Consider the following 56,030-nt stretch of genomic DNA (forward strand, 5'->3'; position numbering starts at 1 on the left):
GCGCGTAGCGGGCCCGGCGATCTGTGGTGGTTGCACGATCTCTGGGGCCGCTGCGCGACCCTTTCGCGACACAAGGCCGCTCCTACGGGGACCGCGTCGCAGTGGCGTCCGCGCATAAAAAAGCCCACCGCGAGGGTGGGCTTGTTGCAGTGCCTTGGCGATCAGCCTTTAGGCGATTTCAGCGACGCCTGCTGGTTGGCCTCGCCGGTGCGCTCGTACCAGCCGCCTCCCAGCGCCTTGTACAGATTGACCTCGCTTGTCAGCTGCGACAGCCGATCGCTGATCAACGCCTGCTGGGCGCTGAACAGGTTGCGTTGGGCATCGAGGAAGGTCAGGTTGCTGTCGATCCCGATGCGGTAGCGGCGTTCGGCCAGGCGGTAGTAATCCTGGTTGGCTGCAACCAGATCGCGCTGCGCCTGCAACTGCTCTTCAAACGTCTTGCGTGCGGCCAGGCCATCCGAGACTTCCTGGAAGGCAGTCTGGATGGTCTTTTCGTAACGCGCGATATTGATGTCCTTCTGGATTTTCGAGTAATCCAGGCTGGCGCGCAGGCTGCCGGCGTTGAAGATCGGCAGGTTGATCTGCGGCTGGAACAGCCAGGTACCCGAACCACCGCTGAACAGCCCGCTCATGTCCGGGCTGAGGGTGCCGGCATTGGCGGTCAGGCTGATGCTCGGGAAGAACGCTGCGCGGGCGGCGCCGATATTGGCGTTGGCCGCCTTGAGCAGATGCTCGGCTTCCTGGATGTCCGGCCGGCGCTGCAGCAGATCGGACGGCAGACCCGCTGGCACTTCGGCCAACTGATCAGCGTCGAGCTTGAGCGGTGTCGGCAGGTTGGCTGGGATGCCGGTACCGAGTAGCACGGTCAGGCTGTTGAGGTCCTGGGCGACCAGCCGTTGGTACTGCGCAAGCTTGACCCGGGCGCCTTCGACCGCGGTCCGCGCCTGGCTCAGATCAAGCGCCGAAGCCACGCCAACCTCATTGCTGCGACGGGTCAGGTTGAAGCTCTGGTCGTAGGTCTTGAGGGTTTCTTCGGTCAGCTTCAGCAGCGCCTGATCGGCCTGCCAGGTGTAATAGGCATTGGCCACGCTGGCGACCAGCGCGATCTGCGTCGAGCGCCGCGCCTGCTCGCTGGAGAGGTAAGTCTCCAACGCCTGCTCGCTGAGGCTGCGCACGCGACCAAACAGGTCCAGCTCGTAGGCGCTGACGCCAACGGTGGCCGAGTACTGGCTGGTAATGCCGGCTTGGCCGGTTTGCGACATGTCGGCAGGGACGCGCTGACGGCTACCGCTGCCAGTCGCCGACACTGCCGGGAACAAGTCGGCACGCTGGATGCGGTACTGCGCACGGTAGGCGTCGATATTCAACGCAGCAACGCGCAGGTCACGGTTGTTCACCAGCGACGTCTGGATTAGCTGTTGCAGCGCCGGATCGGTGTAGAACTGGCGCCAGCCTTGCTCGGCCGCCGCCACTTCTGCCGATTCGGTCGGCGAGTAGGCAGGGCCTTGCGGCCACTGCGCTGCCACCGGAGCATCTGGGGTTTCATAATCAGGAATCAGCGAGCAGCCGCTGAGAATCAGCGCGGTGACTGCCAGGGACAGCAAAGACTTGGTCATTGCCCAGCCTCGATACGTGGAGTTTCAGGGGTGGCGTCGGCTTCCGGCTTTTTGCTGCCGAACAGCGACGACACTGCGACGAAGAACAACGGTACCCAGAAGATGGCCAGCACGGTCGCACTGATCATGCCGCCGATCACACCGGTACCAATGGCGTGCTGGCTACCCGAGCCTGCGCCGCTGGCGATGGTCAACGGTACCACGCCGAGGATGAACGCCAGCGAGGTCATGATGATCGGGCGCAGACGCATGCGGCACGCTTCGATGGTCGCGTCGTACAGGCTCTTGCCTTGTTCATGCAGCTCTTTGGCGAATTCGACGATGAGGATCGCGTTCTTCGCCGCCAGGCCGATGGTGGTCAACAGGCCAACCAGGAAGTACACATCGTTGGACAACCCGCGCAGGCTGGTGGCAACCAGTGCACCGATGATACCCAGCGGTACTACCAGCACGACCGCGATTGGGATCGACCAGCTTTCGTACAACGCTGCCAGGCAGAGGAACACGAACAGCAGCGACAGGGCGAACAAGGCTGGCATCTGCGAACCGGAGAGTTTCTCCTCGTAGGACATACCCGTCCACGAGTAGCCAATGCCGGTAGGCAGTTCGCCGGCAATGCGCTCGACCTCAGCCATGGCTTCACCAGTACTGTAGCCAGGTGCCGGTGCACCCAGAACTTCGACCGCTTCCACGCCGTTGTAACGCGACAGTTTTGGCGAACCGAACGACCACTCACCCGTGGCGAAGGAAGAGAACGGCACCATCTCGCCCTGGCTGTTGCGCACATACCACTTCTTCAGGTCTTCAGGGTTCATCCGCGCACTGGCGTCGCCCTGAATGTAGACCTTCTTGACCCGACCGCGGTCGATGAAGTCGTTGACGTAGCTGCCGCCCAGAGCGATCGACAAGGTGCTGTTGATATCAGAGATGGTCACGCCCAACGCGCTGGCGCGCTCGTCATCGACAATCAGCTGGTACTGCGGCTCATCGTTCAGGCCGTTAGGGCGCACCTGAGTGAGGACCTTGCTCTGCGCCGCCTTGGCCAGGAACTGGTTGCGCGCTTCCATGAGTTTTTCGTGGCCAAGACCGGCACGGTCCTGCAGGAACACGTCAAAGCCGGTGGCGTTACCCAGCTCCAGTACCGCAGGCGGGGCAAAGGCAAACACCATCGCATCACGGAAGGTGAAGAAGTGCTGCTGAGCCCGGCCAGCGAGGCCGAACACGCTGTTTTCAGCCGTACGCTCACCCCATGGTTTGAGCATGATGAAGGCCATACCCGAGCTCTGCCCACGGCCGGCGAAGTTGAAGCCGGTAACGGTGAATACCGACGACACGGTGTCGGCCTCGTCCTTGAGCAGGTACTCACGCATCTGGTCAACGACGGCCTGGGTGCGCTCGGCACTGGAACCGGCCGGGGTTTGTACCTGGGCAAACAATACGCCCTGGTCTTCTTCAGGCAGGAACGCCGTCGGGATGCGCATGAACAGGTAGATCATGCCGACGATGATCAGGGCGTAAGCGAGCAGGAATGGCGCCTTGTTGCGCAGAATGGTGCCGACGCTACGCTCGTAGCCCTGCACACTGCGGTCGAAGTTGCGGTTGAACCAGCCGAAGAAGCCACGCTTGGCGACATGGTGTTCGCCCTTTTTCACCGGCTTGAGCATGGTGGCGCACAAGGCCGGGGTGAAGATCAACGCGACCAGTACCGACAGGCCCATGGCCGAGACGATGGTGATCGAGAACTGCCGGTAGATCACACCGGTAGAGCCGCCGAAGAAGGCCATTGGCAGCAGTACCGCCGACAGCACCAGGGCAATACCGACCAGCGCACCCTGGATCTGCTCCATCGAACGTTTGGTCGCCTCCTTGGGCGGTAGTCCCTCTTCGGACATCACCCGCTCGACGTTCTCCACCACAACGATGGCGTCGTCTACCAGCAAGCCGATGGCCAGAACCATGGCGAACATGGTCAGGGTGTTGATGCTGAAGCCGGCTGCGGCGAGGATGCCGAAGGTGCCGAGCAATACCACCGGCACCGTCATGGTGGTGATCACTGTGGCGCGGAAATTCTGCAGGAACAGGTACATCACCAGGAACACCAGCACCACCGCTTCGATCAGGGTGTGAATAACCCCGCTGATCGACTCGGTCACCACCGGCGTGGTGTCATAAGGGAACACCGCTTTCATCCCAGGCGGGAAGAACGGCTCGAGGTCGCTGATGGTCTTGCGCAGCGCCTTGGCGGTATCCAGGGCGTTGGCGCCGGTGGCCAGTTTGACCGCCAGGCCCGAAGCCGGCTTGCCGTTGAACTGGGCGCTTACCGAATAGTTCTCGCCGCCCAGACCGACCTTGGCGACATCGCCCAGGCGCACCTGGGAACCGTCCTTGTTGACCTTGAGCAGGATCTTCTCGAACTGCTCGGCAGTCTGCAGGCGGGTCTTGCCGATGATGGTGGCGTTGAGCTGAGTGCCCGGCAGTGCTGGCAGGCCGCCCAGCTGACCGCTGGAAACCTGCACGTTCTGCGCGGAGACTGCGGTGCGCACGTCGACCGGGGTCAGCTGGAATTTGTTCAGCTTGGCCGGATCGAGCCAGATACGCATGGCGTACTGGGCGCCGAACACCTGGAAGTCACCCACACCCGCGGTGCGCGAAACCGGATCCTGCATGTTCGAGACGATGTAGTTGGCCAAGTCATCCTTGGTCATGCTGCCGTCCTCGGACACCAAGCCGATCACCATCAGGAAGTTCTTCACTGCCTTGGTCACGCGGATACCCTGTTGCTGCACTTCTTGCGGCAGCAGCGGGGTGGCCAGGTTGAGCTTGTTCTGCACCTGCACCTGCGCGGTATCAGCGTTGGTGCCCTGCTCGAAGGTGGCGGTAATGGTCATGCTGCCGTCGGAGTTGCTCTCCGACTGCACATAGCGCAGGTTGTCGATACCGTTGAGCTGCTGCTCGATCACCTGGACCACGGTGTCCTGCACGGTTTGCGCCGAGGCACCCGGGTAGCTCACGGCAATCGCGATGGCAGGCGGGGCAATGCTTGGGTACTGGTTGATCGGCAGCTTGAGGATCGACAAGGCGCCGACCAGCATGATCACCAGAGCAATCACCCATGCGAAGATCGGGCGATCGATAAAGAACTTCGACATGGTTTACTCCGCTTTGGCGTCAGCTTTCGCCGCGTTGGCCTGGTTGGGGTTAGCCGCAGACTTGACGTTGGTCGCTTCGCTGACCTTGACCTCGACGCCAGGACGCACGTACTGCAGGCCTTCGGTGATCAGACGGTCGCCCGGGTTGAGGCCTTCCTCGATCAGCCAGTCGCTACCCAGAGTCCGGCTGGCCTTGAGCTCGCGCAGTTCGACCTTGTTGTCCTTGTTCACGACCAGTGCCGTAGGCGTGCCCTTCAGGTCGCGGGTGACGCCTTGCTGCGGCGCCAGGATGGCATTGGCGGCGACCCCAGACTGCAGGCGGGCGTGGACGAACATGCCCGGCAGCAGGGTATGGTCGGGGTTGGGGAACACAGCCCGCAGGACCACCGAACCGGTGGTTTCGTCGACCGATACCTCGGAGAATTCCAGGCGGCCTTTTTGCGCGAAGGTGCTGCCATCTTCCAGAATCAGCTCGACCTGAGCAGCATTCTCACCAGATTTCTGCAGTTGCCCACTGGCCAGCTCGCGGCGCAGCTTGAGCAGCTCTGCGGTGGACTGGGTGACGTCGACGTAGACCGGATCAAGCTGTTGAATAGTGGCCATGGCGTCGGCCTGGCCATTGCTCACCAAAGCACCTTCGGTGAACGCCGAGCGACCGATACGGCCGCTGATCGGCGCCAGCACCTTGGTGTAGCGCAGGTCGATCTGGGCACTCTTGAGCGTTGCTTCAGCCTGCAATCGTTTGGCATTGGCATCGTCGTATTCCTGTTTGGATACGGCCTGCTCATCGATCAGCTGCTTGTAGCGATCGGCCAGCGAGCGGGTCGCTTGCACGTTGGCCTGGGCGTTGGCCAGGGTCGCTTCGTAAACAGAAGGGTCGATCTGATAGAGCTGCTGGCCTTCCTTGACGTCGCTGCCTTCTTTGAACAGGCGCTTGAGGATGATGCCATTGACCTGCGGGCGCACTTCGGCAACGCGGAAGGCAGTGGTGCGCCCCGGCAGTTCCGAGGTCAGGGTGAAGGCTTGCGGTTGCAGGGTTACAACGCCGACCTGAGGAGCCTGCGGTGCAGGCGCGGCTTCTTCTTTCTTGCAGCCACTGAGCAGGGTTGCCAGGGCGACGGCGGAAACCAGGGCTGTGACAGCTGGCTTGAATTGCATGAGGATCCTCGGGTCGCTAGAGCTGGGAGATGCTCAAGAGTAATGGAAGAGTCTGGTCAGAATAAATCATTCGGCTGGATAAGTAGCTTACTAACGAATATACTTACATTCATGGTTGTTTGTAAATAGTCATTTGTAGCGGTCTGTTGCCACGGCGCAGATACAGAATTGTGTTGAGAAGCGCCCATCTAGAGGTGTTCCACGCAGTCCACCCGAGCGCAGATCATGCGCTGGGATCTTGATGAGGTTGAGCTGCCATGGTCCGTCGAACCAAAGAGGAAGCCCAGGAAACCCGCGCCCAGATCGTTGCGGCTGCGGAGCGAGCTTTCTATAAACGCGGGGTTGCGCGCACTACCCTGGCTGATATTGCGCAGCAGGCGGGGGTCACTCGTGGGGCGATCTACTGGCATTTCAGCAACAAGGCTGAGCTGGTCCAGGCGCTGCTCGACAGTGTGCATGAGAGCCACGATCACCTGGCCCGTGCCAGCGAGAGTGAGGATGAGCTCGACCCACTCGGTTGCATGCGCACACTGCTGTTGCAGGTGCTCAACGACCTGGTGTTGGACGCGCGAACCCGGCGTATCAATGAAATCCTGCATCACAAGTGCGAGTTCACCGATGAAATGTGTGAGATCCGCCAGCAGCGTCAGGGCGCCATCGCCGATTGCCATCAAAGCATCGTGCTGGCGCTGGGCAATGCAGTACGGCGCGAACAGTTGCCTGCCGACCTATTGGTCGACCATGCTGCGGTAGCGATTTTTGCCTACATCGACGGTCTGATCGGCCGCTGGTTGTTGCTGCCAGACAGCTTCGATCTGCTGGGCAATGCCGAACGCTGGGTGGACACGGGCCTGGACATGCTGCGCCTGAGCCCGGCCTTGCGCAAATAAGACTTTGTGAAGGATTGTGCGCGAGCTTGTGAGACACGGATTAACCGGCGATTAACAGCCGCGCGCGGGTTCAATGCCCGCGCAGTTGTCGGTCGGGCAATGCCACTGCGGCAATCAGACCCAGCAGCGCAACGGCGGCACTGCCCATCAGCAGATAGCTGAAGGTCTGCAGCAACTGCGCCTGGTGCAGCGGGTCGGCCGCTCCCGTCTGCACATTCGCCAGCAATGGATTGCCCAGCAACTCAATCCCACCCATATGCAGCAATGCCAGCAGCACGCTGGACATGCACGCCACACCCACCGCGCCGCCCAACGAGCGGAACAGGTTGGTAGTGCTGGTCACCACGCCGATATCCTGTGCCTGCACTGCACTCTGGCTGGCCACCAGCGACGTCGGAAACTGCAGGCCGCCAGCAACCCCGACCAGGATCATTGCCAGCGCACTGAGCAGCGCTGAGTCAGGTGGAGTCAGCGCCATTACCAGGATTGCCATAGGCATCAACACGGCGCCGGCGAGGATCTGCGGCTTGTAGCGACCAGTACGGCTGGTCAGCCGACCGCCGCAAAATGCCCCCAGCGGCAGGCCGATAGCCAGCGGCAGGAGGTGTAGCGCAGCGCTGTCGGCGCTGGCGCCGGTAATGCTCTGAAAGCGCAGCGGCATCAGCATGGTCAGCGAGATCGACTGGAAGCTGGCAAAGAAGATCACCCCCCAACTGGCAAGCGCGACGCGGTTTCCGAACAGCTTGAGCGGCAGCAGCGGCTCGGCGCAGCGGCGTTCCTGAACGATCAACAGCAGCAGACCCAGGCTGGCGCAGCCGAACAAAGCCACTACCGGCGTCGACAGCCAGGCATGCCCTTGGCCGATCAGGGTGATGCCCAGCAGCAGGCTGCCCAGGCCGACGATCAGCAGCAGTGCCCCCAGATAATCCACCTTCGCCGCGCGATGGCGGCTCGGCATGCCGTTCAGCGCTCGACCGATGACCCACAGCGCCAGCAGCCCCAGCGGCAGATTGATCCAGAACACCCAGTGCCACGACAAGTAAGCGGTCAAGCCGCCGCCAAGGACCGGCCCGGCCACGCTGGCCAGGGCGTACATGCTGCTGAAATAACCTTGATACTTGCCGCGATCGCGCGGTGCCACGTAATCACCAATGATCGCCTGGCTTACCGAGACCATGCCGCCGGCGCCGATGCCCTGCAGCACCCTGGCCAGGATCAACTGCTCGATATTCTGCGCGAGTGCACAGAACACCGAGGCCAGGGTGAACAGCGCGGTGCCGGTGAGGATCATCCTTCGGCGCCCGTACAGGTCACCCAGCTTGCCGTAGATCGGCACCGCAACCGTCATCGCTACCATATACCCGGCAATCACCCAGGCCAGCAGCTCGACTTCATTGAACTGCGCCGAGATCGCCGGCAGCGACACGGCAACGATGGTCTGGTCGAGGGCACCAAGAAAGATCGCCAGCATCAGGGCGGTCAGCACGCGGCGAAGGGCAGCAGGAGGGAGTGCGGCAGTCACGGTCATACCTTGTATGAAAATGTCCAAGTCAGGGCCATCAGGCGCAAGCCAAGTGTAACCTGACTTAGGTAGCTTCCTATCCAGTATGTGCATCACCTATGCACGATCGGCATACGCGCTTTCGACCGAACCGAAGTGGCTGCGTGATATCGTGGCGGAGCCGCAGTGGCTGATTACGGGGCTTTGCACCAGCATGGTGCAGCAAATGGTCGCAGTATTCCGCGCCGCTGTAGCCCACGCCTTTTATTCCTCTGCCTGCATGTCGAGCATGACCGCCCAGATGGCGACGGTTGGAACGGGTCAGGTAGACCCCACATTCAAGGGTCGGTTTTCAGCCAGTTCAATTACAAGTTTATTGCGGAGTGATCATGCCCAGGGCTTCCCACCAGGATTTACGTTTTGCCTTCCGCGAGCTGCTCGCTTCCGGTTCGTGCTTCCACACAGCTTCCGTGTTTGACCCCATGTCGGCGCGCATCGCGGCAGACCTGGGCTTTGAGGTGGGTATTCTCGGTGGTTCGGTCGCCTCCCTGCAGGTGCTGGCTGCGCCTGACTTTGCCTTGATCACCCTGAGCGAGTTCGTCGAACAAGCCACCCGCATCGGCCGCGTTGCGCAACTGCCGGTCATGGCCGACGCCGACCATGGTTATGGCAATGCCCTCAACGTCATGCGCACCGTGATCGAACTCGAGCGCGCCGGCGTGGCGGCATTGACCATTGAAGACACGCTGCTGCCGGCTCAGTTCGGGCGCAAGTCCACCGACCTGATCTCGGTCGACGAAGGCGTCGGCAAGATCCGCGCGGCCCTCGAAGCCCGGGTCGATTCGTCGCTGTCGATCATCGCGCGGACCAACGCCGGCGTACTCAGCACCGAAGAGATCATTGTCCGTACCCAGAGCTACCAGAAGGCCGGTGCCGACGCGATCTGCATGGTCGGGGTCAAGGACTTCGACCACCTCGAGCAGATCTCCGAGCACCTCAGCGTGCCGTTGATGCTGGTGACTTACGGCAACCCGAACCTGGGCGATGACGAGCGTCTGGCGCGCTTGGGCGTGCGCATCGTGGTCGATGGCCATGCCGCCTACTTTGCTGCGATCAAGGCCACCTACGATTGCCTGCGCCTGCAGCGTGGCCAGCAGAACAAGTCGGAAAACCTCAGCGCTACCGAGCTCTCGCACACCTATACCCAGCCGGAGGACTACATCCGCTGGGCCAAGGAATACATGAGCGTCGAGGAGTAACCGCGGCTATTGCCTGGCGCGTGTTTGCAGCCACTTTAGCAACTCGATCAGTCCCGCAGGCATTGGCCTGTCCGGGCTGGTCAGATAATAGCTGCTGCCGGTGCTCACCTTTAGGTCAAACGGCATGCACAAGCGCCCTTCGCGCAGATCATCGGCAATCAATGCCCAGTCGCCAATCGCCGCCCCGGTACCTTGCGCAGCCATCGCCATGGCCATGTCCAGCGTCTCGAAATGCTGGCGTCGGCCATGCACCTCGGTCGAGCCTGCCGTCGCTAACCACAGGCGCCAGTCGTGTTCGTCGCGGGACGGGTGCAGCAGCATGTGTGCAGGCAGGTCGGCAAGTTGCTGTAGGGGCAAATTACCCTTCAACAGCGAAGGCGCGCAGACCGGCGTAAGCTGCTCATCAAACAGTTTTCGCGTGTGCGGGCCAGGCTCGGGTGCAGGTCCGTAGAGCACCGCAGCATCGAACTCCTCATGCTGAAAGTCGACCCCGTGCTGGACCGAACTGGTGACTTCGACCGGGATGTCCGGGCGCAGCGCCTGCCACTCGATCAAGCGTGGCAACAGCCAGCGCATTACACAGGTCGGCGCCTTGATCTGCAGCACTGCACTGCGCACGGCGACTTCGCGCACCCCCTGTTCGAGCATCGCGAACATCTGCTGTACCCGCGGCAACCAGTCCTGACCCTCGCGGGTCAGGCGCAGGCCGCGTGCCTGACGAACGAACAAGGCATAGCCCAAATGCGCCTCGAGCCCGGCGATCTGCCGACTCACCGCGCCTTGACTGATATTCAACTGCTGGCCGGCGTGGGTGAAGTTGCAATGCTGCGCGGTGATCAGAAAAGTCTGCAGGGCTGACAGGGGAGGGAGTCGATTCATCGTGTGCAGCCATGTTCTGAGGTCATGGCTAGTATGTGTTTTTTTGCATTGTGACGATAGCGGCCCCGCGGTTTCAATACGCTCATTATTTGAACAACAACGGGTATCGGACGATGGCAACCTGTGGCGAAGTGCTGGTCAAACTCCTCGAAGGCTATGGCGTCGACCATGCCTTCGGCATCCCCGGCGTGCATACCGTCGAGCTTTACCGCGGCCTGGCGGGCTCCACGATTCGCCACATCACCCCGCGTCATGAGCAAGGCGCCGGGTTCATGGCCGACGGTTATGCACGCACGCGCGGCGTGCCTGGCGTGTGCTTCATCATCACTGGCCCAGGCATGACCAACATCACCACCGCCATGGGCCAGGCATTTGCCGATTCGATTCCGATGCTGGTGATTTCCAGTGTGCAGTCGCGCAATGCCCTGGGCGGCGGGCGCGGCAAGCTGCACGAGTTGCCCGATCAGCGCGGGCTGGTGGCTGGAGTCAGCGCATTTTCGCAAACCCTGATGAGCGCCGATGACTTGCCGCAGGTGCTGGCGCGGGCGTTCGCCGTGTTCGATGGCGCCCGGCCACGGCCTGTGCATATCGAGATCCCGCTGGATGTGCTGGTCGAGCCGGCCGATCATTTGTTGCCAGGCCGACCGATCCGGGTCAGCCGCGCAGCAGCGGCGCCGACCACCGTTGTGCAGATGGCAACACGTCTGGCCCAGGCGCAACGGCCATTGATCCTTGCCGGTGGCGGTGCGCTCGCAGCCGGCGCGGCCTTGGCCGCACTGGCGGAGCATCTGCAGGCGCCGGTAGCTTTGACCATCAATGCCAAAGGTCTAATGCCTGCAGACCATCCCTTGCAGATTGGTTCGACCCAGTCGCTGCCCGTTACCCGCGAACTGATCGGCGAAGCCGATGTTGTGCTGGCGATTGGCACTGAGCTGGCAGAAACCGACTACGACGTGACCTTCCAGGGTGGTTTCAAGATTCCCGGCAGCCTGCTGCGGATCGACATCGATCCGGACCAGACTGTGCGCAACTATTTGCCGGAGCTTGCCTTGGTGGCCGATGCCGAGCAGGCCGCGCAGGCCTTGCTGGCTGCAGTGCAGCAGCAGCCAGCACCGCAGCGTCAAGCCAGTTGGGGCACCGCTCGGGCCGCGCGACTGCGCCAGGCCGTGGCGGCCAGCTGGGATCAGCCCAGCTTGAGCCAGACCCGCTTGCTCAAGACATTGTTGCAGACGCTGCCAGAGGTGGTGCTGGTCGGTGACTCAACCCAGCCGGTCTACACCGGTAATCTGACTCTGGACATGCCTGCGCCGCGCCGCTGGTTCAATGCCTCGACCGGCTACGGCACGCTTGGATATGCGTTGCCAGCAGCGATGGGGGCCTGGCTGGGCAGCTCGGCGGTGATCAAGCAACGCGCGCCAGTGGTCTGCTTGATTGGCGATGGTGGCCTGCAGTTCACCCTGCCGGAACTGGCCAGCGCGGTGGAGGCGCAGGTGCCGCTGATTATCCTGCTGTGGAATAACCATGGCTATGAAGAGATCAAGAAGTACATGCTCAACCGCGATATCAAACCGGTCGGGGTAGATATCCATACCCCAGACTTCATCGCCGTGGCGCAGGGCCTGGGCGCGGCCGCCGAGCAGGTCAACGACGTCGCACAGTTGCAGGCGGCGTTGGCCCGCGCCGTCGAACGCAACAAGCCCACGCTGCTGCAGGTCGATCAGGCGCAGTGGCAGCAGGCCGTGCACGATTGATTCGGGCAGTGCTCAGCTGGCGCTGGCGCGTAACCGGGCGACATCGCGAATCGGCGGCGCACCATACAGCCGGCTGTATTCGCGGCTGAACTGCGACGGGCTTTCATAGCCGACACGGTAGCCCGCCACCGCCGCCTCGATACCATCATTGAGCATCAGCCGGCGCGCCTCCTGCAGGCGCAGCTGTTTTTGATATTGCAGCGGGCTCATCGAGGTCACGGCCTTGAAGCGGTGGTGCAGTGTCGAGGTGCTCAGGTTGACCTCGCGGGCCAGCTCGTCGATACGCAGCGGCTGTTGATAATGCCGGTTGAGCCAGGCGATGGCCTGGCACACGCGATGGGTCTGGCTGTTGGACAGGGCGATTTCATACAGCCGATAGCCCTGCGGGCCGCGCAGTACTCGATACAGCAGCTCGCGCCGCACCAGCGGCGCCAGTACTGGAATATCGCGTGGTGAATCGAGCAGCCGTACCAGCCGCAGCAGGGCATCGAGCAGCTCGCCATCGCTGCGCTCGACGAACAGGCCACGGCCCGACGGTTGGCTGGGCACCAGCATCGGCCCGCTCTCGGCAATCAACTGGCTGATCTCGGCAGGGTCCAGGTCCAGGCGCAGGCCCAGGCAAGGATTGTCCGGGCTGGCATCCAGGCTGGCGCCGGTGATTGGCAGGGTTACCGACACCACCATGTAATGCAGTGGGTCGTAGGTGTAGCTTTCATCACCCAGAAACAGCGTCTTGCTACCTTGGGCCAGAATGCACAATGCAGGCTGCGCCAGGGTCGGCATTGCGCGCAGGTTTTCCTCGTAACGACTGAGGTATAGCGCGTCGATCGCCGACGGCCCGCCTCCGGCATGGCGCAGGATCAACCCGGCGAGTTCCTCGCGGAGGGCTTCAAGTGTGGGGTCCAGTGGCGATGGGGTGGTCATGACGGGTTTCCTCTGCTGAGGGGAGCAGGATAGGTTTGGGCAAGCTCGGGTGCTAGTCGAATGCTGTCGGTCGCTTGCCTGATCCTGCCGCGGCGCAGGATCAGGCAAGCGGCTCGCAGTAATGACCTAACGGTGCAGGTCAAGCGGAGCATAGCCTTGGTTGCCTGGATCTTCCGTCTGGCCTGTTTCAAGGAGCGCATTCATGACACCACGTCAACCGGTCACCCATTTGGCTTTTATCCGTGCCAGCAACGGCCGCTCGTCCGAGCTCGGCGCGCGTCTGCGGGACCTGCTCGAACCGTCGCTGCGCATGCCCGGCTGCCTGAGCTTCAGCGTGCAGCGATCGCAGGCCGATGACGACCTGTGGCTGCTCAGCGGCAGTTGGCACGATCAGCAGGCAATGACTGGCTACTTCGCCTCGGCCAATCTCGACCTGCTCGGCGAGCTGGTGCAGGCGCAGGTGCTGGCAAGCCTGGATCTGCATACCTTCAGCGAGTGATCAGCAGGTTACAATGCCGCCTTTTCGACAAGGAAACGCAGCATGGCACGTAGAGAATTTGCCCAGTTTGAAGCGGTTTCAGCGATGGTCCCGGTTGAGGGCGGTGGTTATCACGCTGCCATTGCGGTCAAGGCGCTCGCCGGGATGGGTACGCCGCGTTTTCACAAGGTGCTTGATGGCCAGCTGTTCAAGGGCGCAATCGCGGCCGATGAGGCCGCTTGCGCCGAGCTCGAACGCTTGCAGGGCGTGAACGAAGAGGGCGAGCTGATCTGGTGATCAGCCATCGTTGCGCGGCCGCGCCATCTTGAACAGATTGCCCAGCTCGAAGTAATCCTGCGGGCCACCACCGCGCAGAATCGGCTCACCGGCGGCGGTGTCGTAGATGCCGTCCTTGAGCAGGTGCTCGGCGATGTGTACAGCCACCACCTCGCCAAGGATCAGCCAGCTGGGTACCAGTTCCTGATCGGCGCGCTTGAGCTGGATGATCTGGCTCACCTTGCATTCGAACGCCACCGGGCTTTCGCCCACTCGCGGTACACCGACGATGCGCGATGCCGTCGGCGTCAGCCCGCTCAGGACAAACTCGTCGACATCGGCTGCAACCGCAGCGCAGCTCTGGTTCATCTGCTCGGCCAACGGTCGGGTGGCCAGGTTCCAGACGAATTCGCCGGTCTGTTCGATGTTGTTCAGGCTGTCTTTGCGGCCAACACTGCAGAAGCCGATGATCGGCGGAATGTAGTTGAAAGCGTTGAAGAAGCTGTAGGGCGCCAGGTTGAGCCGGCCCTTGCTGTCGTGCGAGGAGATCCAGCCAATCGGCCGCGGGCCGACGATGGCGTTGAAGGGATCGTGGGGCAGGCCGTGGCCTTTTGCAGGTTCGTAGTAGTACATCTGATCAGGGCCGCTCTGGGATGGACAAGATGCCTAGTGTGCCGGTTCTGCGCGCTGCTGCAAATGATCAAGCCCGGCAAGGCCGGGCTGGGTGCTCGCAGCAGGGCTTAGCTGAAGCGATGACCTTTGGTGTTGTCGAAGCCGTCTTCTGCAAAGCGTGCGCCGTTGGTGCGGTCGAAGCCGTCTTCTGCAAAGCGTGCGCCGTTGGTGCGGTCGAAGCCGTCTTCGGCGAAGCGTGCGCCGTTGGTGCGGTCGAAGCCGTCTTCTGCGAAGCGTGCGCCGTTGGTGCGGTCAAAACCATCCTCTGCGTACGTTGCCGATTGAGCGCTGGCGGCAGCAAAGGAATGAGCACTGGTACGGTCGAAGCCATCTTCAGCGAAAGCGCCGGTAGCCAGGACGGAAAGGGCGAAGGCGAGAATCAGTTTGTTTTTCATGGTTGGTTGCTCCGGTAGGTTTCAGGTTGTTTTGTTTCCATGAATCAGATGCTACTCCGATTAATTTGATGAAAAAGCGCAAAAATATGCACATTTGAATCGTCTTAATCGATGTATTGTTATGCGATTGGCACCGCTTGCAGGCTTGTGCCCGTGGCAGGTTTGAGTGATTGGTCAGCTTGTGCAGACTAGGTGTCTGAGATTAATGAGGAATTAACAGGCTGAAACTGGCGCGAAGACATTGAACGGTGAAAATGAAAAAGGGCGCACCGATTACCGGTACGCCCTTTCTGGATTGCCGCTGCGGGATCAGTCAGTGGTGATCCGTGAGTGGGTCTTGGTGTCTTTCATGGTCGCGTACACCAGCAAGGAGCAGGCGATACAGGCGGTGACGTACCAGTAGTAGCCGCTTTCCATGCCGGCGCTCTTGAACCACAGGGCGACGTATTCAGCGGTACCGCCGAAGATCGATACAGTCAGCGCGTACGGCAGGCCAACGCCCAGCGCACGGATCTCGGTCGGGAACAGCTCGGCTTTGACCACGGCGTTGATCGAGGTGTAGCCACTAACGATGATCAGCGCCGCCATGATCAGGAAGAACGCGCCCCACCAGGTCTGGATGGTGTGCAGGGTGGTCAGGATCGGCACCGTGAAGATCGTCCCCAGTACGCCGAAGGCGATCAGGATCGGGCGTCGGCCGATCTTGTCCGACAGCCCGCCGATCACGGGTTGCAGGCACATGAACAGGAACAACGTAGCGGCCGAGATGGTGGTCGAGTCGCTGATGCTCATGCCCACTGTGTTGACCAGGTACTTCTGCATGTAGGTGGTGTAGGTGTAGAAGGCCAGGGTGCCGCCCATGGTCAGGCCAACCACGGTCAGTAGCTCCTTGGGATGGCGCATCAGGGTGCGCATCAGGCTTTCTTTGGACTTCTCTTTCTTGGTGAACGACGCGGTTTCTTCCATACCGCGACGCAGGTACAGCGCAACCACTGCACACAGCGCGCCGATCACGAACGGCACACGCCAGCCCCACGAGTACAGTTGCTCGGTGGTCAGGGTCTGCTGCAGAACGATCAACACCGCCAGGGCAATCAACTGGCCGGAAATCAACGTCACGTACTGGAAGCTGGAGAAGAAGCCACGACGCTCCTTGCTGGCCATTTCGCTAAGGTAGGTAGCGGAGGTGCCGTATTCACCGCCTACCGACAGGCCCTGCAGCAAACGTGCAAGAACCAACAGGATGGGGGCCGCGACGCCGATGGTTTCATAACCTGGGGTCAGCGCAATCACCAGCGAACCTGCGCACATCAGCAGTACCGACGCCATCAGCGCCGCCTTGCGGCCCTTGCGGTCGGCGTAGATGCCCATCAACCAGCCGCCGATCGGGCGCATGAGGAAGCCCACGGCGAAGATCGCAGCGGTATTGAGCAATTGTGCAGTGGTGTCGCCGGCAGGGAAGAAGGCCTTGGCGAAGTACAGCGAGAATGCGGCGTATACGTACCAGTCATACCACTCGACCATGTTGCCGATCGACCCGCTGAAGATCGACTTGAGGCGGCTGGCGGTGGTTTTTTCGGCGGCCGGCGCTGTGGCCGCCCCGGTTGGCAGGGAGGTGGCGTTATCCATCGGAGGTAACCTTCTCGTTGTTTTTGTGGAGCACGCCGGAGCGCTGCTTGAGAAGGGGTAGTGCAGGAGGTGTGCCAGTTAGAATTTTGGGGCTGCTTTGCAGCCCTTTCGCGACGCAAGGCCGCACCTACAGACGGCGGCGCCAGAAGGCTTGTGGCTTTTCTGTAGAGCGGCCTTGCGTCGCGAAAGGGCTGCAGAGCAGCCCCCGATCTCACTCGGAATAGGCAGATTCACGCCTACCCATAGCAGCCAATAAGCAAGATTCCGCCTATCTGCGCTCGAGAAAATCCTCCCGCACCAGCCCATGCCGTTGCATCTTCTCGTTGAGCGTGCGTCGCGGCAGTTGCAACGCCTCCATCACTGCCTTGATCTCACCTCCAGACTGGCGCAGCGCCGCCCGCAAACACTGTGCTTCGAATGCCTCTATCTGCTCAGCCAGCGACGGGCCAACGGCATCGCCTTCAGGCCCGCTCGACCCCAGCCCCAGGGCATGCCGTTCAGCGGCGTTGGCCAGCTCGCGGACATTGCCTGGCCAGTCATGGCTGAGCAACTGCGCCAATTGCACGCTGGTCAATGGCGGCACACTGCGTTGCAAGCGTTCGGCCGCAGTCCGGGCAAAATAGTCGAACAGCAGCGGAATATCTTCACGCCGCTCGCGCAGCGGCGCCAGGCGCAGTTCAGCCACGTTCAGGCGGTAGGCAAGGTCTTCGCGAAAACGCCCGGCGCGGGCTTCTGCGAGGAGGTCCGGCTTGGTTGCGGCAATGATGCGCAGGTCGACGCTGATGCTCTGGTTGGCGCCCAGGCGTTCGAGTTTCTGCTCCTGGATCACCCGCAACAGCTTGGCCTGCTGGGCCACCGGCATGCTTTCGATCTCGTCGAGAAACAACGTGCCGCCGTTGGCATATTCCAGCTTGCCGATGCGTTTGCCTTGAGCGCCGGTGAAGGCGCCGCTCTCATGGCCGAACAACTCGGCCTCAAACAACGCTTCGGGGATTGCCGCGCAGTTGAGCGCGACAAATGGCTTGGCCGCGCGCGGGCCAAAATCATGCAGGCAGCGGGCGACCCGCTCCTTGCCGCTGCCGGTTTCGCCGCGCAGCAGCACGTTGACCGGCAGGTTGGCCAGGTCGAGTACTTGTCGGCGCAGCTGCTGCAGGCCCTGGGACATCCCCAGCAGGGTGGTTTCCAGGCGCGCCTTGAGGTCGGCCTGCTCATGCAGGCGGCGGTTCTCCAGCACCAACTGGCGTTTTTCCAGGGCGCGGCGCAGGCTGCCGAGCAGATGCTGCGGGGTGAACGGTTTTTCCAGAAAGTCATAGGCGCCGTTGCGCATGGCCTCGACCGCCATTGGTACATCACCGTGGCCGGTCAGGAGAATCACCGGCAAGTCCGGGTCGCGTGCCTGCAGCTCGGCCAGCAGTTGCAGGCCGTCCATGCCGGGCATGCGCACATCGCTGATGATCACCCCGGGGAAGTGCTCGGGCAGTTGCGCCAGGCACTCATCGGCGCGCGCGAACAGTTGCACGGCAAAGCCTGACAGGCCCAGCCACTGTTCCACCGCGCTGCGGATGCTTGCTTCGTCATCGACGACTATTACTGAGTTCAACATGCGGGCTCCTGGTCACGCGGCAGTATCAGGCTGAAGCGAGCGCCGCCGGGCAGATTGTCGACCTGTAGCTGGCCGCCGGCTTCGCGGACGATGCCATAGGAAATGGCCAGGCCCAGGCCAAGCCCTTCGCCCACCGGTTTGGTGGTGAAAAACGGATCGAAGACTTTGGCCAGGTCGGCTGAGTCGATCCCGCCACCGGAATCAAGCACGCTCAGGTGCCAGTCATTGGCGTGGTTCTCGATGCGAATCTCCAGCCGTTTGTAGCGTTTGTCGGCCATCGCATCGAGGGCATTGTGCAGCAGATTGATCAGCACCTGCTCAAGGCGAATGGCATCGCCGCGCACCCACGCTGGGCGAGCCAGGTACAGCGCTACTTCGACCTCTTCGCTGCGGATGCGGGTATCCAGCAAGTGCAGCGCCTGATCGACCACCGTAGCCAGATCCAGCCGTTCGCGCAGGCCGCCAGGGCTGTTGCGGGCGAAGGTTTTCAGGTGGCTGGTGAGCGCTGCCATGCGCGAGAGCATCTGCTCCAGCGGCTCTAGCGCCTGGCGCGCTTCCTCATGGCGGCCGTGGTCGAGCAACAGCCGCAGGGTTTCCAGTTGCATGCGCTGGGTGGTCAACGGCTGGTTGATCTCGTGCGCCAGCGCCGCGGACATCTGCCCCAGGGCGGCCAGCTTGGCCGATTGCACCAGGCCCTCCTGGGCCGTGCGCAATTGCCGGGTGCGCTCTTCGACCTGACGCTTGAGCGCCTCGCGGCTGCGCTGACGCAAACGGGCGAGGCGCAGGCGCTGGCTGACGAACAGGATCGCGAACACCAGACTCAGCCAGATGGCTGCAGCTGCCAGCCCGGCATTGCGCACGTCTTCGCTGACCTGCGGCTTGCGCAGCAAATGCAGGGTCCAGCCCTCGCTGGGCAATGGCAGGCTCTGCCACAGGTATTCGACCGGGCCGTCAGGGCCTTGCACCCGGCTCAGTTGGCTGTGTTCGTCGAAGCGGGTCAGTGCCTGGTGTTGCAACGCCAGCAGTGGCTGCTTGTCGTACTGGCGGGTAGCAGCCAGTTCGGCGCGGTCAGCTCCGGACAGCGGGGTCAGTTCGCGGTAACGCCAGCCGTCCTGATTGGCGATGAAGATGATCCCGCGGGCATCGCTGACCAGCAGCACATCGCTGCCCTGACGCCACTCGCGCTCAAGCTCGGGAAACTCCAGCTTGACCACCATCGCACCGAGGAAGCGCCCTTGCAGGTCCTTGACTGCGCTGGACAGGAAATAGCCCGGGATACCACTGGTGACGCCGACAGCGTAGAAACGCCCGCTGCCCTGGCTACGGGTCTGTTTGAAATACGGCCTGAAACCATAGTTGGAGCCGACGTAGGTGTTTGGCAGGCGCCAGTTGCTGGCCGCCACAGCCAGGCCGCTCTGATCGAGCAATTCCAGGGTCGATGAGTTGGCCGCGCCGTTGATCCGCTCCAGCTTGATATTGAGCGCATGCTGAACCGCCGGCTCGATCGGCCCTGCCAGCGCGGCGATCAGCTCCGGGTCCAACGCCAGCACTGCAGGCAGGGCGCGATAGCGTTCGATCAGGGTGTGCAGCGAGTTGGCATACAGGCCCAGTTGCTGCGCCGCACGCTGGGCGTCGGTCTGCATCGAATGGCGTTTTGCGTGATGCATCGCCCAGCCAGCACTGAGGGCAGTGCCGAGCAGGATCAGCAGCACGACCAGGCCCAGACGCAAGGCTCGAAACGTAGAAGGCATGGGGCGGTTCCTGAGAGGTTCAGCTGAGCCAGAGGTCGCCGCTGGCGGCCTTCATTGCGGTGTAATCACGCAGTGAAGGTGCCGCGGCGCCAGGGACCGGGTTACAGCAGTTCGAAGCTCTGCTGCTGCACCGCTTCAGAGTCCAGGCCGACCTGAACGTTGAACTGGCCGGGCTCGGCGACCCGCTGCAACTGACTGTTGTAGAACTTCAGGTCATCCTCACTGATGTTGAAGCTGACAGTGCGCGACTCACCCGCCTTGAGCAGCAACTTGTGGAAATTCTTCAGCTCTTTGACCGGGCGGCTCATCGACGCGCTGACGTCCTGCAGATACAGCTGTACCACAGTCTCGCCGTCACGCTTGCCGGTGTTTTTCACAATGACCTTGGCCTGCAAGGTGTCGCCGCGCTTGAGGGTTTTGCTGTTCAGGCTCAACCCGGACAGTTCGAAGCTGGTGTAGCTCAAGCCGTAACCGAACGGGTACAGCGGGCCATTGGGCTCTTCGAAGTATTGCGAGGTGTAATTGCCCGGCTTGCCCGGTGTGTACGGCCGACCGATGCGCAGGTGGTTGTAGTACATCGGGATCTGCCCGACCGAACGCGGGAAGGTGATCGCCAGTTTGCCCGACGGATTGTAGTCGCCAAACAGCACGTCAGCGATGGCGTTGCCGCCCTCGGTGCCGCTGAACCAGGTTTCCAGCACGGCGTCGGCCTGTTCCCGCTCCCAGCCAATCGACAACGGCCGGCCGTTCATCAGGACCAGCACCAGTGGCTTGCCGGTGGCTTTCAGCGCCTTGATCAGGTCACGCTGCACAGCCGGGATTTCCAGGGTGGTGCGGCTTGACGACTCGTGCGACATGCCGCGCGATTCACCGACTACCGCCACGACCACGTCAGCCTGTTGTGCGGCCTTGACCGCTTCGTCGATCAACACCGCAGCAGGGCGCAGGTCGTCGACGATTTCCGGAGCATCGAAATTGAGGAAGTTCAGGTAGTCGACCATCGCCTTGTCGCCGCTGACGTTGGCACCTTTGGCGTAGATCAACCTGGCCTGATCGCCAACGGCGCGACGCAGGCCTTCGCGCACGGTCACCGAGCGGTTTGGCCGGCCGGCGGCGGCCCAGCTGCCCATCATGTCGATCGGTGCATCGGCCAGTGGGCCGACCACGGCGATGGTGCCGGCCTTGCGCAGCGGCAGGGTCTGCTGGCGGTTTTCCAGCAGCACCAAGCTCCGTCGGGCCACATCCCGAGCCGCGTCACGGTGCAGGCGCTGGTCGGCATACACGTCCTTGGGGTCATCCTTGGCCTGGCCGATACGCAGGTACGGGTCTTTGAACAGGCCCATTTCGTACTTGGCACCGAGCACTTCGCGCACGGCCTGATCCAGTTCGGCCTGGGTCACTTCGCCCGACTTGACCAGACCCGGCAGTTCTTCGGCATACAGCGAGTCATTCATGCTCATGTCGATGCCGGCCTTGATCGCCAGCTTGGCCGCTTCGCGGCCATCCTGGGCGACGCCGTGGCGGATCAGTTCCTGAATCGCGCCGTGGTCGCTGATGGTAACGCCCTTGAAGCCCCAGTCCTTGCGCAGAAGGTCGTTCATCAGCCAGGTATTGGAGGTGGCCGGCACGCCGTTGATCGAGTTCAGCGCGACCATCACGCCGCCTGCGCCGGCATCGAGGCCGGCGCGGTACGGCGGCAGATAGTCGTTGTACATTTTCGGCAGGCTCATATCGACCGTGTTGTAGTCGCGCCCGCCCTCCACCGCGCCATACAAGGCGAAGTGCTTGACGATGGCCATGATGCTGTCCGGGTTGGCCGGGCTGCTGCCCTGCAACGATTCGACCATGACCTGGCCGATCCGCGAGGTCAGGTAGGTGTCTTCGCCAAAGCCTTCGCTGGTGCGGCCCCAGCGCGGGTCACGGGCGATGTCGACCATCGGTGCAAAGGTCATGTCGATGCTGTCGGCAGCCGCTTCAGCGGCCGAGGTGCGGCCGACCTTGGCGATGGCCTGCATGTCCCAGGTGGCCGCCAGGCCCAGGCTGATCGGAAAGGTGGTGCGGTGGCCGTGAATCACGTCATAGGCAAAGAACATTGGGATCTTCAGGCGGCTGCGCATGGCGGCGTCCTGCATCGGCCGGTTCTCGTCGCGGGTGATCGAGTTGAAGGTGCCGCCGATGCGCCCGGCAGCAATCTCTTCGCGGATCTTCTCGCGGGGCATTTCCGGGCCGATGCTGATCAGGCGCAACTGGCCGATTTTCTCGTCGACGCTCATCTGGTTGATCAAGTGCTCGATGAATGCCTGCTTGTCCTGCAGGGGCGGGGCAGCAGTGGCGGCAAACGTTGCCTGAGTGGCGAAGGCCATGGCCAGGCCGAGCATGCACAGTTTCATCATCAATTCCGTATTCGAGGCCTGGGTCATGGCCACACGAATGCGTGTGGCCGAAGGGTTCAGGCGGCTATTGTTCTTGGCCAAAGGCGATCGTTTGTTGATCAGCCCTACAGCATTGGCGGCTGCGGTGGATTATGCCTGATGTCTGGTAGTTGTTGAGATACACTCGCGCCAGCCCGGTGCCGGGACAACAACTATAAGAACGATCGAGAGCCCAACGGCATGAGTGTGTTTACCGAATATGAGCAACGGCTGGTCGCCGAAGCGATAGCCCGCGCTGAACGGCGTACCGACGCTGAGCTGGTCAGCGTGCTGGCGCGGCGGGCGGACGAGTTTGCCTACCTGCCGCTGTTTTGTGCGGCGCTGCTGGCATTGCTGGTGCCGGGGCTGCTGCACCTGCTGCTGGGTTGGCCAGGCGTGCGCGGCCTGTTGGTGGCGCAACTGGTGATCTTCGTTGCCCTGTGCCTGCTGCTGCGCCACCCACGGCTGGGGCATCGGCTGATGCCCAGGTGCTTGTGCCAGCGCACTGCGCTGAGCCTTGCGCGCCAGCAATTTCGAGCCCTTGAACGGCAACGTGATCACGGCACCAGCAGTTTGCTGATCTTTGTCAGTCAGGCCGAGAACTTTGTAACGATTCTGACCGACCGCAGGATTGAACAGCACTTCGACCCGCGTGTACGCGCCGCGTTGATCGCCCGCTTTACCGAGCAGGTCCGCCAGGGTCAGACCCTACAGGGCTTTGTCGAGTGCATCGACGCCTGTGCCGAGCAGCTCAGTCGCCCATTGCCGGCCACCCAGCGACGTAACCAACTGCCCAATCGATTGCTGATCCTAGACTGACCACGGCTGTCGAGAAAACTTCGCGAAGGCCGGGCGGCAACGTAGAATGCCGGCCACTGCGCACTGCGCGCCCGGTTATTCGAGGCCCCACCGTCCCATGCCTGCCACGCCCTCCACTTCGTCTGCGGCTGATCCGCTTGCCCAGTTTCTGCGTCTGCTGGCCGACTCGCTGGAGGCCGGCAGCCTGGCCAAGCTGGTGCTGGCCAAGCATGTTGGCGCCGAGCAAAGCCTGCAGCGGATCATTGCCAAGCCGCTGCTGATCAAAGGCCAGCCCAGTCTGTCCCTGGTCTATCGCTATGAGACCCGCGACATCACCCGCAATCTGCCCAACGAGCAGGTGCAGGTGCTGGTCGCTGAGCTGCTGCCGGCGAGCTTTCGCAACGCCCACCTGTTCACCAGCGAAGGTGAAGTGCAGTTGGCCTTCAGCAAGAAGGGCAAGCCGATGCTGCAGCGCCACCTCGCGCAGCCAGCACGCGAGGCAGCTCCGGCAGGGCATGACCGCGAGAAGAAACGCTACCTGCAACTGACCCGGCCGTTTTTGCGTGATCTGGGCGTTACCGACGCGCAGTCCGCGTTGATCCCGTCGATGTCGCGCAAGTGGAAGCAGATCAACAAGTTCATCGAAGTCTTCGACCACGCCCTCACCAGCGCACCACTGGCTGCCGAGCAGCTGCTGAAAGTCGCCGATTTTGGTTCAGGGAAGGGCTACCTGACCTTCGCCATGCACGACTTCCTGAGCAACACCCTTGGCCGCCAGGCGCAGGTGACCGGCGTCGAGTTGCGCCCGGACATGGTCGAGCTGTGCAACGCCGCAGCGGCACGCCTGGAGCATTCGGGCCTGGTGTTCGAGTGCGGTGACGTGCGCAGCGTGGTGCCCGCCGCCATCGACGTGATGATCGCCCTGCATGCCTGCGACATCGCCACCGACTACGCCATCCATACTGGCATCCGCTGCAACGCCGCGATCATCATGTGCTCGCCGTGCTGCCACAAACAGATCCGCCCACAACTGCAAAGCCCCGGCTTGCTGCAACCGATGCTGCAATACGGCCTGCACCTCGGTCAGCAGGCCGAGATGCTTACCGACAGCCTGCGCGCGCTGTACCTGGAAGCCTGCGGCTACGAGACCAAGGTGTTCGAGTTCATCTCGTTGGAACACACCAACAAGAACAAGATGATTCTTGCGGTCAAGCGCAAGCAGCCGGTGGATGCCACGGTGTTGCTGGAGAAAATTGCCGAGCTCAAGCGCTTTTATGGGGTCAAGGAGCACTGCCTGGAGACGTTGTTGCAGGCGGATGGGTTGATTGCTGTTGTGGGAGCTTGATCGGGCAGTGTCCCAGTCGCGGGCTGGTCATCAGTGCACAGGCCATGCCCACTGCAGCAATCATCACCAGCCGCCGTGGTGATCGCTGCGCCACAGGCGCGAGTGGATTGGCGGCCTGCTTGAGCGCTTCCAGGTCCTGCCACAGGTGTTCGAGCTGGCGATAGGCGCGGGCATGCTCTGGGTCGCGCAGCCACTGCTTGAACGCCTTGCGATTATGCCTTGATGAGTCATAGCGATTGCGCACCAGCCAGCCTGCGGCCTGAGCATCGATCGAATCTGCCTCGAAATCGTCTAGCGGGTTCATCTGCCGGGTTCCTGCGCTCGTTACTGTTTACTGCTACCGTGCGCTCGCCGGTCAGCGCCGGCGGGCAAAGTCGGCAGGCACTTCGACTGCCAGGTCTGGGGCGCCGAGCGGATGACTGCTGGCGTCGAAGAAATGCAACGAGGTCTCGTGCATATCGCCGAAACGCTGCACAAAGTGCTGCTTCTGGTTGATGATCGACGCCTCGCTCAATGGCCGAATGGCAATGCACAGATGAGCCGGGCGGGCCTGGCGGATGGCATCGAGCAGGTGTTGATCCGTGCTGTCCAGATGCTGGCCGAACAGGCACAGGCCCTCTCGTTCGCTTGCCAGCTGGCCAAGGCCCCAGCTCAGGTAATCCGAACTGCGAATGGCGCGCAGCTTGTGCTCGCTGCGCTCTTCGTTGATGAACAGCGGCACCTCGCCAGGAATATTTACGGCAAAGCCGTCAAGCAACTCACCGTTTTCGGCGCTGCGCTGGCGCGTGCTGCCGTCTGGCAGCTTGAGCAGGTGCAGGCCGCCGTGCAGATGCAATACCCGGGTGCCCTCGGCGTGAGTGCGGCGGACGTCGAAAAACCCTTCTTCGTCGAACAGCGCAGCAAATCCTTCGGGCGCCTGTCGTACTGCCCAAGGCACAAGCAGATCGTAGTTACTGGTATAGACGCTGCGGTAGGCTTTGAGCGCCTGATTGATCGCACTCAGGTTGGCGCTGGGCAGCAGCGGCCACGGGATGTGCACCGAGCGGATCGCGTGAATCAATGCTTCCTTGATCGAGTAATAGCGATTGAGCGGCGCAGTCGAATTGATCGCCAGCGCGGCGTTGGCCCGCACGGTAGTATTGAGCGTGCTCAGCAGCGGCTCGAACAGCTCGCTGGCCAAGGCTTTGAACAAGGCCTGGTCACTGACGCCCAGGCCTTTGTGGCGTACCTTCTGTGCCTGCTCGAACAACGAAAAATAACCAAACGGCTTCCACAGTGCACGGCTGGCGCCGTTGCCCAGGAGCAGGGCCTGGCACGGCTGGCGTTGCTCGAGCTCGGGCCAGGAAGTCAGGTGGGCGTCAACTGGGGGCATGCGGGGTCCGTGGTTTGGCAGGGAAACGCCGTGACTTTAGCATGCTCCGGCGATGTGCTGTATTCGCCCTGCGGCACCGTGCGCTGCGCAACTGTGCGGGTATTGCAGCTTGCCAGTGCACCGCCGGTTGCAGCACTTAACGTTGCGTCAACGGCTAGGGCTGCTGCGCGGTGGCCTGACGTTCGCGGTTGCTCCACACGCGATAAGCACGAATACCGGCGCGCACTGAGCCAAACAGCAGCTTGTCTTCCATTTCCCGGGCCATGCCTGAGCGCACCAGCATGCGCAAAAACGTCCCACGTGCCCGCGCAATGGCGAAATGAATACCTTGCGCGGCGAGGGTGTCGCGTACTTCACGCAGAGCGGCGATACCGCTGACATCGATGCTGCTCACCGCTTCGGCATCGAACAGCACCGCGCGCGGCTGGCTGTCGCGTTGCACTGCCTCAAGCAGGCGCATCTTGAAGTAGTCGGCGTTGAAGAACAGGATCGCGTCATCGAAGCGATACACCACCAGGCCCGCTACCGTGCGCGCGTCGGGGTGTTGGCGAACGTCGACCTGGCCTTCGATCCCCGGTGCCCAGCCCAGCACGGCATCGGTGGGTTGATAGATGCTGTAGAGCAAGCGCAGGATGGCCAAGGTCACCGCGAAGATGATCCCGGGCAGCACGCCCAGGCCAAGCACACCAATCGTGGTCAGCAGGCACAGCCAGAACTCGAAGCGGCTGAGCCGGTAGATCTTGCCCAGCGAACGCACATCGATCAGCCCCCAGCCGGCCATCAGCAGCACGGCGCCGAGCACCGCCTGCGGAATCCAGGCCATGGGCGCAGTGAAGAACAGCAGAATCAATGCAATTACCAGCGCGGCGATGATGCCAACCAGCTGGCTTTTGCCACCGACCATGTCGTTGACCGCCGTGCGCGAGTCGGCACCGCTGATTGCAAAGCCTTGGGAGAACCCGGCAGCCAGATTGCTCACACCCAAGGCAACGAACTCGTGATTGGCATTGATCGCATAGCCATGCCGCGCGGCGAAGCTGCGTGCCGTGAGCATGGCACTGCAAAAGCTCACGGTGGCGATCCCGAGGGCATCGCGCAGCAGGCTCTTGGTTTCTGCCAGAGAGCTCTGCGGCCAGGCCAGCTGGGGCATGCCGCCGGGCACCGGGCCGAGGATGGCGACGCCAAAATGGTCCAGGCCAAACACCCCCGCAATCAAGGTGAACAGCACTACGGTCACCAGCGCTGCCGGCAGGCGCGGGTAGCGCCGAGGCAACCCGATCAGCAGGCCCAACCCGGCCAGGCCAATCACCAGTGTCAACCAGTGGATTTCCCCCAGGCGCTGGGCGAAGTTGATCAGGCTGAGGATAAATCCGTCACCTTCGATCTTGAAGCCAACCACTTTGCTCAGCTGCCCGGCGATCAGGCTCAGGCCGATACCGTTGAGGTAGCCGATCAGGATCGGTCGCGAGAAGAAACTGGCAATGAACCCTGCGCGCGCCACCCCGGCGGCAATCAACATGACCCCGACCAGCACGGTGACGATCACCGACAGCTCGGCAATGCGCTGTGGATCACCCAGCGCCAACGGCGCCACAGCCCCGGCGATCATGGCGCAGGTGGCGGCGTCGGGGCCGACCATCAACTGCCGTGAGCTGCCGATCAGGGCGTAGGCGATCATCGGCAGCACACAGGCATACAGCCCGTACTGCGGCGGCAGGCCGACGATCTGCGCGTAGGCGATAGCGATCGGGATCTGGATCGCAGCGACCGACAAGCCAGCCTGTATGTCGGCGTGCAACCACTCGCGGCGGTAGTGCAGCAGGTTGGCCAGGCCCGGGAGCCAGCGGGAGAGAAACATGCGCAGTCCTTTGGAAATGTTTCACACAATGCACGAGCTTATCCGCCTGCTGCGTTTGGTGTGCAAGCTTTTTGCGCGCAGCGCGTTGCAGCCGACAAGGGCCGGCGAGGTCTGCAGCAAATCGATGGAAGGGCAGAAACGAAAAAAGGAGCCGGGGCTCCTTTAGACAGGCGATGACATTACGCAAATGTCATGCGGTGCAACGGTGGACGAGGTGGAGCGGGTAGAGGGAATCGAACCCTCGTCGGAAGCTTGGGAAGCTACTGTTCTACCATTAAACTATACCCGCTTTACGCGTACATCCTTGCCAGCGAAGCGGCGTGCGCTTTGCAGCTCGACTTTGTACCAGAACCCTCTGGTGAATAAAAGCCCAGCCTTGAAATTTAGCTGTCCGGCGGCTTGTTGCGCGTGGCTTTGGCACGGGCAAAAGCACGCCGGCAGGCTCAGATCGCCAATGCATGCTGGCCCTGCACATAGTGACTGCGCGGGCGCGGCTCGCGTTGGCTCGGTTTGAGGAAACCAAGCATGGCGCTGCGTTGTGCATCGCTGGCGGTCTTGTGTTCCATGTCGAGGAAATGCCCGGCGCCGTTGATCACGCTGAAGTGGCTCTGGTCGACATGACGGCCAAACTGGCGGGCGTCATCGGCGGTGGTGTACTCATCGCGATCTCCGTTGATGAACAGCACCGGGATGGCAATGTTGGCCGCGCTCTTAAGTGCCCGCTCCAGGTCATGCTGCAGCACTTGATTGATGTGAAACAGCATCTGCGCATATTCGTGGCTGTCGAGGCTGCTGACGTGCCGGTAATTGAAGCGTTTGAACAGCGACGGCAGGTGCTTGCCAATGGTGTCGTTGACCAGGTTGCCGACCTGGTAGCGATCGCAGGCGGCGAGGTATTCGCAGCCGCGCTCGAGGTATTCGCGCATCGGTTCGTTGATCACCGGCGAGAACGAGCTGACGATGGCCTTCTTCACCAGTCGGGGCTGGTGCGCCAAGGCGAGCAGGGTGCAGGCGCCACCCCAGGAAAACGAGGCGACGTGGTCGGCCTGGAAGTGCTCGATCAGCTCTAGCAGGATGTGTGCCTCGGTTTCTTTGGTCAGCAACCGCTCGTGGTGATTATGCGGTTTGGACTTGCCGGCATAGGGCTGGTCATACAGCACCACATTGAATTGCGGGTGCAGGCTGCGCACTGTCTGGGCGAACGCAGCCGTGGTCGCCAGCGATCCATTGATCAGGATGATCGTCTTCTCGGCGCCGTCGGCGCGATGCAACTCCGTGTAAACCCGATACTGACCTTGGATATCAAGTACAGCGATTTCTGGCCTCATGTCATCGACTCCTGGCGCAAAAAGGGTATTCGCGTCACCTAGGGTGCACGTTCTTTATGACAGGTAGGCATACGCCTGAAGAGGTTGCAGAGCCCGGTGTCGATCCTTCGCACACGTGTCGACGCTGTTGTTGTAGGCGGGGCAATCTGCCGTGCCCCCAAGGTAGCGAGACCTGGGGTGGCCAGCAAAAAGGTGTCTTGGACTGCAGGTGTGACTGGTGAGTCACATGCGGACTGACGATTTCGATTCAAGCAGCCAGACGTCATTCCCGCAAGTGCCATTGAGCAATTGCTGAATAAAAATCGCTCGGCGGTCTGCGCTGGAGCTCCTTGCTGTTTACAGAGCGATTTCGTCGGCTGTCAGTGGTCGGAATTCGCCAGGGGCCAGCTTGGGGTCGAGATGGATGCCGCCCATCGACTCGCGATGCAGGCCAACGACCTTGTTCTGGAAGTAGCCAAACATGCGCTTAACCTGGTGATAGCGACCTTCGACAATCGCCAGCCTGGCCAGCCGAGGGCCGAGCACATCCAGCTGGGCGGGCAGGGTGGTGAGGTCTTCGAAGGCGAAGTAGAAGCCCTCGCTGAACTTGGCCGGGTAGTGCGCGCCGATCTCGTCTGCGGTCTGGACGCGATAGACCTTCGCCAGTTTTGTGCTTGGCTGCGTCAGGCGCCGCGACCACTGGCCATCATTGGTCAGCAGGAGCAGCCCGGTGGTGTTGAAGTCCAGCCGCCCGGCGATATGCAGGTCAGCGCGCAGCTCGGCCGGGAGCAGGTCGAGCACGGTCCGGTGCTGCGGGTCATGAGTGGCGCTGACACAGCCGGCCGGCTTGTGCAGCATCAGGTAGCGCGCCGGGCGACCGACCTGATGCACCTGCTGATCGACCTCGACCTGGCTGAACTCGCGAACCTCGTGCAGTGGGTCGGTGCTGACCTGGCCATCCACGCGCACACGCTGCTGGGCCAGCAGCAGGCGCACCTGCTGGCGGTTGTAGCAGGGCAGATTGGCGAGGAAGCGATCAAGGCGCATGGCAGCAACAGCACAGGAATGGGCCGCGCAGTTTACCCAATTGGCGGCTGCTGCGCCGCTTTGAGCTGGTCGTCTACGGCTGCGCAGCGGGGACACAGGCAGGCTTTGTTGCGCAGTTCGGCGGGCAGGGCGGCGAGTACCGCCGGGTCGATGCTGACGCTGAAGCACCAGCAGTTCTGCGTGGCGCTGCGTGGATCAGCCAGGCTGCAGCCGTTGCTTGCGCCGCAAGCGGGGCAGGATTGTGGGTCAGGCATGGACTGCTCCGGGCATCTCGCTGCAGACTCGATTGCGTCCGCCCTGCTTGGCTCGATAAAGGGCATGGTCGGCACGGGTCAGCAAGCTGTGCAAACTGTCGTCGGGTTGCAGTGCACTGAGCCCGATGCTGGTGGTCAGGCGCAGCGGTTGGTCGTTGTAGCTGAAGATCAACTGCTCGGTGCGGCGGCGGACCTTCTCGGCGACATCTATGGCCTGGCGGCCCTCGGTCTCGCGCAGCAGCACGATAAACTCTTCACCGCCCCAGCGGCAAAGGATATCCGACTGGCGCAGGCTGCCTTGCAGTACGTTGGCAAACTGGCGCAGCACTTCATCGCCGGCCAGGTGGCCATGGGTGTCATTGAGCAGCTTGAAGTGATCAAGGTCGATCAGCAGGGCGACCAGTGGCGCATTTTCGCGTTTGGCTTGCTGCAGTGCCTGCCCGGCCAAAAGGTCAAAGCTGCGGCGGTTGGGCAGGCCGGTCAGGCTGTCCAGCGTGGCCAGCGACTCGATGCTTTGCTGATGGCGCTTGACCATCGCATGCAGAAGCGACAACACCACCAGGGTGATCATGGCGCAGATCGCCAGGTTCAGGTACAGCGACTGGCGCACCCGGTCCAGCGCGCCGCTCTCACGTTTGTCGACCAACAGGTACCAGTCCAGTTCGGGGATGGGCCGCACGTTGAGAAAGTGGCTGTGGCCTGCCTCGTCCTGATATTCGTGGCTGCCAGGCGAGGGCACCGGCATGCGCGCCAGCAGCGTCTCGAACGCTCTGCTGTCGGCCAGTTGCTGGCCTGCGCGCAGGCCATGCATGCTGCCGTCCGAGCCGGTCAGGATGACTTTGCCGTTGGCATCGGTGAACAGCACGGCGCGCTGATAGCGTTGCTGATAAGCGTCGATCAATTTGACTACCGACTCGACACTCAGGCCGACCCCGGCTGCGCCGATGAAGCGCTGGTCATAATCGAGCACACGGTAATTGATGAACACCGTGAGCTTGTCATGGTTGGCCATGTCCAGATCGACGTTGATCTCGTACGGCGCCTGCGACTCGCGCACGCGGTAATACCAGGCGTCGCGCCAGGCATCCGGCTTGACTTGCTTGAGCACGCCCTTGGCCTGGTAATAGGTATGGCTGCGCTCGGAGACGAAAAACGCGGTGCAGGTGTTCTGCTGGCTGAGGATTTCATCCAGATAGCGAGTGATCCGCTCTGGCTCCTGCTCGCCGGCCAGCACCCAGTCGCGCAGGAAGGTGTCCTGCGCGATCATCGATGAGATCAGCACCGGGCGGATCAGATCCTTCTGGATTTCCGAGTAGACGGTGTCTGAGGTCAGCGGCAGTTCGGTATTGACGATGCCATCACGGATTGCGCCACGCGAGGAAAAGTAGCCGAGCAGAGACGTGGCAAGAAAACCGCAGGCCAGCAGGATCAGCAGCGCGAGGATCAGCGATCGCTGCGAGAACAGCGCGGAACGTGACGGCATGATCTTCCCGTGATGTGTGCCAGTGGCGACATTCTAGAGAGCTGGCGGGAAAATAACTGCATGTTTTTCAGGGTTACCTGAGTTGTTGCAAATCTTTACACATACGGCACTGGATCGGCTTGCGAGTGTCTTAACCCATGTCGATATTCGTTTGCCGATCGACGCCCGCCAGCGCCGCTGTGCCGGGCACCCCAGCGGTCCAGGAGGCCGCCATGTCCTATCGAATCCCAATCATCGTCCTGCTCGCAGTGTTGACCAGTGCCTGTACGCCTTATTACGCCGGTGGCGGGTATTCTCGCTCGCAGTATTACAGTGGCGAGCGTTACGGGTATCCCGGCTATCAGCGCTATGAGCGTGACTATTACGTGGTGCCGCAGCCCCGTTACTACTATCAGCCTGCACCGCGCTATTACCGTCCGGCACCGGCGCCGCACTATCGGCCGCAACCGCGGCCAGGGATGAACCAGCAGTGGTATGGCAACCCACGCAACGATTACGGTAATCGGCAGCGTTACGAATACCGTCGTGATCGAGAGCGGCATGATTACCGCAACGATGACCGCCGATCGCAGGAAGGGCGTTGGCATTCAAGGGGCCATGGCGACCGTGATCGCCGCCCGGATGGCGGGCGCGATGATCGCAATCGGCATCGGTGAGGTCCTGCCCTAAACTTGATCGGCCAGCGGATGGCGGCCCTCCCAGGCTTTGGCAAAGTGCGCCTCAACCACCGCCGCTGGCACCTGAGCCACATCCGGCCAGTGCCAGCGCGGCGTGTTGTCTTTTTCAATCAACCGCGCACGCACGCCCTCGCTGAATTCAGGATGCCGGCAGCAATTCAGGCTCATCGCATATTCCATCTGCAGCGCCTGCAACAGCGACATGTGCCGGGCTCGCTGCAATTGCTCCCAGACCAGATGGGCGCTGAGCGGGCAACCGTCGTGCAGGCGCTGCCCTGCAGCCGCCAACAACGGGTCGCTGTGCTGACGCAGGCTGGCGATGGCGCGCCAGGCGGCAACCGGATCTGCTACATCCAGCACCTCATCTATCAGTGCTCGGCGCGGCAACCACTGCGCCTGTGGCAGGTCTGCAAGGGCGCGGTGCTGCTGACACTTGAGCAGGCTGTTCAACTGCAGGGTGGTCTGTTCCTGCCAGTTCAACTGCAGTAGTTCATCAATCAATGCCGTCTGCTGCTGCTCGCCAAGAAAACGATCCGCCAGACCCAGGTCCAGCGCATCACGGGCGTTGATCGGCGACCCTGTCAGGCCGAGAAACAACCCCAGCTTGCCTGGCAGACGGCTGAGGAACCAACTGGCGCCTACGTCCGGGTACAAGCCTATGCTGATCTCCGGCATGGCCAGCCGACTGCTCGGCGTCACGATGCGTATCCCAGCGCCTTGCAGCAGGCCCAGGCCACCGCCCAGCACATGGCCATGACCCCAACACAGCAAAGGCTTGGGATAACAGTGCAGGGCATAGTCCAGGCGGTATTCGGCTGCGAAGAACTGCCTGGCCAGCGCTGGCACCTGGCCCGGTTGCCCGCGGCATTGGTCGACCAGCGCACGAACATCGCCACCCGCGCAAAACGCCTTGGCGCCGCTGCCCCGCAAGAGCACGCAGACGACACCAGGATCCCTCGCCCACGCCTGGAGCAGCGCCTCGAGCTGCTCGATCGTCGCCAGGCTCAACGCGTTGAGGGACTTTGCTGCATCCAGTGTGGCAATGCCGATTCGCGCACCATCCACTCCAGTAAGTACTTCGCTGGTTACGGCCATGAACTACCTCGCACAGGTCATCCGCTCAGTATGGTCGGCTCAGCCGCAGGCTGCCGGTCGTCGGTCGGATCGATTGACAAGCTCGGGCAGCTTTCCTAGTGTCGCGCCCCTCAGTTTCAGGACCACACCGATGACCGACGACGACCGCATCAAGCTTGAGCCCAGCTGGAAGGAGGCGCTGCGCGCCGAGTTCGAACAGCCCTACATGCAGCAGCTACGCGAGTTCCTGCGCCAGGAGTACGCCGCCGGCAAAGAGATTTATCCACCTGGCCCGCTGATCTTCAACGCCCTTAACAGCACGCCGCTGGACCAGGTCAAAGTGGTCATCCTCGGCCAGGACCCCTACCACGGCCCAGGTCAGGCGCATGGCCTGTGCTTCTCGGTACAGCCGGGCGTTCCGACGCCGCCATCGCTGGTGAATATCTACAAAGAGTTGCAGCGTGACTTGAACCTGCCGATTCCTGCCCATGGCTACCTGCAGAGCTGGGCAGAGCAGGGCGTGCTGCTGCTCAACACGACCATGACCGTGCAGCGGGGCAATGCCGCATCGCATGCCAAGAAAGGCTGGGAGTCTTTCACTGACCGGATCATCCAGCTGGTCAGCGAGCGGCAATCGAATGTGGTCTTTCTGCTGTGGGGCGCACATGCCCAGAGCAAGCAGAAGTTGATCGACGGCACCAAGCACCTGGTGCTCAAGTCGGTACATCCGTCGCCATTGTCGGCCTACCGGGGCTTTATCGGCTGCGGGCATTTCAGCCATGCCAACCGCTTCCTGCAGCAGCACGGCATGAAACCTGTGGAGTGGGCACTGCCTCAGTGACTCTGTTGATGGGCTTTGGTCGGGGGCGTGTGCTGCGCCCCCTTACTGATTTTGATCCCGCGCACTCCACAGCCGAAACAATGGCTCTGCCAGAAACAGCACAAACAACAAACGCATTACCTGCATCGCTGTCACCAACGGCACAGACAACTGCAGGGTCTCCGCCGTAAGGCTCATCTCGGCGATCCCCCCAGGCATCATGCCCAACGTCAGCGAACGCAAGTCCAGCTGGCTCAGGTTGCTCAAACCCCACGCCGCAAGCGCCGCAATCACCATGCTCAAGGCGGTAGCCAGCAAGGTGCGGCCCAGAAACGACGGCGCGCGGCGGAAAAATGCCCGGTTGAAGTGACAGGCAAGGCCACTGCCGATCAACCACTGGCCCATCTGGCTGGCGCCCTCCGGCAGGGTGATCTGCAAATCAGCCGCCAGGCTTACCGTTGCCGCCACCAGCAATGGCCCGAACAACCATGGGTTGGGTTGGCGCAAGCGCTGCCAGCCATAACCGACCAACACCGCCAGCGGCGTGATCAACGCCAGCCAGCCCCAGCTGACACTGCTGGCATGGCTGACCGGCACGCCATCACCGAGCAGCAACTTGAACAGTGCCGGCACGCACAGCACCACCGCCAGCACACGCAGACTCTGCGCCGCGGCGACCTGGCTGAGCACCGCGCCATTGCGTGCGCCGAGGTTGACCATTTCGCCGGAACCTCCCGGCATGCTGGCAAAAAAGGCGGTGGCGCGGTCTTCACCGCTGCGCCGCAGCAGCCACACACTGATGACACTGGAAGCGGTAGTGAACAGCGCCCCGAACAGAATCAAGCCGAAGTGGCCGGACACCTGCTCGATGATCGCCGGGGTGAAGTGCAGGCCGATACCGACGCCGATGATCCACTGGCCGCATTTACGTCCGTTGGGGATTTCCGGTAACTGCCAGGGGGTCAGGCAACGCACCAGGATGATCGCCAGCAACGAGCCGACCATCCACGGCAAAGGCCAGCCGACCTTGCTGGCGAGAAATCCGCCAGCAAGGCCGACCAGCCCGGTTGCCCAGAACAGCGGCAACGATCGATCAGGCATCCGCCATGGACCGACGTTGCTGGCTGCGCCGGCGCCAGCTGCGCAGCAGCGGCAGGCACAGCATGAAGATGGTCAGGCCCCACACGCTCATGCTGATCGAGCTGGACCAGAGAATGCCCAACTCACCGTTGGAGATAGACAAGGCGCGGCGCAGGTTCTGCTCCATCAGCCCACCGAGGATGAACCCGAGCAGGATCGGCGACAGCGGGAAGTCCAGCTTGCGCAGGATGTAACCCATGATGCCGATACCGATCATCAGGAACAGGTCGAAGGTGGTCGCATGCACGGCGTACACCCCGATGGCCGTGATGATGGCGATTACTGGCACCAGCGCCCAGTTCGGCACGGCGAGGATGCGGGTGAAGATGCGGATCATCGGAATGTTGAGGATCACCAGCATGATGTTGGCGATGAACAACGAGGCGATCAGGCCCCAGACGATGTCGGGTTGCTGTTCGAACAGCATCGGTCCTGGGGTGATGTTGTACAGGGTCAGTGCACCGATCATTACCGCAGTGGTGCCCGAACCGGGTACGCCGAGGGTCAGCATCGGCACCAGTGCACCACAGCAGGAGGCGCCGATGGCGGTTTCCGGTGCTGCCAGGCCACGTGCATCGCCTTCGCCGAACTTGCCGCTGGTGCCAGCGATTTTCTTCTCGGTCATGTAGGCAACCGCGCTGGCCAGGGTGGCACCGGCGCCGGGCAATACGCCCATGATGAAGCCGAGCAGGCCACAACGGATGTTCACTGCGAATACTGAAGCCGCTTCCTTGAAGTTGAACAGCATGCGCCCGGTGGCTTTTACCGCCTGGTGGCCATGATGGGTTTTCTCCAGCAGCAGCAGGATCTCGCTGATCGAGAACAGGCCCAGCACCAGTACCACGAACTGAATGCCGTCAGCCATGTGCACGCTGTCGCCGGTGAAGCGGTAAACGCCGCTGTTGGCATCGATACCGACTGCCGACAGAAACAGGCCGATCAACGCCGCGATAAATGTCTTCAGTGGCTTGTCGCCGGCCATACCGCCCAGGCAGACAATGGCGAACACCATCAGCACGAAGTATTCAGCGGGTCCGAAGGCAATCGCCCACTTTGCCAGCAACGGCGCGAACAGGACCATGCCGCAGGTGGCGATGAAGGCACCGATGAACGAGCTCCACGCCGACAGCGACAGCGCGACCCCAGCCAGACCCTGGCGAGCCATTGGGTAACCGTCGAGGGTGGTCATCACGGTCGAAGCTTCGCCCGGAATGTTGAGCAGGATCGAGCTGATCCGGCCGCCGTATTCGCAACCCAGGTACACCGCCGCCAGCAGAATCAAGGCGGATTCAGGCGGCAGGCCGAGGGCAAAGGCGATCGGGATCAGCAACGCCACGCCGTTGATCGGGCCCAGGCCCGGCAGCAGGCCGACCACGGTGCCGATCAGGGTGCCGCACAGGGCGGTAACCAGGTTGTACGGGCTCAAGGCGACGCCGAAGCCCTGGCTGAGATAGCCTAAAGTATCCATCTGTCAGTTCTCCAGCACGTCAAGCAGGCCAAGGGGCAGGGGTACGTCCATCACGCGATCAAACAGCCAGTACAGCAGCACGCTCATCGCCACCACCACCATTGCGCTGTGCAGCCAGCGGCCGCCATACAGGCGCGCCATCGGCACGCCGATCAATACCGCACTGACGATGAAGCCCAGGCTCTCGAAGGTGGCGGCGAACAGGATCAACAAACCGGTGCAGATCGCAATCTTGATCAGGGTCGGGCGATCCAGCGGCGGCTCGTCCTCTTTATGCACGATCGGCGTCGGCCGAATCGCCAGGCACAGCAACGCCAGGCCCATCAGGCCAAGCATCAATAACGGGAAGGCGCGCGGGCCCACCGGTTCGTAGGAAAACGCGGCCTGGTAAGGCCAGGCCATCACTGCCAGGACGGCACACACCGCCAGCAGGATCAGGGCAAAAATGCGTTGCAGGATCATGGGGAAATCCTCGAGAGGGCTGCCTTGCTGCAGTTTATTGCGAGAGCGGTTCTACCCGCGCAGGCGTTGGTGATGACACCGACGCTTGCGCGGGCTGACCTGCTTCAACAGGTGCTGCAGCTGTACGTTGTTACTGAATCAGACCGAATTCCCGGGCCAGGGTCTTGTAGTCGGCAACCTGTTTCTTGACGTAGGCGTCCAGCTCTGGCCCGGTCAGGGCGAACGGGAACAGCTCGCGCTGGTCACGCAGCTTGGCGAACTCCTCGGAGCTCAGCAGCTTGTCGAACGCGGCTTTCCACCAGGCGTAGTCTTCGTCGCTGACTTTTGGCCCGAGGTAGAAGCCACGTACCACTGGCCAGACGATGTCGTAGCCCTGTTCCTTGGCAGTCGGGATGTCCTTCATTTCCGGCTCATCGAGACGGTTCTCGGCGAATACGGCAAGGATGCGCATGTTGCCGCTCTGGATGTGCGGCATGGAGTCGGAGATATCGGTGGAGCCGACCTGAATGTGCCCGCCGAGCAGTGCAGTGGCGATTTCGCCGCCGCCTTCCAGGGCGACGTAGCGCAGGTCACGCGGGTTGATCCCGGCGGCCTTGGCGATCAGCGCGGTCTGCATCCAGTCCTGGCTGCCGACGGTGCCGCCGGAGCCGATCACCACTTTGCTCGGGTCTTTTTTCAGCGCAGCAACCAGGTCAGCCAGGTTTTTGTAAGGTGAGTCCTTGTTCACCGCGATCGCGCCATAGCTGGTGCCCACGGCCGCCAGCCACTTCACTGCGTTTTCATCGAAACGGCCGAACTTGCCTTGGGCCAGGTTCAGCAGCGAGCCACTGGACCAGGCCACCAGGGTGCCGGCATCGCCCGGACGCTGGGCAACCACGGCGTTGTAGGCAACCGCACCAACGCCGCCAGGCATGTAGGTAACGCGCATCGGTTTACTGAGAATCTTCTCGTTGACCAGGGCGCTTTGCACCAGCTTGCAGGTTAGGTCGAAGCCGCCGCCGGGCGAAGCTGGAGCGATACATTCAGGGCGTTTCGGTTCAGCAGCCAGGGCTTGACCGGCCAACAATAGGCAACCGGTAGCGAGGACGAGGCGGCGCAGGGAAAAGGTCATCGTCTATCTCCGTAAATATTGTTGTTATGGGTTACCACAGGGCCACGCTGTAGCTCACCAGCAGCCGAACTTCGTCGGCGTCGCGGGCAAAATTCGAGCGGAAGGTGGCGTTACGCAGACGCACCGCAACGTTTTTCAACGGCCCGGTCTGTACGACGTATTTGAACTCGGTGTTGCGTTCCCACTCCTTGCCCTCGCTGCCATCGGCGCGGCTGACGTTGTCGCCACTGAGGTAGCGGGTCATGAAGGTCAGGCCGGGAATGCCCAGGGAGGCGAAGTTGTAGTCGTAACGCAGCTGCCAGGAGTGCTCGTCGGCACCGGCAAAGTCGTTGATCTGGACGAAGTTGACCAGATACGGGTCGGCGCCATCGACGTAGGGGAAAGCGCTGTCGCCCGAGACGTGCTGATAGGCGCCGCTGAGCTTGTGGCCATCGAGGGCGTAGCTGAGCATGCCGTTGGCGGTGGTGTTGTCGATCTTGCCGGCGCGGGCCTGGCCCTGGTCGTCACTTATCGCCAGGCGCAGGTCGGCGCCAAAGGTGCCCGGGCCCCACGGCTGGGTCGCGACCATGCCAACGAAGTGCTGGCGGTAGATGTCGTCAAGTTGGGCAACGTGATAGCTGCCGGTGATGCGGTCGGTGAATTTGTAGTCAAGGCCGGCCAGGTCATAGTTGTCGGCGGCGAAGGTCCCGCCGAAACGGCCGTTCTTGTTGTTGAGGGCGATGTCTTCCCAGTTGGTGTCGTTGCGGTCCTTGGCTTTTTCCAGACGTCCGGCGGTAACGGTCAGGTTGCTGATTTCGTTGGAGGTCAGCAAGCCACCCTCGAAGGTCTGCGGCAGAATCCGCCCATCGTTGGGCTGCAGGGTCGGCAGTTCAGGGATCAGCGAACCCACTTTGAGCTCGGTCTTGGAAATCTTCACCTTGCCGGTCAGACCTAGCTTGGAATACTCGTCGGCAGCCTTGCCGTCATCATGGGTCGGTAACAGCCCGGTGCCGGTGCGGTCTTCGCTGGAGTCGAGCTTGATCCCGACCATGCCCAGTGCGTCCAGGCCAAAGCCGACTGAGCCTTCGGTGTACCCGGATTCGAAATTGAGCATGAAGCCCTGCGCCCACTCGTCACGTTTGGACTGCTGGCTGCTGGTGCCGTCACGGAAATCACGGTTGAAGTACATGTTGCGAGTTTCGAAGGTGGCGCTGCTGTCTTCGAAGAAGGCCGCCTGGCTGACAGGCGCGATACCGGCGAGCGCAAGGGCGCTGGCAATGGCAGTGGGGCGTGGACGAATGGAACGGGTAGGCGCGAACGCCTGCGGCTGTGATGACAGCATCGTCGAGTGACTCCGTTTATTGTTTTTATTGGTCTGCACCTTGCTGGTGCTTATGAACGCTCGGGGCATCCTTGATCCGATGCTAGGCGGCCAACCTTTCGCTAACCTTTCAACATGAAAGGTTTGTCATATTGGGGCTTCACAGGTGTGCCGACGGCGGTACACTCCGCGCCAACTAACGCGCCCCCACCTCACCGAAGGGAGAAACCGATGCGAGTGCTGCTGGTTGAAGACCACCTGCAACTGGCCGAAAGCGTGGCTCAGGCGCTCAAGAGTCAGGGCCTGACTGTGGACGTGCTACACGACGGCATCGCCGCTGACCTGGCGCTGACCAGCGAGGAATACGCGGTGGCGGTGCTCGATGTCGGCCTGCCGCGGATGGACGGTTTTGAAGTGCTGGCGCGGCTGCGCGGCCGCGGCAAGACCTTGCCGGTGCTGATGCTGACTGCCCGCAGTGACGTCAAGGATCGTGTGCACGGGCTCAACCTGGGCGCCGACGATTACCTGGCCAAGCCGTTCGAGTTGACTGAGCTGGAGGCGCGGGTCAAGGCCCTGCTGCGGCGCAGTGTGCTTGGTGGCGAACGCCAGCAGCGCTGTGGTCCGCTGGTCTACGACCTCGACACCCGCCGTTTCAGCCTGGGTGACGAGCACCTTACCCTGACCTCGCGCGAGCAAAGTGTGCTGCAGGCAATGATTGCCCGGCCCGGACGAGTGATGAGCAAGGAGCAATTGGCGGCGCAGGTGTTTGGCCTCGACGAAGAAGCCAGCCCTGATGCCATCGAAATCTACGTGCACCGGCTGCGTAAGAAACTCGACGGCCATGCGGTTGCCATCGTCACCTTCCGCGGTCTTGGCTACCTGCTGGAGCACCGTGATGCGTGATGGCGCCAGCCTGCGCGGGCGGCTGCTGGGCAATCTTGCGCTGCTGCTGGTGGTACTGATGCTGGCCAGCGGCCTGAGCGCCTACTGGAACGGCCGCGAGGCCGCCGACACTGCCTATGACCGTACGCTGCTGGCGTCGGCGCGGACCATTGCTGCGGGCCTGTCCCAGCGCGACGGCACACTGAGTGCCGATGTGCCCTATGTGGCGCTGGACACCTTCGCCTACGACAGTGCCGGACGCATTTACTACCAGGTGTTGGACATCAACCAGCGCTTGATCTCGGGGTACGAAAAGCTGCCGCCACCTCCGCCTGGTACGCCTCGCACTGACGACTATCCGGCCTTGGCGCGTTTCTACAATGCCTCCTACCTTGGCCAGGATGTACGTGTGGTCAGCCTGCTCAAGGCGGTCAGCGAGCCAAACATGAATGGCATGGCCGAGATTCGCGTGGCCGAAACCGAAGAGGCACGGGTGAGCATGGCCCGCGGGCTGATGGCCGATACCCTGTTGCGGCTGGGGATGCTGGCGCTGGCGGCGCTGGTCATGGTCTGGTTTGCGGTCAGTGCAGCGCTGCGCCCGCTCGAGCGCTTGCGCAGTGCGGTTGAGGAGCGCCAGCCGGACGACCTGCGCGCCTTGCCAGCAGTGCAGGTGCAGCATGAGCTGGGGCCATTGGTGCGTGCGCTCAATCACTTTACCGAGCGGCTGCGCGCACAGTTCGAGCGCCAGGCGCAGTTTATTGCCGATGCCGCGCATGAACTGCGGACGCCGCTGGCAGCGCTCAAGGCGCGGGTCGAGTTGGGCCTGCGTTCGCAGGACCCGCAGGAGTGGCGTCAGACCCTTGAGTCGGCTGCCCAAGGTACTGACCGGCTGACCCATTTGGCCAACCAGTTGCTGTCGTTGGCGCGCGTTGAAAACGGCGCGCGGGCGATTGCCGAGGGCGGCGCGCAGCGGCTTGATCTGAGCCAGCTGAGCCGGGAATTGGGGATGGCCATGGCGCCGTTGGCGCATGCCCGTGGTGTGTTGTTGGCGCTGGAAGCTGAGTCGCCGGTCTGGCTCAAGGGCGAGCCGACTTTGCTCAACGAGTTGATCAGCAACCTGATCGATAACGCGCTGGCGCACACGCCGGTTGGCGGCAATGTGATCTTGCGTGTGTTGGCGCCGGCGGTGCTCGAGGTCGAAGATGATGGCCCGGGCATTCCTGAAGCTGAGCGTGAGCGGGTGTTTGAGCGCTTTTACCGGCGTAGTGCTCAAGGCAGTGGGCTGGGGTTGGCGATTGTCGGGGAGATCTGTCGGGCGCATCTGGCCCAGATCAGTTTGCATGACGGCGAAAATGGAGGTTTGAAGGTCAGGGTCAGCTTCATTGCTGACCAGGGCTTGGATCGCGTGAACCTTTAGCCCTTTCCCGGCCACTAGCCCTCAGCGCAACATGCTTCGCGCTTCGAGCAGTTCTGCTACTTCCAGTTCCGTGCCCTGCGGCAGGCCGAGGTGCCGATAGGCGGGCAGTGCCGCCAGGGGCCGGCTGCGGCCGCGCTGGCTCAGGCAGCGGGCGATTTGCACCACGTCGATGTAATCGACCTTGTCGGTGCGCCGATCCAGATCCTGGATTTGCCCAGGCAGCTTGACCAGTTGCTCGGGGAACTCCCAGTCACTGAGGATCTTGTCACCCAGGACCGGCTGGATCTGCTCGATCACATAGTTCAGGCAGACCGGGTCGGACAGCAATTCGTTGTGCTCTTCGGCATAGATCAGCACCGGCAGCGCGCCGATCTGATGGACAAGGCCACCGAGGGTCGCCTGATCGGGCTTTAGGTCAGTGTAGCGGCGGCACAGTTCATAGCTGATGCCGGCAACTTCCAGGCTTGTAGCCCAGATATCGCGCAACTTTTGCTCCACCGCAGGCGAGCGGGCATGGAAGATCTGCTCGATTACCAGCCCGATCGACAGGTTGCAGCTGTAGTTGATGCCCAGCCGGGTAATCGCCGTGTGCAGATCGGTAACTTCGACGGCGGCGCGCAACAGGGGGCTGTTGACCACTTTGATCAAGCGCGCAGATAGCGCGGCATCGCGGCCGATCACCCTGCTCAGGGCCGAAACGCTGATCTCGCTGTCTTCAGCAGCCTCGCGGATGCTCAGAGCCACTTCCGGCAGGGTCGGCAGGACCAGGTCGTCATTGGCGATGGCAGTGAGCAATTGCGCCTGGACCATCTCGGCCAGTCTGTTCATGGAGATTCTCTACCGCAGTATGGCAGCCCCGCACGATGCGGGGCAGGCTGGTCAGCGCTGGATTTCCCGGTCGCGGTCCAGTTCGTAAGGCAGGCTAAGCAAGGTCAGGCGTGGGCCTTCGAGGCTGAGCAGGTGCAGGTTGTTATCTTCTACCGCGTCGGCGCTGATCACTGCGAGCAGTTCGCAGCCTTGTTCACAGGCAGCTGCCAGCACGACTTCGCCAACCGCGGAACCGTGGGTGGGCGAAAAGATCTGGCTGCCGGGCGCAGGCACATCGGCAACGGCCAGAGCCAGCCGGTACTGACGGCGTTTGAGCTTGCCCAGGTACTGCATGCGCGCGACGATTTCCTGGCCGGTGTAACAGCCTTTCTTGAAGCTCACGCCGCCCACCGCCTGCAGATTGATCATCTGCGGAATGAACAGTTCACGGGTCTGCTCGAAAACCTGGCCAATGCCAGCGCGGATCTGCCCCAGTAGCCAGTCGTTGAGGCTGCCTTCGCTGAGCGTACCAGCGAGTTCCTGCTGCACGTTGCGAGCCTGTTCAGCCGGGACCCACAGTTCGACGCGGCCGGGCGAAACGCGGATAGCGATCAGGCCATGTTCACGGACCGTTGCGCCATCTGCAGCGGGCACATCCAGGCCAAGTGCGAGCAAGGCCTGCTCAGCGTGCTCCAGCCCAAAGCGGACCCAGCTGGCGCTTTCGTCGGTCAGCGTGGCCTTGGAAAATACCGCGTATTTTTTCAGGTCGGCCAGCTGTGCATCGATCAGGCCGCGGGCCATCGCCAGCAGCAAGCCGTTGCCTTCGGGCACGATACGGAAGCTCGACTGCATACGGCCTTTGACCATGCAGCGCGCGCCGAGGCTCGATTGCTCCTGGCTTAGGTAGTTGAGGTTACAGGTCAGCTGGCCTTGCAGAAACTTGCCAGCGTCGGAGCCGCGAACGGCGAGGATGCCCTCGTGGGTAAGGGGGCAATAGAAAGCAGAGTCGGCCATGGGTCATCGCGGTTGCTTGAGACTGGTAGCCATCATAGAACGCTGGTAACAAAATAGGTAGGTGACTAGACCAACGCCTTGTGCCGCCATGTGCCCGGCGCGGTATACTCGCCGCCCATTCGAGGAGGGTCCCATGGTCGAACAAACTGAAATCAACCGGCTTTTCTGGCACAGCCGCCGCGGCATGCTGGAGCTCGACGTGCTGCTGGTGCCCTTCACCCAGGAAGTCTACGCCACCCTGAACGAAGCGGACCGCGAGCTTTACGTGCGCTTGCTGGCTTGTGAAGACCAGGACATGTTCGGCTGGTTCATGGAGCGCAGCGAGTCTGAAGACCCTGAGCTGCAGCGCATGGTTCGGATCATTCTGGACCGTGTCCAGCCCAAGTGAGCAGTTCCAGTGCCGTTGGCAGGGCTCACGCCGGCTGCTGACGGCCTATCTGGCAAGTCATGCGCTGGCATTGCTGGCGCTTTGGCTGAGCGAGCCGCGCTGGTGGCTGCTGCTGCCACTCGTCGCTGGCTGCCTTAGCCACGCCTGCTGGGTCATTCCCCGGCGCATCCTGCTTACTCATCCTGACGCCATCACCGGCCTGCGCCGCGACAGCCAAGGCTGGCAGCTGTACAGCCGCAGCCAGGGCTGGCAGCCGGTGCGCCTGCTGCCGGACAGCATGGCCCTGCCGGGGCTGGTGGTATTGCGTTTCGTGCGAGCGGGCAGGCGCCTCAGCGAAAGTCAGTGCGTTTTTCCTGACGCGCTGGCGCTGGAGCAACACCGGCGCCTGCGCCTGCGCTTGAAGTTCAGTCGCAGGCGCTGGGCACAGCCTTCTTGAGCCCGCTCAGAGCGGGCTGAGAATGGTATCGCGCGCTTCGGGCAGCATCGCCGGATAGTCCAGGGTGTAGTGCAGGCCGCGGCTTTCCTTGCGCTGCATCGCCGAGCGAATCATCAATTCGGCGACCTGGGCCAGATTGCGCAGCTCGATCAAATCGCGGCTGACCTTGTAATTGCTGTAGAACTCGTCGATCTCATCCAGCAGCAGGCGTACACGGTGCTCAGCCCGTTGCAGGCGCTTGCTGGTGCGCACGATGCCGACGTAGTCCCACATGAAGCGCCGCAGTTCGTCCCAGTTGTGCGCAATGATCACGTCTTCGTCCGAATCGGTAACCTGGCTGGCATCCCAGCAAGGCAGAGCCTGCGGCATTTCGACCCGGTCCAGGCTCGCTTCTATGTCGGCAGCCGCCGAGCGGCCATAAACAAAGCACTCCAGCAGCGAGTTGCTGGCCATCCGGTTGGCGCCGTGCAAGCCAGTGAAGCTGGTCTCGCCAATGGCATACAAGCCGGGCACGTCGGTGTGACCGCGATCGTCGACCATCACCCCGCCGCAGGTGTAGTGCGCAGCCGGGACCACCGGAATCGGCTGGCGCGTGATGTCGATGCCGAAGGTCAGACAGCGCTCGTACACGGTCGGGAAATGGCTTTTGATGAACTCGGCTGGCTTGTGGGTGATGTCCAAGTAAACGCAGTCCACACCCAGGCGCTTCATTTCGTGGTCGATAGCGCGCGCGACGATATCCCGTGGTGCCAGTTCTTCGCGTGGGTCGAAGCGCGGCATGAAGCGCTCGCCATTGGGCAGGCGGAGCAGGGCGCCCTCGCCGCGCAGCGCCTCGGTGACCAGGAAGCTCTTGGCCTGCGGGTGGTACAGGCAGGTCGGGTGAAACTGATTGAATTCAAGGTTGGCGACCCGGCAGCCCGCGCGCCAGGCCATGGCAATGCCATCGCCGCAGGCGCCGTCGGGGTTGCTGGTATAGAGGTAGACCTTGGCTGCACCGCCGGTCGCCAGCACGGTGAAGCGCGCGCCAAAGGTATCCACCTCGCCGCTGTTGCGGTCCAGTACGTAGGCGCCGAGGCAGCGCTCGCCGTCCAGACCGAGGCGGCGCTCGGTGATCAGGTCGACGGCGACGCGCTGCTCCAGCAGGGTGATGTTGGACCGTTGCCGGGCGCGCTGCAGCAGGGTGGTAAAGATCGCCGCACCGGTAGCGTCGGCCGCATGGATGATGCGCCGGTGGCTGTGGCCGCCTTCGCGGGTCAGGTGAAATTCGAAGCTGCGGTCATCACCCGGTGGGTGTTCGTCGCGAGTAAATGGCACGCCTTGTTCGATCAGCCACTCAATCGCTTCGCGGCTGTGCTCAACGGTAAACCGCACCGCTTCTTCCGAGCACAGTCCACCGCCGGCATTGAGGGTGTCCTCGACATGCGACTGCACAGTGTCGGTGTCGTCAAGCACGGCGGCAACGCCGCCCTGGGCCCAAAAGGTCGAGCCATTGGCCAGGTCACCCTTGCTCAGCACAGCGATGCGCAGGTGATCCGGAAGGTTCAGTGCCAGGCTGAGGCCTGCGGCCCCACTGCCGATCACCAGGACATCGTATTGGAATTGTTTGCTCATGTCGGGGCACTAGTAATCTAGGGGAGGGGAACGGCACAATAGCGATGCGCAGATGGCATTGTGAAACTATCGTGAAAACGTTGCCGGGATGCCTTTATAGCAGCCCCGGGTGCCTGATTTCCAATGGCGCTTGTCACGCAACGGCGATCTTCCGGGAACTTTCCAGTCTGGCTGGAAATCCTATGAAGGCTGCCCATACGCCACGAATGCCAAGGCGACGCAGGGCAGTAGCTCGAAATGGGCTGATACCTGCGTAAATCAAGACCAGATCAATGACGCGGCCGGCCGTGACCGTACTGCGTCTTTTTCGTGCGAGCCGACCAGAGGCCGCAGGAAACTTGCTTGGAGGGGAGAACTTTTGCGCAAAGCCCGAGTCTATGTTTGCAAGCCTGAACGGTGGCTGTTGCAATGCTCCTTCAAGTTCACTGAGGAGTATTCATGCTAACCCAGGAAGAGGATCAGCAGCTTGTCGAGCGCGTGCAGCGCGGCGACAGGCGAGCGTTCGATCTGTTGGTGCTGAAGTATCAGCACAAGATTCTCGGGTTGATCGTGCGCTTTGTACACGACACCCATGAAGCCCAGGATGTGGCGCAGGAAGCCTTCATCAAGGCCTACCGGGCGCTAGGCAATTTCCGCGGTGACAGCGCGTTTTATACCTGGCTGTACCGCATCGCCATCAACACGGCGAAAAACTATCTGGTGTCCCGCGGTAGAAGGCCACCCGACAGTGATGTGAGCTCCGAGGATGCGGAGTTCTATGACGGCGATCATGGTCTCAAGGATCTCGAGTCCCCAGAACGCTCGTTGTTGCGGGATGAGATCGAAGGTACCGTCCATCGGACCATCCAGCAACTGCCAGAAGATCTGCGCACGGCACTAACTTTGCGCGAATTTGATGGTCTGAGTTACGAGGACATTGCGAGCGTCATGCAATGTCCGGTGGGGACCGTGCGCTCAAGGATTTTCCGCGCTCGGGAGGCCATTGATAAAGCCTTGCAGCCGTTGCTGCAGGAATCCTGAGACAGCGGCTACAGCCAAGAGAGGAACCGCCATGAGTCGTGAAGCTTTGCAGGAATCGCTGTCCGCCGTAATGGACAACGAAGCGGATGAATTGGAGCTGCGTCGTGTTTTGAGCGCCACTGATGACGCCGACACCCGTGCTACCTGGTCGCGTTATCAGGTTGCCCGTGCAGCCATGCACAAGGAACTGCTGCTGCCCAAGCTGGACATCGCTGCGGCGGTTTCTGCTGCATTGGCCGATGAGGTTGTGCCAGCCAAGGTCAAGCAAGGCCCTTGGCGTAGTATCGGCCGTCTGGCCGTAGCTGCCTCGGTAACCGTTGCAGTACTGGCCGGCGTGCGTCTGTATAACCAGGACGAGATCACCGGTAGCGAATTGGCTGCGCAACAGCCTGCCCAGCAAGGTCTGACCATGCCGCAAACGCAAGGTCCGGCAGTTCTGGCTGGCTACAGCGAGAGCAGCGAGCAGGCCACCGGGCCGATGGCCAATGGTGTCTTGCAGAGCCAGGAAGGCTGGGACAAGCGTCTGCCGGGCTACTTGAAGCAGCACGCTCAGGAATCAGCGCTCAAGGGCACTGAAACAGCACTGCCATACGCCCGCGCCGCTAGCCTGGAAAACCGCTAGTTAAGGAGCATCATGCGCGCGCTACCTCTTCTGTCACTGCTGGTAGGCAGTTGCATGATGGTGCCAGCGTTGGCAGCCAACTCTTCGCCTCAGGCGAATGAGTGGCTGAACAAGCTGGCACGAGCTGAGCAATCCCAGAGCTACCAGGGTTCGTTCGTTTACGAACGCAACGGCAGCTTCTCTTCCCATGACATCTGGCACCGCGTTGCCAATGGATCGGTCAGCGAGCGGCTGTTGCAGCTCGATGGTACGGCTCAGGAGATCGTCCGCGTGGACGGTCAGGTGCAGTGCGTCAGTGGCGATCTGGTGAGTGGCGTTTCGACGCCGCCCAGCTCTGCCCCGCGGGTGCTGGACCCCCTCAAGCTGATGAGCTGGTACGACTTGAGCGTTGCCGGCAAGTCGCGGGTTGCCGGGCGCGATGCGGTGATTATCACCCTGACCCCCCGTGACCAGCATCGCTACGCCTTCGAATTGCATCTGGACCGCCAGACCGCATTGCCCCTGCGCTCGTTGATGCTCAACGACAAGGGTCAGTTGCTGGAGCGTTTCCAGATGACCCGCCTGGACACTACACTGCCAACCGAGCAAGCGATGCGCCCAAGTGATGCGTGCAAGCCTGTAGAGCATGCAGTTGCAGCTTCGCCGTTGCCGGCAGTAGGCGGTTGGCGCTCCGATTGGTTGCCGCCCGGTTTCGAGTTGGTCAACAGCTCGGTACGCAGTGATGTTTTGCGCAAGACCACGGTCAGCAGTCTGATGTATGACGACGGGCTGACTCGTTTTTCGGTATTTCTGGAGCCGGTCAAGGATGATTCAGGTAACGATACCCGCGTGCAGCTCGGCCCGACCGTGGCTGTCTCGCGCTACCTCAATACTCCCAAGGGCAAGGTCATCGTCACGGTGGTTGGCGAGATCCCGTTGGGTACTGCCGAGCGCGTTGCATTGTCAATGCGTGCTCAGGATGCCCAGGCCAGCCAGTAGCAGCGCGCCTGCGTTTGCAGCCCTTCACGTAATCGGCTGAAATGAAATTAACGCAATGTCATTTGCAATCCCTTCGTAAATTTTCTATAGGTCAGAGTCCTTGGGGTCTGGCCTTTCCTGCATTTGCAGGGGTCTTAATGCAATTTACGCTCGTTGTGACGGGAGCCGTATGTCAATACCACGCTTGAAACCCTATCTCTCCATGTTCGCCGCCGTGCTGATGCTCGGCCAGGTGCTGACGGCCCAGGCTGAAGAAGCGCTGCCGGACTTCACCACGCTGGTCGAGCAGGCTTCGCCGGCAGTGGTGAACATCAGTACCAAGCAGAAGCTGCCTGATCGGCGCATTGCTGCCGGGCAGATGCCTGATCTGGAAGGCCTGCCGCCGATGTTCCGTGAATTCTTCGAGCGCAACATGCCGCAGCAGCCGCGTTCGCCGCGCGGCGATCGCCAGCGTGAAGCGCAATCGCTGGGTTCGGGCTTCATCATTTCCAGCGATGGTTATGTGCTGACCAACAACCATGTGGTCGCAGACGCTGACGAGATCATCGTGCGCCTGTCCGACCGCAGCGAACTGCAGGCCAAGCTGGTCGGCACCGACCCGCGCACCGACGTCGCTTTGCTCAAGGTTGAAGGCAAGGATCTGCCGATCGTCAAGCTGGGCGATTCGGAGAAGCTCAAAGTCGGCGAATGGGTACTGGCTATCGGCTCGCCGTTCGGCTTTGATCACTCGGTAACCAAAGGCATCGTCAGCGCCAAAGGCCGGACCCTGCCCAACGACACCTACGTTCCGTTCATCCAGACCGACGTGGCAATCAACCCGGGTAACTCCGGCGGCCCGCTGTTCAACATGAAAGGCGAAGTGGTCGGCATCAACTCGCAGATATTCACCCGCTCCGGCGGCTTCATGGGCCTGTCGTTCGCGATCCCGATCGACGTGGCGTTGGATGTCTCCAATCAGCTCAAGAAAGACGGCAAGGTCAATCGCGGTTGGTTGGGTGTGGTAATCCAGGAGGTCAACAAGGACCTGGCCGAGTCGTTCGGTCTGGACAAGCCTGCCGGCGCCCTGGTAGCTCAGGTGCTGGAAGACGGTCCAGCGGCCAAAGGCGGTTTGCAGGTCGGTGATGTCATCCTCAGCATGAATGGCCAGCCGATCATCATGTCAGCCGACCTGCCGCACCTGGTCGGCAGCCTCAAGGATGGCGCCAAGGCCAAGCTTGAGATCATCCGCAACGGCAAGCGGCAGAACCTCGACGTTACTGTCGGCGCTTTGCCTGATGAAGATGCCGGTATCACCACAGCTGGCCAGGGCAGTGCCGAGCGCAGCAGCAACCGCCTCGGTGTAGCGGTTTCGGACCTGACCGCCGAGCAGAAAAAAGCCCTCGAACTCAAGGGTGGCGTGGTCATCAAGGAAGTGCTGGATGGTCCGGCGGCGTTGATCGGTCTGCGTCCGGGTGACGTCATCAGCCACCTCAACAACCAGGCCATTGGCTCGGCCAAAGAGTTCACCGAGATCGCCAAGGACCTGCCGAAGAATCGCTCGGTGTCGATGCGGGTGCTGCGCCAAGGGCGCGCCAGCTTCATCACCTTCAAACTGGCTGAATAAGCATAGCGGCAGCGCAATACAGGGCAGCTTCGGCTGCCCTTTTTTGTAAACGGATGAAAATTTCATGGCGGCCTGCCAAGCCACGCGGGATTGCAGCCGATCAGGAATCTCCCACAAGGCTGCGGCTTAAGGTACAATTCCCGGCTATTTTTCGGCGGGCGTCCGGCTCGCAGCCATTTCGAGTAGTGACCCGTGAGTGATTTGAGTCATATCCGCAATTTCTCCATCATCGCCCACATCGACCACGGCAAGTCGACGCTGGCCGACCGTTTCATTCAGATGTGCGGTGGCCTCTCGGCGCGCGAAATGGAAGCCCAGGTGCTCGATTCGATGGATCTGGAGCGCGAGCGCGGCATCACCATCAAAGCCCATAGCGTCACGCTGCATTACAAGGCGCAGGACGGCAAGACCTACCAGCTGAACTTCATCGACACTCCCGGCCACGTAGACTTCACCTATGAAGTCAGCCGGTCGCTGGCCGCCTGTGAAGGCGCGTTGTTGGTGGTCGATGCTGGCCAGGGCGTCGAAGCCCAGTCCGTGGCCAACTGCTACACCGCTATCGAGCAGGGCCTTGAGGTCATGCCGGTACTGAACAAGATGGACCTGCCCCAGGCCGATCCGGACCGCGTCAAGGACGAAATCGAGAAGATCATCGGTATCGATGCGGCCGACGCCGTTGCCTGCAGCGCCAAGAGCGGCATGGGCGTGGACGAGGTGCTCGAGCGCCTTGTGCAGCAGATCCCGGCGCCAACCGGTGACATCGATGCACCGCTGCAAGCGCTGATCATCGACTCCTGGTTCGATAACTACCTGGGCGTCGTGTCCCTGGTTCGCGTGCGCCACGGCCGCGTGAAAAAGGGCGACAAGATTCTGGTCAAGTCGACCGGCAAGGTTCACCTGGTCGACAGCGTCGGCGTGTTCACGCCAAAGCACACCCAGACCGCCGATCTCAAAGCAGGCGAAGTGGGCTTCATCATTGCCAGCATCAAGGAAATTCTCGGCGCGCCGGTCGGCGACACCCTGACCTTGAGCTCCACCCCCGAGGTGGAAGTGCTGCCAGGCTTCAAACGTATTCAGCCACAGGTCTACGCTGGCCTGTTCCCCGTGTCTTCAGATGACTTCGAAGACTTCCGCGATGCGCTGCAAAAGCTGACCCTGAACGATTCGTCGCTGCAGTACGCGCCTGAAAGCTCGGATGCACTGGGCTTTGGCTTCCGTTGCGGCTTCCTCGGCATGCTGCACATGGAGATCATCCAGGAGCGCCTCGAGCGCGAATATGACCTGGACCTGATCACCACGGCGCCGAGCGTGATCTTCGAGATCAAGCTCAAGACCGGTGAAACCATTCACGTCGACAACCCGTCGAAACTGCCGGATGTATCAGCAGTCGAAGACTTCCGTGAGCCAATCGTGCGCGCCAATATCCTGGTGCCGCAAGAACACCTGGGTAACGTCATTACCCTGTGCATCGAGAAGCGCGGTGTGCAGCGTGACATGCAGTTCCTCGGTACTCAGGTGCAGGTAAGCTACGATTTGCCAATGAATGAGGTGGTACTGGACTTCTTCGACCGTTTGAAGTCGACCAGCCGCGGTTACGCGTCGCTGGACTACCATTTCGATCGTTACCAGTCGGCCAACCTGGTCAAGCTGGACGTGTTGATCAACGGCGACAAGGTTGATGCGCTGGCGCTGATCGTGCACCGCGACAACGCCCACTACAAAGGGCGCGCGCTGACCGAGAAAATGAAAGAACTGATTCCTCGGCAGATGTTCGACGTCGCGATCCAGGCCGCCATCGGCGGGCAGATCGTCGCCCGGACCACTGTCAAGGCGCTCAGAAAGAACGTACTGGCCAAGTGTTATGGCGGCGACGTCAGCCGTAAACGCAAACTGCTCGAAAAGCAGAAAGCCGGTAAGAAACGCATGAAACAGGTCGGTAACGTGGAAATTCCACAAGAAGCCTTCCTCGCCGTGCTCAGGTTGGATAGCTAGGTCCTATGTCGCTAAATTTCCCGCTGTTGCTCGTCATCGCCGTTGCCGTCTGTGGCTTGTTGGCTCTGATCGATGTGCTGTTCCTGGCTCCGCGCCGGCGGGCGGCGATTGCCACCTATCAGGGCAGCGTCAGCCAGCCAGAAATGGCCGTGGTCGAGAAGCTGAACAAGGAGCCGTTGCTGGTTGAGTACGGCAAGTCGTTCTTCCCTGTGCTGTTCATCGTGCTGGTGCTGCGGTCGTTCCTGGTAGAGCCGTTCCAGATTCCTTCCGGGTCGATGAAACCGACGCTGGAAGTGGGCGACTTCATCCTGGTGAACAAGTTCTCCTACGGCATTCGCCTGCCGGTGATCGACAAGAAGGTCATCGAGATCGGTCAGCCGCAGCGGGGCGACGTGATGGTGTTCCGCTATCCGAGCGACCCCAACGTCAACTACATCAAGCGTGTGGTCGGCCTACCGGGCGACCAGATCGGCTACACCAGCGACAAGCGCTTGTTCGTCAATGGCAAGCAGGTTGCCGAGCAGTTGGTCGGTACCGAGCCAGGCACCTTGGGCAGCGCTGAGCTGTACAAGGAGCAATTGGGCGCGGCCGAGCACATGATCCGCAAGGAAATGAGCCGCTACCGCATGCCGCCTGACCAGCAATGGACGGTACCCGCCGGCCATTACTTCATGATGGGCGACAACCGCGACAACTCCAACGACAGCCGTTTCTGGGATGATCCAAATATTCCCAAGGAACTGCATGGCATGGTTCCGGACCGCAATATCGTCGGCAAGGCGTTTGCAGTCTGGATGAGCTGGCCAGAGCCCAAGCTCAGCCACCTGCCTAACCTGTCGCGGGTCGGCCTGATCCATTGATACCCATCGGCGCTGTCTGCAGACAGCGCCGAATGCTTTTCTGACATAGGCTGTGTACTCAAGGTCGAGAGCGTCTTGAAACACGGGGGCGCTACCAACTGGCAGCGATTCACAGCCACACCGTCTTTTCAGGATGTTGATTTGAACAACGCGTTGAACAACAAACGGGTGGCCGCATGAGTGCTTCCCTTGCACGCCTGGAGCGCAAGCTCGGCTATACCTTCAAGGATCAGGATCAGATGTTGCTGGCCCTGACCCATCGCAGTTATGCCGGGCGCAATAACGAGCGCCTGGAGTTTCTTGGCGACGCCATCCTCAATTTCGTCGCCGGGGAGGCGCTGTTCGAGCGCTTCCCGCAGGCCCGCGAAGGCCAGCTGTCGCGCCTGCGCGCACGCCTGGTCAAGGGTGAAACTCTGGCGCGGCTGGCGCGTGGATTCGACCTGGGCGAATTCCTCCGACTGGGTTCGGGTGAGCTGAAAAGCGGTGGTTTTCGCCGCGAATCGATCCTCGCCGATGCCCTCGAGGCGCTGATTGGCGCCATTTATCTGGATGCCGACATGCAGACCGCGCGCGAGCGCATTCTGGCCTGGCTGACCGATGAGTTCGAGAGCCTGACACTGGTCGACACCAACAAAGACCCGAAAACCCGCCTGCAGGAGTTTCTGCAGTCGCGTGGTTGCGATTTGCCGCGTTATGAAGTGGTCGATATCCAGGGCGAACCTCATTGCCGGACCTTCTTCGTCGAATGCGAAGTGGTCCTGCTGAACAACAAGAGCCGTGGCCAGGGCGTAAGCCGGCGTATTGCCGAGCAAGTCGCCGCCGCCGCTGCACTGATCGCCCTGGGCGTGGAGAATGGTAATGACTGAGAACAACCCAACCCGTTGCGGCTACGTAGCCATTGTCGGTCGCCCCAACGTTGGCAAGTCGACCTTGCTCAACCATATCCTCGGGCAAAAGCTGGCGATCACCTCGCGCAAGCCGCAGACCACCCGCCACAACATGCTCGGGATCAAGACCGAGGGTGACGTGCAGGCGATCTACGTCGATACGCCAGGCATGCACAAGGCCAACGACAAGGCGCTCAACCGTTACATGAACCGCACCGCTTCGGCCGCCCTCAAGGACGTCGACGTGGTGATCTTCGTGGTTGACCGTACCCGCTGGACCGACGAGGATCAACTGGTGCTCGAGCGTGTCCAGTACGTTACCGGCCCGCTGATCATCGCGGTCAACAAGACCGACCGGATGGACGAGAAGGCCGAATTGATCCCGCACCTGAAATGGCTGCAGGAGCAACTGCCGAACGCCGAAGTCGTGCCGATCTCTGCCCAACAGGGGCACAACCTCGAAGCGCTGGAAGCACTGATCGCCAAGCAGCTGCCGGAGAACGATCACTTCTTCCCGGAAGACCAGATCACCGACCGCAGCAGCCGCTTCCTCGCCGCCGAACTGGTCCGCGAGAAGATCATGCGCCAACTGGGTGCCGAGCTGCCGTACCAGATCACTGTCGAGATTGAAGAGTTCAAGCAGCAAGGCCATGTGCTGCACATCCATGCCCTGATCCTGGTTGAGCGTGATGGTCAGAAGAAGATCATCATTGGTGACAAAGGCGAGCGTATCAAGCGCATCGGCTCCGATGCGCGCAAGGACATGGAAACGCTGTTCGACGCCAAGGTCATGCTCAACCTTTGGGTCAAGGTCAAAGGCGGTTGGTCCGATGATGAGCGCGCCCTGCGCTCGCTGGGCTACGGCGACCTGTAACACTCCCTCAACGGCCCGGATTGTTCCGGGCCGTTCTGCATCCGGGCCTTCCCCATGGAACAACCTCAAGGTCAGCCGGCGTACGTGCTGCACAGCCGTGCGTACCGCGAGACCAGCGCGCTGGTGGACTTTTTCACGCCGCAAGGTCGCGTGCGGGCGGTGCTGCGCCGGGCGCGGGGCAAGGGTGGCAGCCTGGTGCGCTCGTTCGTGCCATTGGAAGTCGAGCTGCGTGGGCGCGGCGAGCTGAAGAACGTCAACCGCCTCGACAGCGCCGGCATTGCCGCCTGGCTCAATGGTGATGCACTGTTCAGCGGCTTGTACCTGAATGAACTGCTGATGCGCCTGCTGCCGGCCGAGGCGCCATACCCAGCGCTGTTCGAGCACTATGCCCTGACCCTGCAGGCGTTGGGCCAGGGCCGGCCATTGGAGCCGTTGCTGCGGGCCTTTGAATGGCGCCTGCTGGAGCAGCTCGGTTACGCCTTTGCCCTGGATCGCGACGTCAACGCCGAGCCTATCGCTGCCAGTGGTCTGTACCGCCTGCAGGTCGACGCCGGGCTTGAGCGGGTGGAGCTGTTCCAGCCCGGGTTGTTCAAGGGCGATGAACTGCTCGCACTGGCCCACGCCGAGTGGGAAGCGCCTGGCGCATTGCTGGCAGCCAAGCGACTGATGCGCCAGGCCCTGGCCGTCCACCTGGGGCCAAAGCCGCTGGTGAGTCGGGAGTTGTTTCGCAAGCGCTGAGCACGTCGTATGCTGTGCGGCTACATCTTCAGGAGAGCCTTTC

The 56,030-nt window shown here is 61.8% G+C and carries 51 protein-coding genes and 1 tRNA gene; 23 read left to right on the plus strand and 29 right to left on the minus strand.

What is annotated here, in order from left to right; all coding sequences use genetic code 11:
• Positions 1-161: 161 nt before the first annotated feature.
• Genes FW789_RS19640 through FW789_RS19650 form a run of 3 tightly spaced genes read right to left on the minus strand, consistent with a single transcriptional unit; the run spans position 162 to position 5,923 of the window.
• Complete coding sequence (locus tag FW789_RS19640) at positions 162-1,616, minus strand: AdeC/AdeK/OprM family multidrug efflux complex outer membrane factor (protein WP_446431915.1); 1,455 nt, start codon at positions 1,614-1,616, stop codon at positions 162-164.
• Positions 1,613-4,765 carry a multidrug efflux RND transporter permease subunit TtgB gene (gene ttgB, locus FW789_RS19645; protein ID WP_103438429.1) on the minus strand — a complete coding sequence of 1,051 codons (3,153 nt, stop codon included), beginning with the start codon at positions 4,763-4,765 and terminating at the stop codon, positions 1,613-1,615. The genes FW789_RS19640 and ttgB overlap by 4 nt, the downstream gene beginning before the upstream one ends.
• 3 nt (positions 4,766-4,768) lie before the next feature.
• Positions 4,769-5,923: an efflux RND transporter periplasmic adaptor subunit gene (locus FW789_RS19650; RefSeq protein WP_103438428.1), complete on the minus strand. Its 1,155-nt coding sequence runs from the start codon at positions 5,921-5,923 to the stop codon at positions 4,769-4,771.
• A 257-nt stretch (positions 5,924-6,180) separates the two neighbouring features.
• Between FW789_RS19650 and FW789_RS19655 the strand changes: the two genes are divergently transcribed.
• The gene (locus tag FW789_RS19655) at positions 6,181-6,813 is read left to right on the plus strand and encodes a TetR family transcriptional regulator (RefSeq protein WP_101321929.1); all 633 of its coding nucleotides are present in this window, start codon (positions 6,181-6,183) and stop codon (positions 6,811-6,813) included.
• 70 nt (positions 6,814-6,883) lie between these two features.
• Here the strand turns inward: FW789_RS19655 and FW789_RS19660 are convergent, their stop codons facing one another.
• Positions 6,884-8,335, minus strand: a complete 1,452-nt coding sequence (locus FW789_RS19660) for an MDR family MFS transporter (protein WP_446431916.1) — start codon at positions 8,333-8,335, stop codon at positions 6,884-6,886.
• Positions 8,336-8,703: 368 nt separating this feature from the next.
• Between FW789_RS19660 and FW789_RS19665 the strand changes: the two genes are divergently transcribed.
• Complete coding sequence (locus tag FW789_RS19665; RefSeq protein WP_101321928.1) at positions 8,704-9,573, plus strand: isocitrate lyase/PEP mutase family protein; 870 nt, start codon at positions 8,704-8,706, stop codon at positions 9,571-9,573.
• A 6-nt stretch (positions 9,574-9,579) separates the two neighbouring features.
• Here the strand turns inward: FW789_RS19665 and FW789_RS19670 are convergent, their stop codons facing one another.
• The gene (locus tag FW789_RS19670) at positions 9,580-10,452 is read right to left on the minus strand and encodes a LysR substrate-binding domain-containing protein (protein WP_446431917.1); all 873 of its coding nucleotides are present in this window, start codon (positions 10,450-10,452) and stop codon (positions 9,580-9,582) included.
• Positions 10,453-10,565: 113 nt separating this feature from the next.
• On the opposite strand from FW789_RS19670, the gene FW789_RS19675 reads away from it, so the two are divergent.
• Positions 10,566-12,203, plus strand: a complete 1,638-nt coding sequence (locus tag FW789_RS19675; RefSeq protein ID WP_446431918.1) for a 5-guanidino-2-oxopentanoate decarboxylase — start codon at positions 10,566-10,568, stop codon at positions 12,201-12,203.
• Positions 12,204-12,215: 12 nt separating this feature from the next.
• Here the strand turns inward: FW789_RS19675 and FW789_RS19680 are convergent, their stop codons facing one another.
• Positions 12,216-13,127 carry an AraC family transcriptional regulator gene (locus FW789_RS19680; protein ID WP_103438424.1) on the minus strand — a complete coding sequence of 304 codons (912 nt, stop codon included), beginning with the start codon at positions 13,125-13,127 and terminating at the stop codon, positions 12,216-12,218.
• Between the two features lie 202 nt (positions 13,128-13,329).
• On the opposite strand from FW789_RS19680, the gene FW789_RS19685 reads away from it, so the two are divergent.
• Positions 13,330-13,626: an antibiotic biosynthesis monooxygenase family protein gene (locus FW789_RS19685; RefSeq protein ID WP_101321924.1), complete on the plus strand. Its 297-nt coding sequence runs from the start codon at positions 13,330-13,332 to the stop codon at positions 13,624-13,626.
• Positions 13,627-13,668: 42 nt separating this feature from the next.
• The gene (locus tag FW789_RS19690) at positions 13,669-13,902 is read left to right on the plus strand and encodes a hypothetical protein (protein ID WP_103438422.1); all 234 of its coding nucleotides are present in this window, start codon (positions 13,669-13,671) and stop codon (positions 13,900-13,902) included.
• On the opposite strand, the gene FW789_RS19695 is transcribed toward FW789_RS19690, so the two are convergent.
• The 6 genes from FW789_RS19695 to bglX form a co-directional block, all read right to left on the minus strand.
• Entirely contained in the window at positions 13,903-14,514 is a 612-nt protein-coding gene (locus tag FW789_RS19695; RefSeq protein ID WP_207073227.1) for a flavin reductase family protein, read from the minus strand.
• A gap of 107 nt (positions 14,515-14,621) precedes the next feature.
• Positions 14,622-14,948: a hypothetical protein gene (locus FW789_RS19700; protein WP_446431919.1), complete on the minus strand. Its 327-nt coding sequence runs from the start codon at positions 14,946-14,948 to the stop codon at positions 14,622-14,624.
• A gap of 309 nt (positions 14,949-15,257) precedes the next feature.
• The gene (locus FW789_RS19705) at positions 15,258-16,577 is read right to left on the minus strand and encodes an MFS transporter (RefSeq protein WP_181088832.1); all 1,320 of its coding nucleotides are present in this window, start codon (positions 16,575-16,577) and stop codon (positions 15,258-15,260) included.
• Between the two features lie 268 nt (positions 16,578-16,845).
• The gene (locus tag FW789_RS19710) at positions 16,846-18,180 is read right to left on the minus strand and encodes a sigma-54-dependent transcriptional regulator (RefSeq protein WP_207073229.1); all 1,335 of its coding nucleotides are present in this window, start codon (positions 18,178-18,180) and stop codon (positions 16,846-16,848) included.
• Positions 18,174-19,931, minus strand: coding sequence for an ATP-binding protein (locus tag FW789_RS19715; RefSeq protein ID WP_446431920.1), 1,758 nt, complete (start codon positions 19,929-19,931; stop codon positions 18,174-18,176). The genes FW789_RS19710 and FW789_RS19715 overlap by 7 nt, the downstream gene beginning before the upstream one ends.
• 101 nt (positions 19,932-20,032) lie before the next feature.
• Positions 20,033-22,324, minus strand: coding sequence for a beta-glucosidase BglX (gene bglX, locus FW789_RS19720; RefSeq protein ID WP_446431957.1), 2,292 nt, complete (start codon positions 22,322-22,324; stop codon positions 20,033-20,035).
• A 219-nt stretch (positions 22,325-22,543) separates the two neighbouring features.
• Between bglX and FW789_RS19725 the strand changes: the two genes are divergently transcribed.
• Positions 22,544-23,161, plus strand: a complete 618-nt coding sequence (locus tag FW789_RS19725; RefSeq protein ID WP_446431921.1) for a TPM domain-containing protein — start codon at positions 22,544-22,546, stop codon at positions 23,159-23,161.
• Positions 23,162-23,258: 97 nt separating this feature from the next.
• Entirely contained in the window at positions 23,259-24,485 is a 1,227-nt protein-coding gene (locus FW789_RS19730) for a class I SAM-dependent methyltransferase (protein ID WP_446431922.1), read from the plus strand.
• Here FW789_RS19730 and FW789_RS19735 read toward each other — a convergent pair.
• The 3 genes from FW789_RS19735 to FW789_RS19745 form a co-directional block, all read right to left on the minus strand.
• Positions 24,421-24,789: a FecR/PupR family sigma factor regulator gene (locus FW789_RS19735; protein WP_186700819.1), complete on the minus strand. Its 369-nt coding sequence runs from the start codon at positions 24,787-24,789 to the stop codon at positions 24,421-24,423. The genes FW789_RS19730 and FW789_RS19735 overlap by 65 nt on opposite strands.
• 51 nt (positions 24,790-24,840) lie before the next feature.
• A complete protein-coding gene (locus FW789_RS19740) occupies positions 24,841-25,857 on the minus strand; it encodes a DUF4917 family protein (protein ID WP_446431923.1) in 1,017 nt (338 codons plus the stop codon).
• Between the two features lie 154 nt (positions 25,858-26,011).
• On the minus strand, positions 26,012-27,715 hold the full coding sequence (locus FW789_RS19745) for a SulP family inorganic anion transporter (protein ID WP_446431924.1): 1,704 nt from the start codon (positions 27,713-27,715) through the stop codon (positions 26,012-26,014).
• Here FW789_RS19745 and FW789_RS19750 point away from each other — a divergent pair.
• Positions 27,714-27,881: a hypothetical protein gene (locus tag FW789_RS19750; RefSeq protein ID WP_446431925.1), complete on the plus strand. Its 168-nt coding sequence runs from the start codon at positions 27,714-27,716 to the stop codon at positions 27,879-27,881. The two genes, FW789_RS19745 and FW789_RS19750, sit on opposite strands and share 2 nt — an antisense overlap.
• A 49-nt stretch (positions 27,882-27,930) precedes the next feature.
• Here FW789_RS19750 and FW789_RS19755 read toward each other — a convergent pair.
• The 5 genes from FW789_RS19755 to FW789_RS19775 form a co-directional block, all read right to left on the minus strand.
• Positions 27,931-28,004: transfer RNA gene (locus tag FW789_RS19755), tRNA-Gly, on the minus strand.
• 154 nt (positions 28,005-28,158) lie between these two features.
• Positions 28,159-29,043 (minus strand): alpha/beta fold hydrolase, encoded by an 885-nt coding sequence (locus FW789_RS19760; protein WP_103438407.1) that lies wholly within the window; start codon positions 29,041-29,043, stop codon positions 28,159-28,161.
• A gap of 336 nt (positions 29,044-29,379) precedes the next feature.
• Positions 29,380-30,069, minus strand: coding sequence for a pseudouridine synthase (locus tag FW789_RS19765; RefSeq protein WP_446431926.1), 690 nt, complete (start codon positions 30,067-30,069; stop codon positions 29,380-29,382).
• Positions 30,070-30,101: 32 nt separating this feature from the next.
• Entirely contained in the window at positions 30,102-30,323 is a 222-nt protein-coding gene (locus tag FW789_RS19770) for a cysteine-rich CWC family protein (protein WP_101321909.1), read from the minus strand.
• Positions 30,316-31,806: a sensor domain-containing diguanylate cyclase gene (locus FW789_RS19775; RefSeq protein ID WP_186700807.1), complete on the minus strand. Its 1,491-nt coding sequence runs from the start codon at positions 31,804-31,806 to the stop codon at positions 30,316-30,318. The genes FW789_RS19770 and FW789_RS19775 overlap by 8 nt, the downstream gene beginning before the upstream one ends.
• A 212-nt stretch (positions 31,807-32,018) precedes the next feature.
• Between FW789_RS19775 and FW789_RS19780 the strand changes: the two genes are divergently transcribed.
• Positions 32,019-32,462: a hypothetical protein gene (locus FW789_RS19780; protein WP_186700802.1), complete on the plus strand. Its 444-nt coding sequence runs from the start codon at positions 32,019-32,021 to the stop codon at positions 32,460-32,462.
• A gap of 9 nt (positions 32,463-32,471) precedes the next feature.
• On the opposite strand, the gene FW789_RS19785 is transcribed toward FW789_RS19780, so the two are convergent.
• The gene (locus tag FW789_RS19785; protein WP_446431927.1) at positions 32,472-33,578 is read right to left on the minus strand and encodes an enoyl-CoA hydratase/isomerase family protein; all 1,107 of its coding nucleotides are present in this window, start codon (positions 33,576-33,578) and stop codon (positions 32,472-32,474) included.
• 130 nt (positions 33,579-33,708) lie between these two features.
• On the opposite strand from FW789_RS19785, the gene ung reads away from it, so the two are divergent.
• Positions 33,709-34,398, plus strand: a complete 690-nt coding sequence (gene ung / locus FW789_RS19790) for a uracil-DNA glycosylase (RefSeq protein ID WP_101321905.1) — start codon at positions 33,709-33,711, stop codon at positions 34,396-34,398.
• A 42-nt stretch (positions 34,399-34,440) separates the two neighbouring features.
• Here ung and FW789_RS19795 read toward each other — a convergent pair whose 3' ends face one another.
• The 5 genes from FW789_RS19795 to FW789_RS19815 all read right to left on the minus strand — a co-directional run bounded on the left by FW789_RS19795 (position 34,441) and on the right by FW789_RS19815 (position 39,879).
• Positions 34,441-35,478, minus strand: a complete 1,038-nt coding sequence (locus FW789_RS19795; protein WP_446431928.1) for an AbrB family transcriptional regulator — start codon at positions 35,476-35,478, stop codon at positions 34,441-34,443.
• On the minus strand, positions 35,471-36,985 hold the full coding sequence (locus FW789_RS19800) for a tripartite tricarboxylate transporter permease (protein WP_446431929.1): 1,515 nt from the start codon (positions 36,983-36,985) through the stop codon (positions 35,471-35,473). The genes FW789_RS19795 and FW789_RS19800 overlap by 8 nt, the downstream gene beginning before the upstream one ends.
• A gap of 3 nt (positions 36,986-36,988) precedes the next feature.
• Entirely contained in the window at positions 36,989-37,447 is a 459-nt protein-coding gene (locus tag FW789_RS19805) for a tripartite tricarboxylate transporter TctB family protein (RefSeq protein ID WP_103438400.1), read from the minus strand.
• Between the two features lie 130 nt (positions 37,448-37,577).
• On the minus strand, positions 37,578-38,558 hold the full coding sequence (locus FW789_RS19810; protein ID WP_103438399.1) for a Bug family tripartite tricarboxylate transporter substrate binding protein: 981 nt from the start codon (positions 38,556-38,558) through the stop codon (positions 37,578-37,580).
• 31 nt (positions 38,559-38,589) lie between these two features.
• A complete protein-coding gene (locus tag FW789_RS19815) occupies positions 38,590-39,879 on the minus strand; it encodes an OprD family porin (protein WP_446431930.1) in 1,290 nt (429 codons plus the stop codon).
• Positions 39,880-40,089: 210 nt separating this feature from the next.
• Between FW789_RS19815 and FW789_RS19820 the strand changes: the two genes are divergently transcribed.
• On the plus strand, positions 40,090-40,761 hold the full coding sequence (locus FW789_RS19820) for a response regulator (RefSeq protein ID WP_101321899.1): 672 nt from the start codon (positions 40,090-40,092) through the stop codon (positions 40,759-40,761).
• On the plus strand, positions 40,754-42,157 hold the full coding sequence (locus FW789_RS19825) for a sensor histidine kinase (protein WP_446431931.1): 1,404 nt from the start codon (positions 40,754-40,756) through the stop codon (positions 42,155-42,157). Before FW789_RS19820 ends, FW789_RS19825 begins: the two co-directional genes overlap by 8 nt.
• Before the next feature lie 21 nt (positions 42,158-42,178).
• Here the strand turns inward: FW789_RS19825 and FW789_RS19830 are convergent, their stop codons facing one another.
• The gene (locus FW789_RS19830; protein WP_103438397.1) at positions 42,179-42,985 is read right to left on the minus strand and encodes an HDOD domain-containing protein; all 807 of its coding nucleotides are present in this window, start codon (positions 42,983-42,985) and stop codon (positions 42,179-42,181) included.
• A 51-nt stretch (positions 42,986-43,036) separates the two neighbouring features.
• Positions 43,037-43,978: a CAF17-like 4Fe-4S cluster assembly/insertion protein YgfZ gene (gene ygfZ / locus FW789_RS19835; protein ID WP_103438396.1), complete on the minus strand. Its 942-nt coding sequence runs from the start codon at positions 43,976-43,978 to the stop codon at positions 43,037-43,039.
• A 133-nt stretch (positions 43,979-44,111) separates the two neighbouring features.
• On the opposite strand from ygfZ, the gene FW789_RS19840 reads away from it, so the two are divergent.
• Together FW789_RS19840 and FW789_RS19845 are read left to right on the plus strand one after the other, a co-directional pair.
• On the plus strand, positions 44,112-44,366 hold the full coding sequence (locus tag FW789_RS19840) for an FAD assembly factor SdhE (protein WP_101321895.1): 255 nt from the start codon (positions 44,112-44,114) through the stop codon (positions 44,364-44,366).
• A complete protein-coding gene (locus FW789_RS19845) occupies positions 44,350-44,802 on the plus strand; it encodes a protein YgfX (RefSeq protein WP_103438395.1) in 453 nt (150 codons plus the stop codon). Before FW789_RS19840 ends, FW789_RS19845 begins: the two co-directional genes overlap by 17 nt.
• A gap of 6 nt (positions 44,803-44,808) precedes the next feature.
• Here the strand turns inward: FW789_RS19845 and nadB are convergent, their stop codons facing one another.
• Positions 44,809-46,413 (minus strand): L-aspartate oxidase, encoded by a 1,605-nt coding sequence (gene nadB, locus FW789_RS19850; protein ID WP_150570586.1) that lies wholly within the window; start codon positions 46,411-46,413, stop codon positions 44,809-44,811.
• Between the two features lie 438 nt (positions 46,414-46,851).
• On the opposite strand from nadB, the gene rpoE reads away from it, so the two are divergent.
• The 9 genes from rpoE (at position 46,852) to recO (ending at position 55,987) form a co-directional block, all read left to right on the plus strand.
• Entirely contained in the window at positions 46,852-47,433 is a 582-nt protein-coding gene (rpoE, locus tag FW789_RS19855; RefSeq protein ID WP_011535354.1) for an RNA polymerase sigma factor RpoE, read from the plus strand.
• A gap of 31 nt (positions 47,434-47,464) precedes the next feature.
• Positions 47,465-48,055, plus strand: a complete 591-nt coding sequence (locus tag FW789_RS19860; protein ID WP_103438393.1) for an RseA family anti-sigma factor — start codon at positions 47,465-47,467, stop codon at positions 48,053-48,055.
• A gap of 12 nt (positions 48,056-48,067) precedes the next feature.
• Complete coding sequence (locus FW789_RS19865) at positions 48,068-49,033, plus strand: MucB/RseB C-terminal domain-containing protein (protein WP_207073242.1); 966 nt, start codon at positions 48,068-48,070, stop codon at positions 49,031-49,033.
• A 202-nt stretch (positions 49,034-49,235) separates the two neighbouring features.
• Positions 49,236-50,636: a DegQ family serine endoprotease gene (locus tag FW789_RS19870; RefSeq protein ID WP_371411620.1), complete on the plus strand. Its 1,401-nt coding sequence runs from the start codon at positions 49,236-49,238 to the stop codon at positions 50,634-50,636.
• A gap of 192 nt (positions 50,637-50,828) precedes the next feature.
• Positions 50,829-52,628 (plus strand): translation elongation factor 4, encoded by a 1,800-nt coding sequence (gene lepA / locus FW789_RS19875; RefSeq protein WP_103438390.1) that lies wholly within the window; start codon positions 50,829-50,831, stop codon positions 52,626-52,628.
• Between the two features lie 5 nt (positions 52,629-52,633).
• Positions 52,634-53,488, plus strand: a complete 855-nt coding sequence (gene lepB, locus FW789_RS19880) for a signal peptidase I (protein WP_340612177.1) — start codon at positions 52,634-52,636, stop codon at positions 53,486-53,488.
• A gap of 176 nt (positions 53,489-53,664) precedes the next feature.
• Entirely contained in the window at positions 53,665-54,354 is a 690-nt protein-coding gene (gene rnc / locus FW789_RS19885) for a ribonuclease III (protein ID WP_103438388.1), read from the plus strand.
• Entirely contained in the window at positions 54,347-55,249 is a 903-nt protein-coding gene (gene era / locus FW789_RS19890) for a GTPase Era (RefSeq protein ID WP_101321882.1), read from the plus strand. Before rnc ends, era begins: the two co-directional genes overlap by 8 nt.
• A 54-nt stretch (positions 55,250-55,303) precedes the next feature.
• Positions 55,304-55,987 (plus strand): DNA repair protein RecO, encoded by a 684-nt coding sequence (gene recO, locus FW789_RS19895; RefSeq protein ID WP_103438387.1) that lies wholly within the window; start codon positions 55,304-55,306, stop codon positions 55,985-55,987.
• The last annotated feature ends 43 nt before the right edge of the window (positions 55,988-56,030 follow it).

This window comes from Pseudomonas sp. 1121_17 (assembly GCF_052850745.1).

What these genes read in the sequence shown, in the direction of transcription:
- FW789_RS19725 (WP_446431921.1), top strand. Translation starts at nt 22,544, where the DNA reads ATGAGTGTGTTTACCGAATATGAGCAACGGCTGGTCGCCGAAGCGATA.
- FW789_RS19700 (WP_446431919.1), bottom strand. Translation starts at nt 14,948, where the DNA reads ATGAAAAACAAACTGATTCTCGCCTTCGCCCTTTCCGTCCTGGCTACC.
- FW789_RS19685 (WP_101321924.1), top strand. Translation starts at nt 13,330, where the DNA reads ATGACACCACGTCAACCGGTCACCCATTTGGCTTTTATCCGTGCCAGC.
- FW789_RS19820 (WP_101321899.1), top strand. Translation starts at nt 40,090, where the DNA reads ATGCGAGTGCTGCTGGTTGAAGACCACCTGCAACTGGCCGAAAGCGTG.
- FW789_RS19825 (WP_446431931.1), top strand. Translation starts at nt 40,754, where the DNA reads ATGCGTGATGGCGCCAGCCTGCGCGGGCGGCTGCTGGGCAATCTTGCG.
- FW789_RS19800 (WP_446431929.1), bottom strand. Translation starts at nt 36,985, where the DNA reads ATGGATACTTTAGGCTATCTCAGCCAGGGCTTCGGCGTCGCCTTGAGC.
- FW789_RS19795 (WP_446431928.1), bottom strand. Translation starts at nt 35,478, where the DNA reads ATGCCTGATCGATCGTTGCCGCTGTTCTGGGCAACCGGGCTGGTCGGC.
- FW789_RS19670 (WP_446431917.1), bottom strand. Translation starts at nt 10,452, where the DNA reads ATGAATCGACTCCCTCCCCTGTCAGCCCTGCAGACTTTTCTGATCACC.
- FW789_RS19870 (WP_371411620.1), top strand. Translation starts at nt 49,236, where the DNA reads ATGTTCGCCGCCGTGCTGATGCTCGGCCAGGTGCTGACGGCCCAGGCT.
- FW789_RS19860 (WP_103438393.1), top strand. Translation starts at nt 47,465, where the DNA reads ATGAGTCGTGAAGCTTTGCAGGAATCGCTGTCCGCCGTAATGGACAAC.
- FW789_RS19805 (WP_103438400.1), bottom strand. Translation starts at nt 37,447, where the DNA reads ATGATCCTGCAACGCATTTTTGCCCTGATCCTGCTGGCGGTGTGTGCC.
- FW789_RS19760 (WP_103438407.1), bottom strand. Translation starts at nt 29,043, where the DNA reads ATGAGGCCAGAAATCGCTGTACTTGATATCCAAGGTCAGTATCGGGTT.
- FW789_RS19745 (WP_446431924.1), bottom strand. Translation starts at nt 27,715, where the DNA reads ATGTTTCTCTCCCGCTGGCTCCCGGGCCTGGCCAACCTGCTGCACTAC.
- ung (WP_101321905.1), top strand. Translation starts at nt 33,709, where the DNA reads ATGACCGACGACGACCGCATCAAGCTTGAGCCCAGCTGGAAGGAGGCG.
- ttgB (WP_103438429.1), bottom strand. Translation starts at nt 4,765, where the DNA reads ATGTCGAAGTTCTTTATCGATCGCCCGATCTTCGCATGGGTGATTGCT.
- FW789_RS19770 (WP_101321909.1), bottom strand. Translation starts at nt 30,323, where the DNA reads ATGCCTGACCCACAATCCTGCCCCGCTTGCGGCGCAAGCAACGGCTGC.
- FW789_RS19765 (WP_446431926.1), bottom strand. Translation starts at nt 30,069, where the DNA reads ATGCGCCTTGATCGCTTCCTCGCCAATCTGCCCTGCTACAACCGCCAG.
- ygfZ (WP_103438396.1), bottom strand. Translation starts at nt 43,978, where the DNA reads ATGGCCGACTCTGCTTTCTATTGCCCCCTTACCCACGAGGGCATCCTC.
- FW789_RS19650 (WP_103438428.1), bottom strand. Translation starts at nt 5,923, where the DNA reads ATGCAATTCAAGCCAGCTGTCACAGCCCTGGTTTCCGCCGTCGCCCTG.
- FW789_RS19705 (WP_181088832.1), bottom strand. Translation starts at nt 16,577, where the DNA reads ATGGATAACGCCACCTCCCTGCCAACCGGGGCGGCCACAGCGCCGGCC.
- FW789_RS19640 (WP_446431915.1), bottom strand. Translation starts at nt 1,616, where the DNA reads ATGACCAAGTCTTTGCTGTCCCTGGCAGTCACCGCGCTGATTCTCAGC.
- FW789_RS19690 (WP_103438422.1), top strand. Translation starts at nt 13,669, where the DNA reads ATGGCACGTAGAGAATTTGCCCAGTTTGAAGCGGTTTCAGCGATGGTC.
- FW789_RS19750 (WP_446431925.1), top strand. Translation starts at nt 27,714, where the DNA reads ATGCGCAGTCCTTTGGAAATGTTTCACACAATGCACGAGCTTATCCGC.
- FW789_RS19655 (WP_101321929.1), top strand. Translation starts at nt 6,181, where the DNA reads ATGGTCCGTCGAACCAAAGAGGAAGCCCAGGAAACCCGCGCCCAGATC.
- bglX (WP_446431957.1), bottom strand. Translation starts at nt 22,324, where the DNA reads ATGATGAAACTGTGCATGCTCGGCCTGGCCATGGCCTTCGCCACTCAG.
- FW789_RS19775 (WP_186700807.1), bottom strand. Translation starts at nt 31,806, where the DNA reads ATGCCGTCACGTTCCGCGCTGTTCTCGCAGCGATCGCTGATCCTCGCG.
- FW789_RS19695 (WP_207073227.1), bottom strand. Translation starts at nt 14,514, where the DNA reads ATGTACTACTACGAACCTGCAAAAGGCCACGGCCTGCCCCACGATCCC.
- FW789_RS19665 (WP_101321928.1), top strand. Translation starts at nt 8,704, where the DNA reads ATGCCCAGGGCTTCCCACCAGGATTTACGTTTTGCCTTCCGCGAGCTG.
- FW789_RS19710 (WP_207073229.1), bottom strand. Translation starts at nt 18,180, where the DNA reads ATGTTGAACTCAGTAATAGTCGTCGATGACGAAGCAAGCATCCGCAGC.
- FW789_RS19785 (WP_446431927.1), bottom strand. Translation starts at nt 33,578, where the DNA reads ATGGCCGTAACCAGCGAAGTACTTACTGGAGTGGATGGTGCGCGAATC.
- FW789_RS19715 (WP_446431920.1), bottom strand. Translation starts at nt 19,931, where the DNA reads ATGCCTTCTACGTTTCGAGCCTTGCGTCTGGGCCTGGTCGTGCTGCTG.
- FW789_RS19780 (WP_186700802.1), top strand. Translation starts at nt 32,019, where the DNA reads ATGTCCTATCGAATCCCAATCATCGTCCTGCTCGCAGTGTTGACCAGT.
- FW789_RS19675 (WP_446431918.1), top strand. Translation starts at nt 10,566, where the DNA reads ATGGCAACCTGTGGCGAAGTGCTGGTCAAACTCCTCGAAGGCTATGGC.
- FW789_RS19730 (WP_446431922.1), top strand. Translation starts at nt 23,259, where the DNA reads ATGCCTGCCACGCCCTCCACTTCGTCTGCGGCTGATCCGCTTGCCCAG.
- recO (WP_103438387.1), top strand. Translation starts at nt 55,304, where the DNA reads ATGGAACAACCTCAAGGTCAGCCGGCGTACGTGCTGCACAGCCGTGCG.
- era (WP_101321882.1), top strand. Translation starts at nt 54,347, where the DNA reads ATGACTGAGAACAACCCAACCCGTTGCGGCTACGTAGCCATTGTCGGT.
- rnc (WP_103438388.1), top strand. Translation starts at nt 53,665, where the DNA reads ATGAGTGCTTCCCTTGCACGCCTGGAGCGCAAGCTCGGCTATACCTTC.
- FW789_RS19830 (WP_103438397.1), bottom strand. Translation starts at nt 42,985, where the DNA reads ATGAACAGACTGGCCGAGATGGTCCAGGCGCAATTGCTCACTGCCATC.
- FW789_RS19680 (WP_103438424.1), bottom strand. Translation starts at nt 13,127, where the DNA reads ATGACCACCCCATCGCCACTGGACCCCACACTTGAAGCCCTCCGCGAG.
- rpoE (WP_011535354.1), top strand. Translation starts at nt 46,852, where the DNA reads ATGCTAACCCAGGAAGAGGATCAGCAGCTTGTCGAGCGCGTGCAGCGC.
- FW789_RS19840 (WP_101321895.1), top strand. Translation starts at nt 44,112, where the DNA reads ATGGTCGAACAAACTGAAATCAACCGGCTTTTCTGGCACAGCCGCCGC.
- FW789_RS19815 (WP_446431930.1), bottom strand. Translation starts at nt 39,879, where the DNA reads ATGCTGTCATCACAGCCGCAGGCGTTCGCGCCTACCCGTTCCATTCGT.
- FW789_RS19865 (WP_207073242.1), top strand. Translation starts at nt 48,068, where the DNA reads ATGCGCGCGCTACCTCTTCTGTCACTGCTGGTAGGCAGTTGCATGATG.
- nadB (WP_150570586.1), bottom strand. Translation starts at nt 46,413, where the DNA reads ATGAGCAAACAATTCCAATACGATGTCCTGGTGATCGGCAGTGGGGCC.
- FW789_RS19740 (WP_446431923.1), bottom strand. Translation starts at nt 25,857, where the DNA reads ATGCCCCCAGTTGACGCCCACCTGACTTCCTGGCCCGAGCTCGAGCAA.
- FW789_RS19810 (WP_103438399.1), bottom strand. Translation starts at nt 38,558, where the DNA reads ATGACCTTTTCCCTGCGCCGCCTCGTCCTCGCTACCGGTTGCCTATTG.
- lepB (WP_340612177.1), top strand. Translation starts at nt 52,634, where the DNA reads ATGTCGCTAAATTTCCCGCTGTTGCTCGTCATCGCCGTTGCCGTCTGT.
- FW789_RS19735 (WP_186700819.1), bottom strand. Translation starts at nt 24,789, where the DNA reads ATGAACCCGCTAGACGATTTCGAGGCAGATTCGATCGATGCTCAGGCC.